At 73.6% G+C, this 56570-nt stretch carries 48 protein-coding genes, 1 tRNA gene, 1 pseudogene and 1 riboswitch (1 of these 51 running past the window's edge); of the genes and pseudogenes, 26 read left to right on the plus strand and 24 right to left on the minus strand.

Translation table 11 applies throughout. The features are described 5' to 3' along the window. Nucleotides 1-109: 109 nt before the first annotated feature. Nucleotides 110-901, minus strand: a complete 792-nt coding sequence (locus ACFWBN_RS29470) for an IclR family transcriptional regulator (RefSeq protein WP_385181300.1) — start codon at nucleotides 899-901, stop codon at nucleotides 110-112. A gap of 115 nt (nucleotides 902-1016) precedes the next feature. Between ACFWBN_RS29470 and ACFWBN_RS29475 the strand changes: the two genes are divergently transcribed. Both ACFWBN_RS29475 and ACFWBN_RS29480 read left to right on the plus strand, forming a co-directional pair. Then, nucleotides 1017-1667: a bifunctional 4-hydroxy-2-oxoglutarate aldolase/2-dehydro-3-deoxy-phosphogluconate aldolase gene (locus tag ACFWBN_RS29475; protein ID WP_385181302.1), complete on the plus strand. Its 651-nt coding sequence runs from the start codon at nucleotides 1017-1019 to the stop codon at nucleotides 1665-1667. After that, a complete protein-coding gene (locus tag ACFWBN_RS29480) occupies nucleotides 1664-2635 on the plus strand; it encodes a PfkB family carbohydrate kinase (protein WP_385181305.1) in 972 nt (323 codons plus the stop codon). Before ACFWBN_RS29475 ends, ACFWBN_RS29480 begins: the two co-directional genes overlap by 4 nt. On the opposite strand, the gene ACFWBN_RS29485 is transcribed toward ACFWBN_RS29480, so the two are convergent. From ACFWBN_RS29485 to ACFWBN_RS29500, 4 genes are all read right to left on the minus strand, one after another. Beyond that, nucleotides 2622-3530, minus strand: a complete 909-nt coding sequence (locus tag ACFWBN_RS29485; RefSeq protein ID WP_385181308.1) for an aldo/keto reductase — start codon at nucleotides 3528-3530, stop codon at nucleotides 2622-2624. The genes ACFWBN_RS29480 and ACFWBN_RS29485 overlap by 14 nt on opposite strands. Further along, nucleotides 3527-4027, minus strand: coding sequence for a serpin family protein (locus ACFWBN_RS29490; RefSeq protein WP_385181311.1), 501 nt, complete (start codon nucleotides 4025-4027; stop codon nucleotides 3527-3529). The genes ACFWBN_RS29485 and ACFWBN_RS29490 overlap by 4 nt, the downstream gene beginning before the upstream one ends. Nucleotides 4028-4100: 73 nt before the next feature. Beyond that, entirely contained in the window at nucleotides 4101-4499 is a 399-nt protein-coding gene (locus ACFWBN_RS29495; protein WP_385181314.1) for a hypothetical protein, read from the minus strand. A gap of 113 nt (nucleotides 4500-4612) precedes the next feature. Continuing rightward, entirely contained in the window at nucleotides 4613-5944 is a 1332-nt protein-coding gene (locus ACFWBN_RS29500) for a glycoside hydrolase family 18 protein (protein WP_385181316.1), read from the minus strand. A 211-nt stretch (nucleotides 5945-6155) separates the two neighbouring features. On the opposite strand from ACFWBN_RS29500, the gene ACFWBN_RS29505 reads away from it, so the two are divergent. Beyond that, nucleotides 6156-7319, plus strand: a complete 1164-nt coding sequence (locus ACFWBN_RS29505) for a hypothetical protein (RefSeq protein ID WP_385181319.1) — start codon at nucleotides 6156-6158, stop codon at nucleotides 7317-7319. Nucleotides 7320-7335: 16 nt separating this feature from the next. Here ACFWBN_RS29505 and ACFWBN_RS29510 read toward each other — a convergent pair whose 3' ends face one another. Continuing rightward, the gene (locus ACFWBN_RS29510; RefSeq protein ID WP_385181322.1) at nucleotides 7336-7818 is read right to left on the minus strand and encodes a DUF4352 domain-containing protein; all 483 of its coding nucleotides are present in this window, start codon (nucleotides 7816-7818) and stop codon (nucleotides 7336-7338) included. Nucleotides 7819-8266: 448 nt separating this feature from the next. Here ACFWBN_RS29510 and ACFWBN_RS29515 point away from each other — a divergent pair. From ACFWBN_RS29515 to ACFWBN_RS29535, 5 genes and pseudogenes are all read left to right on the plus strand, one after another. Then, nucleotides 8267-8340, plus strand: a tRNA-Trp gene (locus ACFWBN_RS29515). A gap of 108 nt (nucleotides 8341-8448) precedes the next feature. Continuing rightward, nucleotides 8449-8529, plus strand: a riboswitch (cobalamin riboswitch). 56 nt (nucleotides 8530-8585) lie between these two features. Further along, the gene (locus ACFWBN_RS29520; protein ID WP_385181325.1) at nucleotides 8586-9578 is read left to right on the plus strand and encodes an ABC transporter substrate-binding protein; all 993 of its coding nucleotides are present in this window, start codon (nucleotides 8586-8588) and stop codon (nucleotides 9576-9578) included. After that, nucleotides 9542-10604: pseudogene (locus tag ACFWBN_RS29525) on the plus strand (FecCD family ABC transporter permease). Before ACFWBN_RS29520 ends, ACFWBN_RS29525 begins: the two are co-directional and overlap by 37 nt. Beyond that, the gene (locus ACFWBN_RS29530; protein ID WP_385181327.1) at nucleotides 10601-11437 is read left to right on the plus strand and encodes an ABC transporter ATP-binding protein; all 837 of its coding nucleotides are present in this window, start codon (nucleotides 10601-10603) and stop codon (nucleotides 11435-11437) included. The pseudogene ACFWBN_RS29525 and the gene ACFWBN_RS29530 overlap by 4 nt, the downstream one beginning before the upstream one ends. Before the next feature lie 131 nt (nucleotides 11438-11568). Further along, nucleotides 11569-12876 carry a Kelch repeat-containing protein gene (locus tag ACFWBN_RS29535; protein WP_385181330.1) on the plus strand — a complete coding sequence of 436 codons (1308 nt, stop codon included), beginning with the start codon at nucleotides 11569-11571 and terminating at the stop codon, nucleotides 12874-12876. Nucleotides 12877-12928: 52 nt separating this feature from the next. On the opposite strand, the gene ACFWBN_RS29540 is transcribed toward ACFWBN_RS29535, so the two are convergent. After that, entirely contained in the window at nucleotides 12929-13327 is a 399-nt protein-coding gene (locus ACFWBN_RS29540) for a VOC family protein (RefSeq protein ID WP_385181333.1), read from the minus strand. Nucleotides 13328-13468: 141 nt separating this feature from the next. Next, nucleotides 13469-15088 carry a N,N-dimethylformamidase beta subunit family domain-containing protein gene (locus ACFWBN_RS29545; protein ID WP_385181335.1) on the minus strand — a complete coding sequence of 540 codons (1620 nt, stop codon included), beginning with the start codon at nucleotides 15086-15088 and terminating at the stop codon, nucleotides 13469-13471. 114 nt (nucleotides 15089-15202) lie between these two features. On the opposite strand from ACFWBN_RS29545, the gene ACFWBN_RS29550 reads away from it, so the two are divergent. Next, entirely contained in the window at nucleotides 15203-16096 is an 894-nt protein-coding gene (locus ACFWBN_RS29550; protein ID WP_385181338.1) for a hypothetical protein, read from the plus strand. A 28-nt stretch (nucleotides 16097-16124) separates the two neighbouring features. On the opposite strand, the gene ACFWBN_RS29555 is transcribed toward ACFWBN_RS29550, so the two are convergent. The 3 genes from ACFWBN_RS29555 to ACFWBN_RS29565 are packed head-to-tail and all read right to left on the minus strand — an operon-like array spanning nucleotide 16125 to nucleotide 19245. Next, nucleotides 16125-16970 (minus strand): sugar phosphate isomerase/epimerase family protein, encoded by an 846-nt coding sequence (locus tag ACFWBN_RS29555; RefSeq protein ID WP_385181340.1) that lies wholly within the window; start codon nucleotides 16968-16970, stop codon nucleotides 16125-16127. Beyond that, a complete protein-coding gene (locus tag ACFWBN_RS29560) occupies nucleotides 16967-18124 on the minus strand; it encodes a dihydrodipicolinate synthase family protein (RefSeq protein ID WP_385181345.1) in 1158 nt (385 codons plus the stop codon). Before ACFWBN_RS29560 ends, ACFWBN_RS29555 begins: the two co-directional genes overlap by 4 nt. Beyond that, the gene (locus ACFWBN_RS29565; protein WP_385181453.1) at nucleotides 18121-19245 is read right to left on the minus strand and encodes a Gfo/Idh/MocA family protein; all 1125 of its coding nucleotides are present in this window, start codon (nucleotides 19243-19245) and stop codon (nucleotides 18121-18123) included. The genes ACFWBN_RS29560 and ACFWBN_RS29565 overlap by 4 nt, the downstream gene beginning before the upstream one ends. A gap of 230 nt (nucleotides 19246-19475) precedes the next feature. Between ACFWBN_RS29565 and ACFWBN_RS29570 the strand changes: the two genes are divergently transcribed. Together ACFWBN_RS29570 and ACFWBN_RS29575 are read left to right on the plus strand one after the other, a co-directional pair. Continuing rightward, nucleotides 19476-20552, plus strand: a complete 1077-nt coding sequence (locus tag ACFWBN_RS29570) for a LacI family DNA-binding transcriptional regulator (protein ID WP_385181348.1) — start codon at nucleotides 19476-19478, stop codon at nucleotides 20550-20552. After that, entirely contained in the window at nucleotides 20549-21358 is an 810-nt protein-coding gene (locus tag ACFWBN_RS29575) for a sugar phosphate isomerase/epimerase family protein (protein ID WP_385181350.1), read from the plus strand. Before ACFWBN_RS29570 ends, ACFWBN_RS29575 begins: the two co-directional genes overlap by 4 nt. A 147-nt stretch (nucleotides 21359-21505) precedes the next feature. Here ACFWBN_RS29575 and ACFWBN_RS29580 read toward each other — a convergent pair whose 3' ends face one another. After that, on the minus strand, nucleotides 21506-22630 hold the full coding sequence (locus ACFWBN_RS29580) for a substrate-binding domain-containing protein (protein WP_385181353.1): 1125 nt from the start codon (nucleotides 22628-22630) through the stop codon (nucleotides 21506-21508). Nucleotides 22631-22801: 171 nt separating this feature from the next. Here ACFWBN_RS29580 and ACFWBN_RS29585 point away from each other — a divergent pair, with 171 nt between their 5' ends. The 3 genes from ACFWBN_RS29585 (at nucleotide 22802) to ACFWBN_RS29595 (ending at nucleotide 26585) form a co-directional block, all read left to right on the plus strand. Continuing rightward, nucleotides 22802-24586, plus strand: coding sequence for a beta-galactosidase family protein (locus tag ACFWBN_RS29585; RefSeq protein WP_385181356.1), 1785 nt, complete (start codon nucleotides 22802-22804; stop codon nucleotides 24584-24586). An 83-nt stretch (nucleotides 24587-24669) separates the two neighbouring features. Continuing rightward, the gene (locus ACFWBN_RS29590) at nucleotides 24670-25620 is read left to right on the plus strand and encodes an aldo/keto reductase (RefSeq protein WP_385181359.1); all 951 of its coding nucleotides are present in this window, start codon (nucleotides 24670-24672) and stop codon (nucleotides 25618-25620) included. Then, nucleotides 25617-26585, plus strand: a complete 969-nt coding sequence (locus ACFWBN_RS29595; protein WP_385181362.1) for a D-2-hydroxyacid dehydrogenase family protein — start codon at nucleotides 25617-25619, stop codon at nucleotides 26583-26585. Before ACFWBN_RS29590 ends, ACFWBN_RS29595 begins: the two co-directional genes overlap by 4 nt. Nucleotides 26586-26637: 52 nt before the next feature. Here ACFWBN_RS29595 and ACFWBN_RS29600 read toward each other — a convergent pair whose 3' ends face one another. Together ACFWBN_RS29600 and ACFWBN_RS29605 are read right to left on the minus strand one after the other, a co-directional pair. Beyond that, nucleotides 26638-27510, minus strand: a complete 873-nt coding sequence (locus tag ACFWBN_RS29600) for an ABC transporter permease (RefSeq protein ID WP_385181365.1) — start codon at nucleotides 27508-27510, stop codon at nucleotides 26638-26640. Next, nucleotides 27507-30224: an alpha/beta fold hydrolase gene (locus tag ACFWBN_RS29605; protein ID WP_385181368.1), complete on the minus strand. Its 2718-nt coding sequence runs from the start codon at nucleotides 30222-30224 to the stop codon at nucleotides 27507-27509. Before ACFWBN_RS29605 ends, ACFWBN_RS29600 begins: the two co-directional genes overlap by 4 nt. Before the next feature lie 153 nt (nucleotides 30225-30377). On the opposite strand from ACFWBN_RS29605, the gene ACFWBN_RS29610 reads away from it, so the two are divergent. The 5 genes from ACFWBN_RS29610 to ACFWBN_RS29630 are packed head-to-tail and all read left to right on the plus strand — an operon-like array spanning nucleotide 30378 to nucleotide 34492. Next, nucleotides 30378-31937, plus strand: coding sequence for an ATP-dependent DNA ligase (locus ACFWBN_RS29610; protein WP_385181371.1), 1560 nt, complete (start codon nucleotides 30378-30380; stop codon nucleotides 31935-31937). Nucleotides 31938-31994: 57 nt separating this feature from the next. Continuing rightward, entirely contained in the window at nucleotides 31995-32639 is a 645-nt protein-coding gene (locus tag ACFWBN_RS29615; protein ID WP_385181374.1) for a helix-turn-helix domain-containing protein, read from the plus strand. 16 nt (nucleotides 32640-32655) lie between these two features. Next, entirely contained in the window at nucleotides 32656-32877 is a 222-nt protein-coding gene (locus ACFWBN_RS29620; RefSeq protein WP_385181377.1) for a DUF6126 family protein, read from the plus strand. Between the two features lie 56 nt (nucleotides 32878-32933). Beyond that, nucleotides 32934-34016: a dihydrodipicolinate reductase gene (locus tag ACFWBN_RS29625; protein ID WP_385181380.1), complete on the plus strand. Its 1083-nt coding sequence runs from the start codon at nucleotides 32934-32936 to the stop codon at nucleotides 34014-34016. Continuing rightward, nucleotides 34013-34492 (plus strand): carboxymuconolactone decarboxylase family protein, encoded by a 480-nt coding sequence (locus ACFWBN_RS29630; RefSeq protein WP_385181383.1) that lies wholly within the window; start codon nucleotides 34013-34015, stop codon nucleotides 34490-34492. Before ACFWBN_RS29625 ends, ACFWBN_RS29630 begins: the two co-directional genes overlap by 4 nt. A 78-nt stretch (nucleotides 34493-34570) precedes the next feature. On the opposite strand, the gene ACFWBN_RS29635 is transcribed toward ACFWBN_RS29630, so the two are convergent. The 3 genes from ACFWBN_RS29635 to ACFWBN_RS29645 all read right to left on the minus strand — a co-directional run bounded on the left by ACFWBN_RS29635 (nucleotide 34571) and on the right by ACFWBN_RS29645 (nucleotide 38465). Further along, nucleotides 34571-36220 (minus strand): GMC oxidoreductase, encoded by a 1650-nt coding sequence (locus ACFWBN_RS29635; RefSeq protein WP_385181386.1) that lies wholly within the window; start codon nucleotides 36218-36220, stop codon nucleotides 34571-34573. 91 nt (nucleotides 36221-36311) lie between these two features. After that, on the minus strand, nucleotides 36312-36947 hold the full coding sequence (locus ACFWBN_RS29640; RefSeq protein WP_385181388.1) for a DUF6629 family protein: 636 nt from the start codon (nucleotides 36945-36947) through the stop codon (nucleotides 36312-36314). Between the two features lie 9 nt (nucleotides 36948-36956). Then, nucleotides 36957-38465, minus strand: a complete 1509-nt coding sequence (locus ACFWBN_RS29645) for an MFS transporter (RefSeq protein WP_385181391.1) — start codon at nucleotides 38463-38465, stop codon at nucleotides 36957-36959. Between the two features lie 255 nt (nucleotides 38466-38720). On the opposite strand from ACFWBN_RS29645, the gene ACFWBN_RS29650 reads away from it, so the two are divergent. From ACFWBN_RS29650 to ACFWBN_RS29670, 5 genes are all read left to right on the plus strand, one after another. Beyond that, entirely contained in the window at nucleotides 38721-42281 is a 3561-nt protein-coding gene (locus ACFWBN_RS29650) for a S8 family serine peptidase (RefSeq protein ID WP_385181394.1), read from the plus strand. 99 nt (nucleotides 42282-42380) lie between these two features. Continuing rightward, complete coding sequence (locus ACFWBN_RS29655) at nucleotides 42381-43124, plus strand: hypothetical protein (RefSeq protein ID WP_385181396.1); 744 nt, start codon at nucleotides 42381-42383, stop codon at nucleotides 43122-43124. Nucleotides 43125-43170: 46 nt separating this feature from the next. After that, nucleotides 43171-43686, plus strand: coding sequence for a protein phosphatase (locus ACFWBN_RS29660; RefSeq protein WP_385181399.1), 516 nt, complete (start codon nucleotides 43171-43173; stop codon nucleotides 43684-43686). An 85-nt stretch (nucleotides 43687-43771) separates the two neighbouring features. Further along, entirely contained in the window at nucleotides 43772-45103 is a 1332-nt protein-coding gene (locus tag ACFWBN_RS29665; protein WP_385181402.1) for a cytochrome P450, read from the plus strand. A gap of 196 nt (nucleotides 45104-45299) precedes the next feature. Beyond that, nucleotides 45300-46304, plus strand: a complete 1005-nt coding sequence (locus ACFWBN_RS29670) for a hypothetical protein (RefSeq protein ID WP_385181405.1) — start codon at nucleotides 45300-45302, stop codon at nucleotides 46302-46304. A gap of 65 nt (nucleotides 46305-46369) precedes the next feature. On the opposite strand, the gene ACFWBN_RS29675 is transcribed toward ACFWBN_RS29670, so the two are convergent. Both ACFWBN_RS29675 and ACFWBN_RS29680 read right to left on the minus strand, forming a co-directional pair. Then, nucleotides 46370-47767, minus strand: a complete 1398-nt coding sequence (locus ACFWBN_RS29675; protein WP_385181408.1) for a gluconate:H+ symporter — start codon at nucleotides 47765-47767, stop codon at nucleotides 46370-46372. 12 nt (nucleotides 47768-47779) lie between these two features. Beyond that, nucleotides 47780-48304, minus strand: coding sequence for a gluconokinase (locus tag ACFWBN_RS29680; RefSeq protein WP_385181412.1), 525 nt, complete (start codon nucleotides 48302-48304; stop codon nucleotides 47780-47782). Between the two features lie 132 nt (nucleotides 48305-48436). On the opposite strand from ACFWBN_RS29680, the gene ACFWBN_RS29685 reads away from it, so the two are divergent. Further along, a complete protein-coding gene (locus tag ACFWBN_RS29685) occupies nucleotides 48437-49165 on the plus strand; it encodes a FadR/GntR family transcriptional regulator (protein ID WP_385181415.1) in 729 nt (242 codons plus the stop codon). A 9-nt stretch (nucleotides 49166-49174) separates the two neighbouring features. Continuing rightward, nucleotides 49175-49396, plus strand: a complete 222-nt coding sequence (locus tag ACFWBN_RS29690) for an alkylphosphonate utilization protein (RefSeq protein WP_385181418.1) — start codon at nucleotides 49175-49177, stop codon at nucleotides 49394-49396. 69 nt (nucleotides 49397-49465) lie between these two features. On the opposite strand, the gene ACFWBN_RS29695 is transcribed toward ACFWBN_RS29690, so the two are convergent. From ACFWBN_RS29695 to ACFWBN_RS29715, 5 genes are all read right to left on the minus strand, one after another. Then, nucleotides 49466-50350: a sigma-70 family RNA polymerase sigma factor gene (locus ACFWBN_RS29695; RefSeq protein ID WP_385181421.1), complete on the minus strand. Its 885-nt coding sequence runs from the start codon at nucleotides 50348-50350 to the stop codon at nucleotides 49466-49468. 91 nt (nucleotides 50351-50441) lie between these two features. Then, complete coding sequence (locus tag ACFWBN_RS29700; protein WP_385181424.1) at nucleotides 50442-51710, minus strand: ATP-grasp domain-containing protein; 1269 nt, start codon at nucleotides 51708-51710, stop codon at nucleotides 50442-50444. A 54-nt stretch (nucleotides 51711-51764) separates the two neighbouring features. Further along, entirely contained in the window at nucleotides 51765-53891 is a 2127-nt protein-coding gene (locus tag ACFWBN_RS29705) for a prolyl oligopeptidase family protein (RefSeq protein ID WP_385181427.1), read from the minus strand. Then, on the minus strand, nucleotides 53888-55687 hold the full coding sequence (locus tag ACFWBN_RS29710) for an MFS transporter (RefSeq protein ID WP_385181430.1): 1800 nt from the start codon (nucleotides 55685-55687) through the stop codon (nucleotides 53888-53890). The genes ACFWBN_RS29705 and ACFWBN_RS29710 overlap by 4 nt, the downstream gene beginning before the upstream one ends. 44 nt (nucleotides 55688-55731) lie before the next feature. Beyond that, on the minus strand, nucleotides 55732-56570 hold the 3' end of the coding sequence (locus tag ACFWBN_RS29715; RefSeq protein ID WP_385181433.1) for a tetratricopeptide repeat protein. It continues 1504 nt past the right edge of the window; 839 of the gene's 2343 nt are visible here — the last part of the coding sequence; its start codon lies beyond the right edge, outside the window; the stop codon is at nucleotides 55732-55734.

Below are 56570 nucleotides of genomic sequence, written 5' to 3' on the forward strand. Positions count from 1 at the left end.
CCGCCCCCACCCCCGGCCGCGCGGTTTTTGGGGGGGGGGGGGGGGGGCCGCCCCCCCGCGGCGGCCGGCAGGCCGCTTGGCCCTGCGCCGGCCCGCCCCAGGGCTCCGCTCACAGCAGCGCGGCAAGGGCCTCCGCAGCCACCCGCAGGGCCGGCGCGTACGACTCGATCTCCTCCCGGGACACCAGGAAGGTGACGGTGGTGACGCTGACCCCGCCGATCGGGCGCCCGTCCGCGCCGACGATCGCGGCACCGATGCAGCGGATCGTCGGCTCGTTCTCCTCGTCGTCCAGGGCGAAGCCCCGCCCGCGGATCTCCACCAGCTGAGCGCGCAGCGCCGCCGCGGTCGTCAGCGTCCGCGCCGTCCGCGGCGGCAGCCCGGCGGCGGCGATCAGCTCCCGCACCTCCTCGTCCGGCAGCCGCGCCAGGATGCTCTTGCCGATCGCCGTCGAGTGCAACGGCATCCGCATGCCGACCCGGGACGCCGTCCGGAAGGGCTGCTCGCTCTCCAGCTTCCGGATGTAGGTGATGGTCTCCCCGCTGCGCAGGGCGAGATGGACCGTCTGCCCCGTCGACTCCCGCAGCTCCCCGAGCACGCGCTCGACGCTCGCCGGCTCCCCGCCGCTGACCAGGGCCGACAGCCCGCGCAGCCGCGGTCCCACCCCGTACCGGCTCTCGCCCTCCTGGCGTACGAAGCCCTGCTCGACCAGCGAGGCGAGGATCCGGAAGGTGCTGGACTTGGGCACGGCGGCCGCCGCCGTCACATCGGCGAGCCGGTGCGGCCCGCCCGGCGCGGCCACCGCCTCCAGGATGCGCAGGGACTTCTCCAGCGCGGATCCGGCGGCGGAGGTCCGTCCGCCACGCGCCGCGCCGCCCGTCCCCGCGTCCGTTCCCTCGCCCATTCCCCCGCCCGTTCCGTCCGTTGACACGAGAGCCCCCGGCCTGTGTAGGGTCTAGACCAACTGGTTCCACTACACGCTACTGCGTTCCACTACGTGGAACAAACGGGAGGTCCCCTTGCCCTGCCACCCGTACGCGGTGATAGCCGCCCAGCGCCTGCTGCCGGTGCTGCGCGAAGCCGACGCCGACCGGGCCGTCCGCCGGACCACCGCCCTGCTCGCCGCCGGCTGCCGCGCGGTCGAGCTGACCACCTCCACTCCGGGCTGGGCGGACGCCCTCGCCCGTACCGTCCCGCTCACCGACCCGCACGGCCGCCCCGCCCTCATCGGCGTCGGCACGGTGACCACCACCGCCCAGGCCGAGACGGCCCTGGACGCGGGCGCCGGCTTCCTGATCTCCCCGTACCCGGCCCCGGAGGTCCGCGAAGTCGCCGAGCGCCGTGGAGCCGTCTTCATCGAGGGCGGGTTCACCCCCGGCGAGATCGCGGCCGCGGTCCGCTCGGCGGGGTCCGCCAAGGTGTTTCCCGCCCACGTCGCCGGCCCCGGGTTCATCCGCTCGCTCAAGGCCGTCCTGCCCGAGGCCCTCATCATCCCGACCGGCGGCATCCGGCCCGGCGAGGTCCCCGACTGGCTCGCCGCCGGGGCGGCCGCCGTCGGCATCGGCAGCGGGCTGCCGGCCGACCCCGCCGAACTGGCCGCCGTATTCGCCGAGCTGGCCCTGCCGTGCTGCGCCCGGTGCACCGGTTCCACCGGGCGGGACCCGCGGTGAGCGGAGGGTACGACGTCCTCGTCCTCGGCGAGGTGCTCGTCGAGATCCACGCCGGCGCCGCCCTGCGCGAAGCGGCCGACGGCACACCGGCCCGCATCTCCTACTCCGGGGACGCCCTGAACGCGGCGGCGGCCGCCGCGGCCGCCGGAGCCCGGACCGCCCTGCTCGCCGTCGTCGGTGACGACGACCTCAGCGTCCCGCTCCTGCGGCGCGCCGCCGAACTGGGTGTCGACGTCTCCCACGTACGCCGCGCCCCGCGCCCCAACGGCGCCTACCTGCTCTCCGCCGACGCCGACGGAGACCGGGAGTTCGTCTACTGGCGCACCCGCAGCGCCGGCTCCACCCTCTCGCCCCGGCACGTCGAGTCCTGGCGCGAGCTGCTGGCCGGCTCCGCCGCGCTCATCACCAGCGGTATCACCGGCGCCCTGTCGCCGAGCAGCCGCGAGGCCGTGGCGGCCGCAGCCCGGCTCGCCCACGGGGCCGGCGGGCACCTCTCGTACGACCCCAACTTCCGCCCCGGACTGACCGGCCGCGCCGAGGCCAGGGAACTGCTGGCCGAGCTCGCACCCCTGACCGGGCTGCTCAAGACCTCCTGCCCCGCCGACGCCCTGGCCCTGGTGGACACCGACGACCCGACCACCGCCGCCGCCCGCTGCCGCGCGCTCGGCGCCCGTACGGTCGCGGTCACCGCCGGCGCCGGCCGGCTGCTGCTCGACGACGGGACGCGGGCGGCGTACCACCCCGTGCCCGCCAACCCCGCCCCCGTCGACGCGACCGGGGCGGGCGACTGCTTCACCGGAACGGCCACCGCCCGGCTCGCCCTGGGCGACAGCCTGGCGGACGCCGTGGCCTACGGGACGGCGGCCGCCTCCCTCTCGGTCTCCGGCCGCGGCGGCACCGGCCGCGTCCCCTCCTTCGCGGAGACGGCGGCCCTGGCCGCCGCGCACCGCCGGGCTACAGGGAGTTGAGCAGCGCGATCTCCTCGGCGGTCAGGCGCAGGGCCCCCGCGGCGATGTTCTCGACGAGGTGGTCCGGGTTCCCCGTACCGGGGATCGCCAGGACGTGCGGACCGCGGTTCAGCGTCCACGCGAGGCGCAGCTGGGCCACGGACACCCCGTGGGCCCGGGCGAGGGCGTTCACGCGCTCGCCGTCGTCTCCGGCCGCCCCCGACTCCTTGCCCGCGCCGGCGATGGCGAAGAAGGGGACGAAGGCGACGCCCTGCTCCCGGCACGCGTCCACGAAGGCGTGCTCCTCGGCCGGCGAGCCGATCCCGTACGGGTTCTGCACGCACACCACCGGCGCGATGGCCTGCGCCTCGGCGAGCTGCCGGGCGCCGACGTTGGAGATGCCGAGGTGCCGGATGAGCCCGGCCGTGCGGAGCTCGGCGAGCGCCCCGAAGTGCTCGGCGAGCGAGGTGTCGGCCGCCGAGGAGGGGAGGCGCAAGTTGACGACGTCCAGGTGGTCGCGGCCCAGCTGGCGCAGATTCTCCTCGACCTGCCCGCGCAACTGCCCGGGCTCGGCCCAGTAGAAGGCACCGGACGCATCGCGGCCCGGCCCCACCTTGGTGGTGATCACGAGGTCGTCGGCGTACGGGCCGAGCGCGCTGTTGATCAGCTCGTTGGCGGAGCGCAGCGGGGAGAAGTAGAAGGAGGCGGTGTCGATGTGGTTCACACCGAGCTCGACGGCCCGGCGCAGCACGCCGATCGCCCGGCCGCGATCGCTCGCGGCGGCGTCGGCGGCGAACGCCGCCCCGCTGCTCTGCGGCAGGCGCATCGCGCCGAAACCCATCCGGTTGACGGTGAGGTCGCCGAGTTCCCAGGTGCCGGCCGCGGCCGCGGTGGTGGTGATCGTGTCTGAGGTCATTCCCGGACCGTACCGGGCTCGGTGACCCAGCCCGCGGCGAGGACCAGCCGGGAGGTGCGGTGGACGGCCAGGAAGCCGAAGGGGCGGTGGAAGTACACCGCGGCCTGCCGGGTCCGGTACCTCGGCCTCGCCGGTGCGCACCCGGCCGCCGCCACCGCGAAGTCGGTGACGGCCGCGGCTTCGAAGCCCTCGGCGTGGAAGCGGGCGACCGCCGACTGGCCGGCCGAACCGATGGCCAGCGGCTCGGAACTGATCCCGGGGAAGTGCCCGTAGTCCGTGTCCGAGGCGGTTTCGAGCCCGAACAGCGAGGCGTGGTCGAGGAGCTCGTGCTGTGCGCGCACCTCGAAGGAGACCGTTTCGATGTCCAGCCGAGGCTCCGGAGACAAGGACGTCACCGTATCGACGAACAGCCCCGGTCCGGGGTTCCCCTCGGGCAGCAGGCTCGCACCGGTGGCCGGGAGGGCCCGGGTGACCGCGTCGATTCCGGTGGCGATCACCTCACCGGCGGGCGCGTCGGCTTCGCCCAGTACGTTCGGGTGTCGTCATCGAGGACAATCGGCATGCTTTCGATCAGGCCGCCCGTCCGGTCCGACGCCCACGCGTCCAGGGCCTTGCGGTCTCCTGGTCGCCCGTCAGCGCCCCCCGGGTGCCCGCCGGGAGCTTCGCCGACCAGGCCTCCTCCAGCGGGAGGTCGCCCTTGGCCCAGAGCCCGGTCGCCGCCTGAAGACCTCGTACGCCGGCCGCCGCGGCCAGCAGCTCCCGTCCGGCTCCGGCCGCGGCCCCGACGGGTATGCCCAGCGCCTCCGCCAGTTCGGCGCGGGCCGGGCCGCCCGAGCCGTCCGCGAGCAGGGCGAGCAGCGGCCAGATCCCGGCCGCGGTGAACACCGTGCCCGTGTCCCCGGCCGGGGGCTGCGCGGCGGCCCAGCGCTTCGTGAGCCGGTTGACCGCCCGTACCGTCGAGTTCCTCATGCGCGGGAGACTATGTGGTGGGACGCCGCCGGGCCGGATGGTTTTCCGCGGCCCGGCGGCGCCGGTCGGAGGGGCGGGCCCGAGGGCTGTCAGGGCCCGCCCGGGGCGGCCGGTCAGCGTCCGCGCAGGCCCCGGTCGACGGCCGTCATCAGCTCGCCGTCGGCGGTGTCCGCGTCCAGCGACCAGAACATCGCGCCGCCCAGCCCGTGGTCGCGGATGTAGCCGGTCTTGGCGCGCAGCACCTGCGGGTCGTCGTACGTCCACAGGGTGGTGCCGTCGAACAGCCAGGCGTGCCCGCCCCGGCGGTCGCGGTGGATCCGGTAGGTCCCGGAGTCGGCCAGCTTCTTCAGCGCCTTGTAGTCCTCGTACCCGGCGGACCAGGTCGCGGGCGCCGGGCCCGTGGCGGGCTGCCCCATGCCGTCCCCGCCGCCGCTGACGCCCGTCCAGCCCTGCCCGTAGAACGGCATGCCCATCACCAGTTTGTGCGCGGGCGCGCCGCGCCGCTTCCAGGCGTCCACCGTGCCGTCCACGCTGAAGTCGCCCCGGGCGTAGAGCGCCGACTGCTGGGCGGTGCCGGCCTCGCCCGACACGTGGAAGTCGTAGCCCTGGAGCGTCACGAAGTCGAGGTCGCGCATGATCCGGCGGACGTCGAAGCCCGCGTCGATCTTGGCGGGGGCGGTCGGGACGAAGGCCGTCAGCTCGTAGTCAGCCTTCCGCTTCTGGGTGCGCGCGTACGCGTCGAGCTGGGTGCGGAACTCCTTGACGAGCTCGGCGAAGTTGCGCTTGTCCTCCGGCCGGAACTTCGTGTCGGCGTCACCGGCCGAACCGGGCCACTCCCAGTCGAGGTCGATCCCGTCGAACAGGCCCGCGGCCGCGCCCGCGCCGCCGCGGGTGCCGTCCTGCGGCAGATTGCCCTTGATGTAGAGGTCGATGCAGGACTCGACGAGGGCCTTGCGGGAGGCGGGGGTGAGGGCCGCGTCCGAGAAGTGCGTGGACCAGCTCCAACCGCCCAGCGAGATCAGCACCTTGAGGCCGGGGTGCTTGGCCTTGAGCTCGCGCAGCTGGTTGAAGTTGCCGGCGAGCGGCTGCTCCCAGGTGTCGGCGACCCCGTCGACGGAGTTCTCGGCGTCCAGCGGCCGGACGTAGTCGGCCCAGGCGTCGGCCTCGCCCGGCACGTTGCCGGTGAAGCACCTGCCTTCCGGGCTGATGTTGCCGAAGGCGTAGTTGATGTGGGTGAGCTTGCCGGCGGAGCCGTTCGCCTCCAGGTCCTGGACCTGAAAGTCCCGTCCGTAGACGCCCCATTGGGTGAAGTAGCCGACCTTCTTGTACGAGCGGTCGTGGCCGCCCGCCGCGTCGCCGTGCGCGCCGGCGGCGGGCGCGAAGGCGGTCAGCAGGGAGAGGGAACAGGCGGCGACGGCCAGCCGGCCGAGCATGCTGCGGCGCATGGGCTTCCTTTGCGGATGCGGGAGCGGGGCGTGAGCGCGTGCGCGGTGCATGCCGGAAACTATTGGTCTGGACCAGAGCGGTCAAGGGGGCGGCCGAAAGTGGACCGACCGGGTCACCGGAGGGGCGGCCGAGACCGGCATGTGATCATCAGCCCGTGGTCGCCATGACCACGGGATTCACCGGATGATCCGTCACAGCGGGGGACAGCACATGACATACCGGCGGGCAGCGATACCGGCACTGGCCGGAGGACTGCTGCTCACAGCGCTCCTGTGGTGGGCAGGGGCGAGTGCGCAGGCACTGCAATTGCCGGGCAGCACCGGCGTGATCGGCGGCCGGGCCGCCGCCGAGCTCGAACACTGGCTGATTCCCTGGTCGTACGACCCTCCGGCCGCGCTCCCGCTCGGCGCCGAGGTGTCCGGCGGGACCGGGGACACGGCCGGGACCGGCGGCGCCCGCTACCTCGCGCTGTACGCGACCGGCATGCAGATCCGGTTCGCCGCCGTCTTCGCCTTCTTCGTGCCCGTGGCGCTGCTCCTGATCCGCAGGCTGCCGCCGGTGCACGGCCGGATGCCGGCCACGCTGCTCGTGGTGTGGGCCTGGGGCCTGGTGGCCGGAACCCTGGCCGTGACCGTCTCCGCGCCGTGGCTGATCGCCGCGGACGGGCACGGCAGCTACCGCTTCCTGCCCCAGCTGGCGAGCGTGATCTCCTCCGGGCGGCAAGTCCTGGTGGTCACCGCGCTGGTCTCGGCGGCGGTGACCGTGGGCGTGGCGCGCATCACGGCCAAGGGCGCCGGCCGGATCCCGCAGAACATCGTCCCCGCGCGTGCCGCCCGACTGGCCGCCACGGTGGGGACCGCGGCGGTCGCCCTGTCCCTGGTGGTCCTCTCGTACCAGCCGGTCGCCGCCGCGCTCCAGACGGTCTCCCCGGACGGCGGGCTGTTCGCCGAACCGGGCGATCTCCTGCGCCAGTGGCTGCTGCTCGGCGTCTGGGTCAGCCCGGCGGGCCTGCCGCTCGGGGACTGGCTCCTGCACCAGGCCGCCGACGTGCTGCTGCTCGTCGTGGTGTGGTGGGCGCTGCGACGGCTGCCCGCGCTCCTCACCCGCACGACCGTCCCGGCGATGGCGGCGGGCGCGGTCTGCGCGACCGTCCTCGGGCTGCTCGCGAGCCAGCTGCTCCGGGTGGCGACGGACGGGACGGGCTCGCTCTACGGGCCGCTGCAGCCGTTCGCCGGTATCGGTGGCGGAGTCCCGGCCGCCCTGACCTTCGGGCTGGTGGCGGGGGTCGCGGCCGCCGCCACGCTGCGGCTGGCCGTGGGCCGCGCGGAGACGGCCGACGCCGCGGCCGCGGAGCGGAGCGCCGCCCGGCCCTAGGCCGACGCTGCCGCCCTCAGGGGAGACTCCACTGGCCGACGTCGTCGGCGAGTCCGCCGTTCAGGGCGAACTGGACCGCTGCCGGTACGGAGTCCTCGGGGAGCCGGAAGGTGACGTGGCCGTCGGCGGCGCCGCCGGGGCTGAGCGTGACGGTGTCGGGGAAGGAGTCCCCGGCCGTGGTGGCGGTGTTGAGGCCGGTGAACCGCTGCCCGGAGGTGTCCAACAGGTGCGCGGCAGGGGCGGGGGAGTCCTTGTACACGGCGGTGCCGGTGTTCTCCAGGCGCAACTGCACGGCGACCAGCCGGGTCGAGGCGTCGGGCGCCGGGCCCTCGGGGCCGGCCGGATCGGCCGGGTCGACCACGCGCACCAGGGTCACGTCGAGCCGCTGGCCGGGCTCGGTACCGGAGAGGGATACGGTCTCCCCGGACCCGCCGGGGGCCGCGCCCAGCAGCGCGGGAACGAGCAGCGCTGCGACCGCCGCAAGGCATGTCCGGCGCACACGGTACCGACGCGGCTCCCGCCCCAGGACTGCCCGGGGGAGCCACGGGTCGCACCCCTCGGCCCCCTCCACCGCCGTGTGCACCCGGCAGGGCCGACAGCGCACGCCGGGACCTCCTGATCCGCGGATCACCCTGCCCACGATCCTCCGCGCCCCCGACTCCCGCCACCCGCGGCGGCCCGGCCCGCCACGGCCTCGCAGGCGGGGGCGGCACCGACTGTCCCGGGCGCCATCCACCACACGGCCGCTGCTGTCTCACGCAGCGGACACCGCCCGGATCGGCCAGGGCGGCCACACCCCGCTGGACACGGCGCTGACCAGCGGCAACAGCGCGCTCAACGACGGGCTTCGGGCTCGCGCCGCTCACACCCGCTCAGAATTTCCACCCACTTGAACCACGAAATCGGTGGATCTTCAGGCCGCGCCATGCCATGGTTGGTCCCACCGAAGGGGTGTAGCTCAGCTGGTCAGAGCGCTGGTCTCCAAAACCAGATGTCGTAGGTTCGAATCCTGCCACCCCTGCAAGCAGTTCACGGCGCTCCGGGCCCGTCCCCCGCACAGGGGGACGGGCCCGGCGTCGTTCCCGCGGTCGTCTGGCAGACTGGACCGGGCCAGCCCAGGCGGTGCAGGACAGGAAACCGGTGCGATTCCGGTGCGGTCCCGCCACTGTGATCGGCCGTCTCCGCGTGGGAGGCCGGGAGTCAGACACTGACGCACCGCCTCTTCACGTCGACCAGGGGACGCGGATCCCCCGGAGAGGCTCCACCATGTCGCGTTCCCGCGCCCTTCTGCGCGCCCTCGTGCCCGTCGCACTCCTGATACCCCTGGCCGCGTGCGGCGGTTCGCCGGGGACGGGGGACCGGGCGGATGCGGAGGCGTCCGCCGGGCCGGGGTTCCCGTACACGGTCACCAACTGCGGCGTGAGCAGTACCTACCAGGCCCCGCCGCGGCGCGCCGTCACCATGAACCAGCACGCCACCGAGCTCCTGCTGGCCCTCGGGCTGCAGGACAGGATGGTCGGCACCGCCTACCTCGACGACGCCGTGCTGCCCGCCTACCGGCCGGCCTACGACGGGATCAAGGTGCTGGCCAAGGAGTACCCCTCCAAGGAGATCCTCCTCGGCGCCGACCCGGACTTCGTGTACGGCGGCTACGCCAGCGCCTTCGACAAGGCCCAGGGCCGCGACCGCGAGGGGCTCGCCAAGACCGGCATCAACTCCCGGCTCAGCGTGGAGTACTGCACCGAGGGCCGGGTCGGCCTCGACCAGCTCAAGACCGAGATCACCGAGGTCGCGCGGACCTTCGGCGTTCCCGAGCGCGGTGCGAGGCTCATCGAGGACGAGCAGCGCCGCATCGACGCCGTCACCGCCCGGGTCCAGGACAAGGCCCGGCCGTCCGTCTTCGTCTACGACTCCGGCGAGACCTCCGCCTTCACCTCCGGAGGCGACGGCATCGGCAACGAGATCGTCTCCCTGGCCGGCGGGACGAACGCCTTCGCCGACCTCAGGGACACCTTCGGCGACGTGTCGTGGGAGAAGGTCATCGAGCGCAAGCCCGAGGTCGTCCTCATCTACGACTACGGCGGCACCACCGTCGAAGCCAAGAAGCAGCGCCTGTTGAACGACCCGGCCCTCGCCGAGGTTCCCGCCGTCAAGAACCGGCGCTTCGTCGTGCTGCCGCTCTCCTCGGCCGTGCTCGGCGTACGCGTCGCCGACGCCGTCGAATCCCTCGGCCGTCAGCTCCACCCCGACGCCGCGTGAGGCTCCGCACCCCCGCCGTCCTCGTCCTGCTCGCCGCCGCGCTCTTCGCCTCCGCCGTCGCCGGCCTGGCCCTGGGGCCCGTACGGATCGCTCCCGGCCAGGTGCTCGACATCGTGCTCGGCGCCCTGGCGGGGGACCGGCCGACCGGAGCCTTCGCCTCCATCGTGTGGGACGTGCGGATGCCGCGCGTCCTCCTCGGAGCCGTCGTCGGCGCCGGACTCGCCGTCTCGGGCACCGTGCTCCAGGCCCTCGTGCGCAACCAGCTCGCGGATCCCTTTCTGCTCGGGGCCTCCTCGGGGGCCTCGGCGGGAGCCGTCCTCGTGATCGTCATGGGCACGGGAGCGGGCCTGGCCGCGGTCACCGTGCCGCTCGCCGCGTTCGCCGGGTCGATGGGCGCACTCGTCGCCGTCTACGCCATGGCCCGGCGCGGCGGGACCATGACCACCGGCCGGCTGATCCTCGCCGGGGTCGCCGTCCAGTACATCCTGTCCGCCTTCACCAGCCTGGTGCTCGTGCTCGCCGCGCGCCCCGACCCAGATCCGCACCGTGCTGTTCTGGACCCTGGGCGGGCTCGGCGGTGCCCGCTGGGACGAACTGGCCCTGCCCGCCGTCGCGCTGCTCGTCGGGACCGCGCTGCTCATCGCCCTCGCCCGGCCGCTCGACCTGCTCCTCGCCGGTGAGGAGGGCGCCCACACCCTGGGCCTGGACACCGGGCGGTTCCGCGCCGCCGTCTTCGTCCTCACCTCCCTGGTCATCGGCGTGCTCGTCGCCTACAGCGGGGCGATCGGCTTCGTCGGCCTGATGGTTCCGCACGCCGCCCGGATGTTCGTCGGCGCCGGCCACCGGGCACTGCTGCCCGTGGCCGCGCTGGGCGGGGCGGTGTTCCTGGTCCTGGCCGACCTGGTCGCCCGTACGGCCGCCGCGCCCGAGGAGATCCCCGTCGGCGTGGTCACCGCGCTGATCGGCGGGCCGTTCTTCCTGTGGATGCTGCGCCGCTCCGGGCGCGCCGAGGGGGTGGCGGGATGACGGCGCGTCCGGTGGAACTCGCGGTCGAGAGCGTGCGTTATGAGGTCGACGGGCACACCCTGCTCCACGGCGTCGACCTCACCGCCCGCCCCGGTGAGAGCGTCGGCGTGGTCGGCCCCAACGGCAGCGGCAAGACCACCCTGTTGCGCTGCGTCTACGGCACCCTGCTGCCGACCGGCGGCCGGGTGCTGCTCGACGGCGCCGACGCGGCCGCGCTCGGCGTCAAGGACAGGGCCCGCCGGGTGGCGGTGGTCCCGCAGGACGCGAGCGGCGCCTTCGGGCTGACGGTGCGCGAGGTCGTCGCCATGGGGCGCAGCCCGCACAAGCGATTCTGGGAGCAGGACGGCCCGGACGATGTACGGCGCGTGGCCGAGGCCCTGGAGACCGTCGGCGCGGCCGCCTTCGCCACGCGCCGCTTCGACGACCTGTCGGGCGGCGAACGCCAACGCGCCCTGGTCGCCCGCGCCCTCGTCCAGGACCCCGGCCTGCTGGCCCTCGACGAACCGACCAACCACCTGGACATCCGCTACCAGCTGGAGGTCCTGGCCCTGGTCCGCGCCCTGCCCGCGACCGGCCTGCTCGTCCTGCACGACCTCAACCTGGCCGCCGCCTTCTGCGACCGGCTGTACGTGATGTCCGGCGGCCGCGTGGCCGCCACCGGTACACCGGAGGAGGTCCTCACGGAGGAGCTGCTGGCCGAGGTGTACGGCGTGCGTACCCGCATCGGGATCCACCCGGACACGGGTACACCGAACATCGTCTACCTGCCGGTGGTGGCCGGGCGCGGGGGAGCCGTAGCCTCGCCGGCGCAGTCGCCTCCCCTACACGGGTGACCTGGCGCGGCGCGTCAGCGGTGTGAGTACGACACGTGAGTAATCGTCACATAGTCATACATAACGTCACGATGCTCATGTTCCGCCTCGGCACCTCGCGTAGCCGAGCCATGCCAGGAGAGAGATCCCCCATGAGGCGCACGCCGCGAACCGACCACGAGAAGCCACCGCCCGGCCGGTCCCGGTGGCGCGGGGGCCGGCGCCGCCTGGCCGTCGCGGCCCTCGCCCCGCTGCTGGCCCTGGCGGCCACGTCCGCGACCGCACAGGGCGTGTGGGCGATCCTCCCGCCCCTGCCGACACCCCGCATCGCCCTCGCGGGCACGGCCGCGCACTGTCCGGACGGCCTGCACGGCACCTGCGTGTACGTCATCGGGGGCTTCCCCAGCCCCGAGCGGTTCGAGGCGTACAGCCCGCACACGAACACATGGTCCGTGCTGCCGCCGCTGCAGACTCCCCGCTCGTCGGTCGCTTCGGCGACGGCCCCTTGCCCCGGCGGGGTGAAGGGCGACTGCGTGTACGCCATCGGAGGCGAGGTCGACGCCGCGGGCGTTGCCGTCAACGAGGCGTTCAGCACGGAGATCGGCACCTGGCTGGCCCTGCCGTCGATGCCGACCGCCCGCTTGGGCGCGAAGGCGGCGACAGCGCCGTGCGCCGAGGGGCTGGGACTGCGGGGGGCGTGCGTGTACGTCTTCGGTGGTGGGGCGGGAGGGCCCGTCAACACGGTGGAGGCCTACAGCCCGGCCACCAACACCTGGGCCACAGTGGCCCCTCTCCCGGCTCCCCGTGGCGGTCACGGCGGCGCGGCCGCGCCCTGCCCGGGGCACTTGGGGCTGAAGGGTACGTGCGTGTACGCCATCGCCGGCAACGATGGCACCCTCAACCCCGACGGCAACGCCCACATCGCCAGGGCGGAGGTGTACAGCCCAGTCCTCAACGGATGGACGCGCCTGCCCGACATCCCGACCGGCCGCATCGACTCGCCCGGGGCGGTGACGGCGCCCTGCCCCGATGGCCTGAGCGACGGCTGCGTGTACGTCCTGGGCGGTATCGGCGGCGGGACCCTGTCCACCGTCGAGGCCTACAGCCCGGTCGCCAACGCCTGGATCAGGATGCCCTCCATGCCGACGCCCCACCGGGAGCTCGCGGCGGCCCACGCGCCGTGCCCCAAGAGCGCGAAGCGCGACTGCGTGTACGCGGTGAGCGGGTTCTTCCAGAACGGCGGGGGCTTCGACGGGGCGGCCCAGGCCTTCGCGGTCGAACACGCCCAGTCCAAGCACAAACCGGAGCCGAAGCCGAAACCAGAGCCGAAGCCGAAGCCGGAGCCCGCGCCCCGGCCCACTCCTTCGGCCGATCACGTGGAGGAGCCCGCGCTCGAGCCGCTGCCCGATCCCCTCGACGAGTACGCGCCCGCGGTATCGGACAAGACCGCACGGCCCTGAGCGACACGCGACACCCCGCTCGGGCCGGCCCAGGCCGGCCCGAGCGGGAGGCTCAGGCGGCGCCGTCCTCCTGGTACCCGTACGGGCGGGTGATGATCTCCATCCCGTGCCCGGACGGGTCGGGGAAGTAGACCCCGCGGCCGCCGTCGTTGTGGTTGATCTCGCCGGGGTGCCGCTGGTGCGGATCGGCCCAGTACGTGATCCCCGCCGCCCGGATCTTCTCGAACGCCGCGTCGAACTCCGCCTCGGAGATGAGGAAGGCGTAGTGCTGCACGGTGATGGACCCGGCCGGGGCGGTCGCGAAGTCCAGGGTGACCCCGTTGCTCAGTTCCACGGGAATGAACGGGCCCCATTCGGCCCCGACCTCGAGGTCGAGGATGTGTGCCAGGAATGCGGCGGACTCCCGGTTGTCACGGGAGAGGACGATCGTGTGGTTCAGTTCGACTGACATGAGCGAATGCCTCCGAAAGGCATGTCACGGACACCTCCATGCCTCACCCAGCCGGTGACCGACACGCGATGCCGTGATCACGATCCTAAACACGCCTTCCGGGTGAAGTCCACCGTTTTCCGGCCGACCGCGACCCGCGCCTCACGACCCCCCGTACATCGCCTTGACGTTGTCCTGTGCCGGGTGGGTGCGCCCGGCCGGGCCCGCCGCGAACACCCGCAGCAGGTTCTCCGTCACACGGGTGGTCAGCGCCCCGGACCGCGCGTCCAGGCCGTGGTTCCTGCCGCTGCGGCCGTCGCCCGTCGCGTCCAGGGCCTCCACCCACCGCATCGTGCCGGTCGCGAAGACCCCCGCCCCGCTCGGCACCGTGTAGTACGCCGTGTCCTGGTGGCTGGGGCGGCCCTCGCACACCACGGGGGAGTGGGCCAGTATCTCGATCGGCCGGGGCGTCGCGAATCCCGTGTCGACCTTGTCGTACTCCACGCCCACCAGGTGCTCGAAGCGGTCGCCCGCCTTCGCGCCGGTGCCCTCGAACAGCCAGTGGCCGGGGTGGGTCACCACGTACGGGGCGTCCACCGGATAGCCGTCGTAGATCACGCCGAGCAGTGAGCTCTCCGGGTCCGCGCCGGGCGCCGAGCGGAAGTCCACGGTCGCCGGATGGCCCCGCTTGAAGCCCGGATCCTGGTCGTAGGAGGACTTGTAGCAGACCACCGTACGGTCCGGTCCCAGGTCGGAGGCCTCCAGCCGGATCCGGCGGAAGCAGCAGTTCGCGCCGAGTATCGCGATGTTGGTGCCCGCGTCGCGTGCGGCCGTGAAGTGCGCCCGCTGTTCCGGCGACCAGTACTCGTCGTGTCCGAGCGAGAGCACCGCCGCGGCCCCCTCCAGGAGCCGCTTCTCGCGCGCCACGTCGGTGGTCGTCGCGTACGCCAGGGGTATGCCGAGCCGCTCGGCGAGCGCGATCAGCGGAGCCTCGTACACGAGGAACAGCCCGGCGCCGTCGTCGTACTCGTACGGCCGGTCGAAGGTCACCGCGAGCGAGCGCGAGGCGTAGCCGCCGTTCGGGCCGTCGTAACTTCCGTAGCCGCCCCACCGGTTGTAGGCCTGCCAGGTCGCCACCGCGTTGACCACGACCGTACGTCCGGCCGTCGACGCCGACCGCACGGTGACCGGTACGAACCGCTGGCCCTCGCCGCCCTGTGCGTCCAGCCGCAGCAGGTAGCAGCCCTCGGGCCAGTCCTTGGTCTCGACCGTGGTCGTACGGGACCACCGCGTGCGGACCATACGGGTACCGGGGTCCACCGTGTGCTCGGGCTGCCGCGCCCCGGGCAGGGCCTCGGAACGCCACACCAGGCGGGCCCGGGCTCCGCCGTACCAGCCCATCCGGTAGGCGGAGACGGTGAACCGGGGCGCCGTGGTGGACACGTGCAGCCCGAAGGACTCGCCGGGCAGGACGCTGACCCGGTCCGCGAAGCCCTCGATCGCGCGGGCGGGCCCGGCCTTGACCACCGGCCAGTCGGCGTTCCCCTGCCGGGCGTTCTCGGCCTTGACGTCGAAACCGCCCGGCCCCGCGCCCGACGGCTTCCCACTCGGAGCCGGGGAGCCGCCGGCCCGTTCCCCGCCCTGCCCGTCGGCGCCGCCGTCCCCGTTCGCGCAGCCGGCCACGGTCCCGAGCCCGGCCGCCGTGGCCGCACCCGTCGCGATCGCGAGGAACCGCCGCCTGCCTGCGCCTTCGCCGTCCCCGGCTATGTGCTCCTGATCCATGCAGGGCACGTTATGTCACTGTTCGAACCCCACTTCCACCGACCTGTCCGACACTCCTTGACCTAAGCTCACCCCTGCCGCTCCGGAGACCAACCGACCCTGGGGGAAACCGATATGACGTACAGCGCCGTGCACGGCCTGGGTACGGTCCGGCAGCTGTGGCAGCTGCTCGAACCCGTCCACGCCCTCGTCTACTTCGCCCCCGAGTCCTACGACGAGGCCGCGGCCCTCGGCTACCCGACCGACGAGCGGTGGCCCCTCTACTTCGCCTACCGGGCAGCTCCCCTCGGCCCCGCCGAAGCGGAGCTCGTGAGCTCCCTCTTCTACAGCTTCAGCCCGAGCATGGTGCAGCGGTACGTCGACCGGTCCTGGCACACCGCCCCGCCCGCCCGGGTCCTCGCGGCCCGTGCGGCCGGCGCCGACCGCGCCCTGCGCACCCTGCTCGGCGACCGCACGGACTCCCCGGACCTGGCCGAGGCGGCCGCGCTGGCCCGCCGCGCCGCCGAGGCCGCCGCCATCGCCGGGCGCCCGCTGGCCGCCGCCAACGCGGCCCTGCCCTGGCCCGAGGCACCGCACGCCGTGCTCTGGCACGCCGCCACGATCCTGCGCGAGCACCGCGGCGACGGCCACATCGCCGCCCTCCAGGCCCACCACCTCGACCCGGTCGAGTCCCTGGTCCTGCAGGCCGGCACCGGCGCGGCCCCGGTCGAGGCGTTCGAGAGCCGCCAGTGGCCGGCGGACGCGTGGACGGCCGCCCGCAACCGGCTCGCCGCCCGGGGCCTGCTGGCCGAGGACGGCACGGCCACCGCCGCAGGACTGGCCCTGCGCACCGCCGTCGAGAGGCTCACCGACGAACTCGCCGCCGCCCCCTGGTCCGCGCTGTCCGCGCAGGAGGTGGCCCGGCTCGCCGAACTCCTCCTCCCGCCGGTCCTCGACATCGTCGGCGCCGGACTCCTCCCGGCCCAGGGCACCCTGGGCATCGGCATGAAGTACGACTACGACGCCTGACCTCGGGGCGCCACCCGCCGGCGCGTCCTCACCCGACGTGCTCGCGGTACCGGTCGATCACCTCCCTCAGCACCTCCGCGCCGTCCCGGGCCCACAGACCGGGATGGAAGATCTCCACCTCCACCGGGCCCCGGTAGCCGGCCGCGTCGGCCAGCTGCCGGAAGCCCCGCAGGTCTATGGAGCCGCCGCCCAGCTGCCCGCGCCCCAGCAGTACGCCTTCGGGGAGGGGAGTCACCCAGTCGGCGACCTGGACGGACACGATGCGCCCGCCTTCGCCGGCGCGGCGCAGGTCCGCGGGCAGCCGCTCGTCCCACCACAGGTGGTACGAGTCGGCCACCACTCCCACCTGCTCCGCCGGGAACTGCTCGGCGAGGTCCAGGGCCTGGCCGAGGGTGGACACCACACAGCGGTCCGAGGCGTACATCGGATGCAGCGCTTCGATGCCCAGCCGAACCCCGTGCGCGGCGGCCCACGGAGCCAGCTCGCCCAGGATCCCGGCGATCCGCGACCGGGCCCCCACCAGGTCCCGGTCGCCCCCGGGCAGCCCGCCCGAGACCAGCACCAGCGTGTCGGCGCCCAGCTCGGCCGCCTCCTCCACGGCCCGGCGGTTGTCGTCCATCGCGGCCGCCCGGCCGACCGGGTCCGCGGCGGTGAAGAACCCGCCCCGGCAGAGCGAGCTGACGCGCAGCCCCGCCCCGGCGACGAGCTTCGCCGCCGCCCGCACCCCGAAGGCGCGCACCGGATCCCGCCAGAGCCCCACGGCGCCGACCCCCGCCGCCGTACACCCGGCGACCAACTCGGGCAGTGACCACTGGCGGATGGTCTCCTGGTTCAGGCTGAGCCGCGGCGCAACCGGGGCCGGGGCCGGGCTCATGACGCCACCCCGTGCAGAGCGAGCAGCCCGCGCATCCGCTCCTCGGCACGCTCCGGATCAGGGAACAGCCCCAGCCCGTCGGCCAGTTCGTACGCGGTCGCCAGATGCGGCAGCGGCCGCGCCGACTCCAGGCCGCCGACCATCGTGAACCGCTCCTGATACCCGGCCAGCCAGGCCAGCAGGACCACCCCGGTCTTGTAGAAGCGGGTCGGAGGGGCGAAGAGGTGTCTCGCCAGGGGGACCGTCGGGTCGAGCAGCTCGCGGAAGCCCGCGAGGTCGCCCCGGTCGAGGGCGAGCGCCGCCCGGGCCGCGATCGGGGCGATCGGGTCGAAGATGCCGAGCAGCGCGTCGCTGGCCCGGTCCCCGTCCCCGGCGATCAGCTCCGGGTAGTGGTAGTCGTCGCCCGTGTAGCAGCGCACGCCCGCCGGGAGCCGCCTGCGGATGTCCGCCTCCCGCTCCGCGTCCAGCAGCGAGACCTTGATCCCGTCCACCTTCTCCGGGCAGTCGGCGATGATCTTCAGGAAGACGTCCGTGGCCTCGTCCAGGTCGTGGTGACCCCAGTAGCCGGCCAGCGCCGCGTCGAACATCGGCCCCAGCCAGTGCAGTACGACCGGCCGCGCGCTCTGCCGGAGCAGTCCGCCGTACACGTCCAGGTACTCCTCGGGGCCGTCGGCCACGGCGGCCAGCGCCCGCGAGGCCATCAGGACGGCCCCCGACCCGCAGGCCTCGATGTGCGCGAGCTGTTCCTCATAGGCGGCGGTGATCGCGGCAAGGGAGTGCGGAGCCCCGTGGGCGGAGAGCTGGTCGGTGCCCGCCCCGCAGACGATCCGGCCGCCCACCGCCCGGGCCTCGGCCGCCGAGCGCCGGATCAGCTCCGCCGCGGTCGGCCAGTCCAGGCCCATCCCGCGCTGTGCGGTGTCCATGGCCTCGGCCACCCCGAGGCCCTGTGCCCACAACCGGTGGCGGAAGGCCAGCGCCGCGTCCCAGTCGACCGCGGGCCCCGCCGCCAAGGGGGCCGCCCGGCCGGCGACCACATGGGCCGCCGCGTAGAAGGTACGGCTCCGGGCAGGGCCGCAGGTGAGCGGCGGGAACGGAGCGGTGTTCGGCCGGTACAGGCGGGATCCGCCGTCCGCCGAGGGAAGCCGGATGCTCACAGGACCACCTCCGGCACCGGCAGCCGTCGGCCCTCGGCCGAGGAGCGCAGCCCGAGATCGGCGAGCTGGACCCCGCGCGCCCCGGCCAGCAGGTCCCACGTCCAAGGCTCGTCGAGCACGACATGCCGCAGGAAGAGCTCCCACTGCGCCTTGAAGCCGTTGTCCGCAGGGTCGTTGTCGGGCACCTCCTGCCACTGCGAGCGGAAGGCCTCGGTCTGCGCCAGATCCGGATTCCACACCGGCTTCGGCGTCGCCCCGCGGTGCTGGACGCGGCAGCCGCGCAGTCCGGCGACGGCCGACCCGCGCGTACCGTCCACCTGGAACTCCACCAGCTCGTCGCGATGGACCCGCACCGCCCAGGAGGAGTTGATCTGCGCGACCGCGCCGCCCTCCAGCTCGAAGATGCCGTACGCGGCGTCTTCGGCCGTCGCCTCGTACGGCTTGCCCGCCTCGTCCCACCGGCGGCCGATGTGTGTGCGCGTCAGGGCCTGCACCGTGCGGACCCGGCCGAACAGCTCGTGGAGCAGGTACTCCCAGTGCGGGAACATGTCGGCGACGATGCCTCCGCCGTCCTGCGCGCGGTAGTTCCACGAGGGCCGCTGGGCGGGCTGCCAGTCGCCCTCGAAGACCCAGTACCCGAACTCGCCGCGCACGGACAGGATCTCGCCGAAGAAGCCGCCGTCGATCAGCCGCTTCAGCTTCATCAGCCCCGGCAGGAACAGCTTGTCCTGGACCACGCCGTTCTTGACCCCTGCCGCCGCGGCCAGCCGCGCCAGCTCCAGCGAGGACTCGAAGGTCAGCGCCGTCGGTTTCTCGCAGTAGACGTGCTTGCCCGCCGCTATGGCCCGCCGGACCGCTGCCCCGCGGGCGCTGGTGACCTGGGCGTCGAAGTACACCTCGACCTCGGGATCGGCCAGAACCGCCTCCAGGTCGGTGCTCATGTGCTCCAGCCCGTGCCGCTCCGCGATGGCCCGCAGGGCCGGCTCCCGACGCCCCACGAGCACCGGCTCCGGCCACAGCACCGTGCCGTCGCCCAGGTCCAGCCCGCCCTGCTCGCGCAGCGCGAGCACGGACCGGACCAGATGCTGGCGGTACCCCATGCGCCCCGTCACGCCGTTCATGGCGATCTTGATCGTCCTGCGCTCCACGGTGTCCCCCTCCTTCGTTTCGCCGGCCGCCTTCTCGACCGCCGTCGATAGAAAGCGCTTTCACTCCGTTCAGGCTAGGGTCGAAGACATCGCCGTCGCAAGACTCGAACGAGTGATAGAAAGCGCTTTCTCAATCGGGCACTATGGAGATCCACACACCGGATGAGACGATGACCCGGTCCAGGAGGAGAGAGGGGTGCACCATGGCGGTGACTCTTGCCGAGGTCGCGGCGCACGCGGGCGTGTCGCCCGCCACGGTCTCGCGCGTGCTCAACGGCGGCTACCCGGTGGCCGGCGGCACCCGGACCCGGGTGGAGCAGGCCGTCGAGGAGCTCGGCTACATCGCCAACGGCCCTGCCCGCGCGCTCGCGGCCGCCACCTCCGACCTCGTCGGCGTCCTCGTCCACGACGTCGCGGACAGCTTCTTCGGGATCCTCGCCGGCTCGCTGCAGAGCGCCCTCGCCCCCACCGGCCAGGGCGACGCCCGCCGCCTCGCCGTCGTCTGCAACACCGAAGGGCGGCCCGCGGCCGAACTGGCCTACCTCACTCTGCTGGAGGGCCAGCGGGCCGGGGGAGTCGTCCTCACCGGCGGCGCGGTCGAAGATGCGGAGCACACCACGACGCTGGCCGGCCGCGTCGCGCGGATAGCCGCCACCGGCGCCCCCGTGGTCCTCTGCGGGCGGCCTCCCCTGACGCTGCCCGCCGGACTGCCCGTCGCCACCGTGATGTTCGACGACCACGGCGGTGCCTTCCGCCTCGCCGAGCACCTGTTGGCACTCGGCCACCGGCGCATCGCCTACGTCGCAGGCCCGCCCGGGCTGAGCACCACCCGCGAACGCCTCGCCGGACACCGGGCCGCCCTGCTGCGACACGACCCCGGCCTCCCCGAAGCCTGCGCCGGCCTCACCGTGCACGCCGGCTTCGAGCGCTCCGCGGGCTACGACGCCACCCGCGAACTGCTGCGCCGCGGAGCACCCTTCACCGCGGTCGCCGCGGCCAACGACATCGTCGCCACCGGGGTCGCAGCCGCCCTGCGCGAGGCGGGGATACGGATCCCCGAGGACGTCTCCGTGGCCGGCTTCGACGACCTGCCGTTCTGCGCGGACACCGCCCCGGCCCTGACCACCGTCCGGGTACCGCTGCGCGAGGCGGGTGCACTCGCCGCCCAACTCGTCACCGGCCGCCGGCCGCTGCCCCCGGGCGGGATCACCACCCTGCCCACCGAGCTGATGGTGCGCGCCTCCACGGCCCCGCCCCCGGCCGGGGGGAGGGCAGGGTGAGGTACGCCTTCTCGACGCTCGGGCTGCCCGGCACGCCGCTCGACCGCAGCGCCGCCCTGGCGGCCGCCCACGGGTTCGACGGCCTCGAACTGCGCGCCCACCCCGAGGAGCCCCTGCACCCCGCCAGCCCGACCGCCGAGCGGGCCGCCGGCCTGCGCGCCCTCACCGCCGCCGGGGTCACCGTCCTGGGCGTCGCGGGCTATGCGCGGGTGGCCGCCGCCGGAGCGGACGAACCCGTCCTGGCCGAACTGCGGGCCCTGGTCCGGCTCGCCGCCGATCTGGAAGCGCCCTACGTGCGCGTCTTCCCGGGCGGCGGCGACCTGCCCGAGGCGGCCGCCGACGCCCACGCCGTACGCAGGCTGCGGGCCGCCGCCCCGTTCGCCGAGCGGCACGGTGTGCGGATCCTGCTGGAGACCCATGACTCCCACCGCACGGGGGCGGCGGCCGTCCGGGTCCTGGACCGGGTCGCGCATCCCGGCGCCGGGGCGCTGTGGGACGTACTGCACACCTGGCTGGGCGGCGAGTCGCCGGCCGAGTCCTGGCGGGCCCTGGCCGCGCACCTGGGCTACGTACAGGTGAAGGACGTGGCATCGGCGCGCGAGCTCACCCCGCTCGGGCTCGGCGCCGGAGTGCTGCCCCTGGCCGAGGTGGTGGCCGCCGTACCGCGGGACGGCTGGCTCTGCTGGGAGTACGAGAAGCGCTGGTACCCCGATGCGGCCGAACTCCCCGGCCGGCTCGCGCGGGGCAGGGAACACCTGGAGCGGCTGGCGGCCAGGGCGTCGAGCGGCCCGGGCCCAGCTCGGTAGGCCCGGGGGAGGCCGTTGCCGAAGGCGGGCCGACGGCCGGCCGGCGGCGGGAGGCCACCGCACAGGCGTCCGGCCGCCGTCGAGAACGAACGCACAACCCGATCGAAGTGATCAGGTCAACGCTTCGGCCCCCTCTCATGCCCCCTCTCAGGAGCGGATGGTCAGGCGCGGGAGCAGTTCCAGATGCTGGCGGGGACTCTCCTCGGGATCCACGCCGGACAGCCGGTCCAGGAGCAGGCCGGCCGCCCGGGCGCCGACCTCGTGCTTGGCCGGCGCCACCGCCGACAGCGGCACGTCGGCCATCCCGGCCACCTCGTCGTCGTACGTGATCACGGCCAGGTCCTCGGGCACCCGCACCCCCCGCGCCTGGAGCCGGGGGATCAGCATGATCGCGTCGGTGTCGCTGTGGATCAGGGCCGCGGTCACCCCGCCCGTCACCGCGTCGCACAGGTACTCCAACATCCGCGAGAACAGGTCCGCATCGGAGACCGGGCCCGGCCCGGCCGGCGGCCACGGCGGCGCGGGCTCCAGGCCGAGCGCGGCCACGGCGGCCTCGTACCCGGACCGCAGCCGCGTCGCGGTCGGGGTGGACCGGCTGGCGAGCGCGATCCGCTTGTGCCCCAACTCGGCCAGGTGCTGCACCGCGCCGGCCGCGCCGTGCGCGTGGTCGGAGGCCACCCGGTCGAGCGCCGCCGCCGGATGCCCCGGCGGCGCCCACCGCTCCACCAGCACCGTCGGAACCGGGAGTTCCGCCGCCCAGGCACCCTCCCCGGGCCCCGGCGCCCCCGTCTCCCAGTTCGGGGTCAGCAGCAGCCCGTGCGCCCCGGTGGAGACCAGTCGGTCCGCCTGGGTCCGGTCCTCGCCGGGCAGGTACCGTGTCAGACCCACGGTCAGCCGCGCACCGCGCGCCTCCACCGCCGCGCGGGCCCCCCGGACGACCTCGGCGTAGTAGTACTCGGTCGTGGGCACCACCATCCCGATCACCAGCCCCTCGCCGGCGCCGCTGCCCGCCGAACCGCCCGATCCGCCCGGACCGGCTGCGCGCGCCACGCCGCCCGCGCCGCCGTGGGCCGAGGCCGCCCCCGCCTGCACCCGGCTGATCACCCCGTGCATCCGCTGGATCTCTCCCCGCGCGGCCATCGCCTCGATGTCCCGCCGCAGGGTGACGGGTGAGATGCCGAGCTCCTGGGCCAGGTCCGCCACGCGCACACTGCCCCGCTCCCGGACGAGTGCGAGTACCTGTGCCTGACGCTGGTTCACGTGTGGTCTCAAAGCGTCCCCTGTGGTCCGGTGATGTACGCAGTGCCAGCCATCATAGGGAATCGAACCGATCGATTCGATCGAATCCGTTCAACCGGTCATTGACGGCATGGTCGGCGCGTCCATATATTCGGCGGCGTCCGGCACTTCACGGCAGCTCGACCTCGCTCTCGGGAGTCACGCATGCTCACGCACGACCAGGACGGCTTCCGGCGCGCAGATCGCCCCCATCGGATCGTCTCCGGAGCGCTGCACTACTTCCGGGTGCATCCGGACCTGTGGGAGGACCGCCTCTCCCGGTTGCGTGCGATGGGCGTGAACACGGTGGACACGTACGTGCCGTGGAACTTCCACGAGACCGCTCCTGGGAAGGCCGACTTCACGGGGTGGCGGGATCTGAGCCGGTTCCTGCGGCTGGCGCAGGGCCTGGGGCTGGACGCGATCGTGCGTCCGGGTCCGTACATATGCGCGGAGTGGGACTTCGGCGGTCTGCCGGCGCGGCTGCTGGCCGACGGCGCCATGCGGCTGCGCTGCTCCGACCCCCGGTTCCTGACCGAGGTGGACGACTGGTTCGATCAGGTCGTACCGGAGTTGCTGCCCCTGCTGGCTCGCGCGGGCGGGCCGGTGGTCGCCGTACAGATCGAGAACGAGTACGGCTCGTACGGCAACGACCAGGCCTACCTGCGCCACATCGAACAGGGCTTGGTACGGCGCGGCGTGGACTGCCTGCTGTTCACGGCGGACGGTGCCGAGGACGCCATGCAGCAGGGCGGGAGGGTGCCGGGCCGGCTTGCCACGGCCACCTTCGGCGCACGTCCCACCGAGCGCCTCGAGGTGCTGCGCCGCTACCAGCCGACCGGCCCGCTGATGGCCATGGAGTTCTGGATCGGCTGGTTCGACCACTGGGGCGAGGACCACCACGTCCGGGCCGTCGAGGAAGTGGCCGGCTCGCTCGACGAACTCCTGGCCACCGGTGCGTCCGTGAGCCTCTACATGGCGCACGGCGGCACCAACTTCGGCTTCTGGGCGGGCGCGAACCACACCGGATCCCGCCCCGAAGAGCCCGGATACGAGCCCACGGCAACCAGCTACGACTACGACGCCCCGATCGGCGAGGCGGGCGAACTCACCCCCAAGTTCCACGCGTTCCGCGAGGTCATCGGCAAGTACGTGCCGCTCCCGGACGGTCCGCTGCCCGAGCCGCTGCCGCGCATCACCCCCGCCCTCGCCACCCCCGCGGGCAAGGCCCCGCTGCTGTCCGGCCTCGACGTCCTGGGCGGCGAGCCGGTACTGCGTCCCGCGCCCGAGTCCATGGAGCAGCTGGGCCAGAGCCACGGGCTGATCCACTACCGGACCACCCTCACCGGCCCCCGCCCCTCCATGCCCGTCCGGATCGACGGCCTCGGCGACCGCGCGTACGTCTTCGCCGACGGAGTGCCGCTCGGAGTGCTGGACCGCAACGCCCCCGACGAGGGCCTGGACCTGGCCGTCGGGGAAGCGGGCGTGGTCCTGGACCTCCTGGTCCGCGCACAGGGCCGGGTGAACTACGGACCGCTCATCGACGACCGCAAGGGCATCCGGCGCGGCGTGCGCCACGGCCACCAGCACCTGTTCGGCTGGGAGATCCGCCCGCTGCCGCTCACCGACCCGACCGGCCTGCGCTGGACGGCCGGAGCGCCCACGGTGCCCGGCCCCGCCTTCCACCGCTTCACCGCGCCCGTACCCGAGGCCGCCGACGGCTTCCTGGACCTGTCCGCCTGGGGCACCGGCCTGGTCTGGCTCAACGGCTTCCTCCTCGGCCACTACGACACCCCGCGCGGCCCCCAGCGCACCCTCTACGCCCCCGCACCCCTGTGGCACCCCGGCGACAACGAGATCATCGTCCTCGAACTGGAGCGCCCCGGCACCGAACTGCCGCTGCGCGACCGGCCCGACCTCGGCCGTCCCACGGTCGTCACCCTCCAGTGAGACGGGTGCCGCCGCCGGGCGGGGGAGCCTAGACTGACCGCTTGGTCGATCTTGTACCGGACGAGTGCGGAGGAACGAAACGCATGCGCTATCTCCCCCTGGGCAGTTCAGGTCTGCAGGTCTCCGCCGTCGGGCTCGGCTGCAACAACTTCGGCGGCCGCCTCGACGCCCAGGCCACCCGCGCCGTCGTCGACGCCGCACTCGACGCGGGCATCACCCTCCTCGACACCGCCGACATCTACGGCGGCCTCGGCGGCTCAGAGAGCCACCTCGGCGAGGCCCTCAAGGGCCGCCGCGACCAGGTCGTCCTCGCCACCAAGTTCGGCTACGACGGCATGGACATGAAGTACGGCCCCGCCGCCGGCGCCCGCGGCGGCCGCGCCTACATCCGCCGGGCCGTCGAGGAGTCCCTGCGCCGCCTCGGCACCGACCACATCGACCTCTACCAGCTGCACAGCCCCGACCCGGCCACCCCGATCGCCGAGACCCTGGCCGCGCTCACCGAGCTCGTCGCCGAGGGCAAGGTCCGCTACATCGGCCACTCCAACCTCACGGGCTGGCAGCTCGCCGAAGCCGCCCACACCGCCCGCGAAACCGGCGCGGCACCCTTCGTATCCGCACAGAACCAGTGGTCGCTGCTGGAGCGGTCGGCCGAACGCGAGCTCGTCCCCGCGGCCCTGCACTACGGCGTCGGCGTGCTCCCGTACTTCCCGCTCGCCAACGGCCTCCTCACCGGCAAGATCCGCCGGGGCGCGCCCGTCCCGGCCGGCTCCCGCCTCGAAGGCCGCGACGCCTACCTCACCGAGCAGCGGCTCGACATCGTCGAAGCCCTCGCCGCCCTCGCCGAGAAGCACGGCCGCAGCGTCCTCGAACTCGCCATCGGCTGGCTCTCCGCCCAGCCCGGCTGCGCCTCCGTCATCGCCGGAGCCACCTCCGCCGAGCAGGTACGCGCCAACGCGGCCGTCGCCGACCGCCCGCTGGAGGCCGAGCTGCTCGCCGAGATCGACGCCGTGGCCCCGGGCGCCCCGGCGTGACGGGTCGGCTGCGCTGCGCGGTCCTCGACGACTACCAGGAGGCCGCGACCACGCTCGCCGACTGGTCCCCGGTCGCGGACCGGGTGGAGGTGGTCACCTACACCGACCACCTCTCCCACGAGGACCGGCTCGCGGCGCGCCTGGCCGACTTCGACATCGTCGTGACCCTGCGCGAGCGGCTGGCGTTCCCGGCCTCCCTGCTCGACCGGCTGCCCCGCCTCAAGCTGCTCGTCGCCAGCGGAATGCGCAATTCGGTGATCGACTACGCCGCCGCCGCGCGCAACGGGGTCACCGTCTGTGGCACCGCCAGCTCCTCCACCCCACCCGTCGAGCTGACGTGGGCCCTGCTGCTGGGCCTGGCCCGCGGCATCGTCCCCGAGAACAACGCCCTGCGCGCGTACGGCCCCTGGCAGAGCACCATCGGCGCCGACCTGCACGGCCGTCGCCTCGGCCTGCTCGGCCTCGGCAAGATCGGCAGCCGCGTCGCCCGGGTCGGGCTCGCCTTCGGCATGGACGTGGTGGCCTGGAGCCGCAACCTCACCGAGGAGCGGGCCGCGGAGGTGGGCGTGGCTCTCGCCGGGTCCAAGGAGGAACTGCTGGCGGGCAGCGACTTCGTCTCCGTCCACCTGGCCCTTGGCGAGCGCACCCGCGGCCTGATCGGCGCCGCCGAGCTGGGCCTGATGCGTCCGACCGCCTACCTGGTCAACACCTCCCGGGCGGCCATCGTAGACCAGGAGGCGCTCCTCGAAGCCCTCCACGCGGGCCGGATCGCCGGCGCGGGGATCGACGTGTTCGACATCGAGCCGCTGCCCGCCGAGCACCCGATGCGCACCGCTCCGCGGCTGCTCGCCACCCCGCACCTCGGCTACGTGACACGGTCCAACTACGCCACGTACTACGGCGAAGCCGTCGAGGACATCCGAGCGTTCCTCGACGGCTCACCCGTCCGCGTACTGGGCCGCTGACACCACCCCCTGGGGTCCCTCCCGCGCAAGCCCGTCCGTCCGTCCGTTCCTCTCAGGACGTGATGTCCTTGCGGGAGAACCCCCGGAAGGCGAGGGCGAACAGCACCAGCGCGTACGACACCGACACCGCCGCCCCCTTCACCATCCCGGCCCACTCCAACTGCGGCTGGAGCGCGTCCGCCCACGCGAACTGCCAGTGCGCCGGCAGGAACTCGCGCCACGACCCGAGCGCCGTCACCGCGTCCAGCACATTGCCGACGATCGTCAGCCCGACCGCACCGCCCACCGCGCCCAGCGGCGCGTCCGTCCGCGTGGACAGCCAGAACGCCAGCCCCGCCGTCACCAGCTGCGACACGAAGATGAAGGCGACCACCAGCGCGAGCCGCGGCACGGTGTCCGCGGCCGCCAGCGAACCTCCCGTCGGGAGCTTCAGCGGCCCCCACCCGTACGCCGCCGTGCCCGCCGCCAGCGCCACCACCGGCAGCAGCACCATCGCCGCCAGGCTGAAGCCGAGCGCCACCACCAGCTTGCTCCACAGCAGCCGCGCCCGCGGCACCGGAGAGGCCAGCAGATAGCGCAGCGAGGACCAGCTCGCCTCCGAGGCCACCGTGTCCCCGCAGAACAGCGCGACCGGCACCACCAGCAGGAAGCCGGCCGAGACGAACAGGCACGTCGCCGCGAAGTTCGCCGCCGAGGCGGTGGCCGTGTCGATCAGGGTGATCCGGCCGTCCCCGCCGTTCCGGCTGCCCGGCCCGCCGCCCACCGCGAACGCGATGATCAGGATGAACGGCAGCGCGGCCAGCACCCCGCCCATCACCAGCGTCCGCCGCCGGCGCCACTGCCGCAGCGCCTCCACGCGCAGCGGCAGCGTACGGCTCGCCCGGTAGCCGGGGGCCACCTCCCGCGGGACCTCTACCGTGCTCATGCGGAACCTCCGATCAGGGTGAGGAACGCGTCCTCCAGCCGACGGTGCGGCCCCACTCCGCTCACCGGCACCTCCAGCCGTACGAGTTCGGCGATCAGCCCGGCGGCCGTCGCACCTTCGAGCCGTACGAGCAGCCCGTCGGCCGCGGCCGTCACGGAGCCCACTCCCTCCAGCGCGGCCACCTTCTCGACGACCACCTCGTCCACCGGCCCGGCCAGCGTCACCAGCAGGGCGTCCCCGCCGCCCGTGATCTCGGCGACCTCGCCCGCCTGCACCAGCCGGCCGCGGTCCATGACCACCAGGTGCGTGCAGGACTGCTCCACCTCCGACAGCAGGTGGCTGGAGACGATGACCGTCCGCCCGCCCGCCGCGTAGCGGATCATCACGTCCCGCATCTCGCGGATCTGCGGCGGGTCCAGACCGTTCGTCGGCTCGTCGAGGATCAGCAGGTCCGGCATCCCGAGCATGGCCTGCGCGATCGCGAGCCGCTGGCGCATGCCCTGCGAGTACGTGCGCACCGCGCGCTCCAGCGCGTCGCCGAGCCCGGCGATCTCCAGGGCCTCCTCCATGTGCGAGTCCTCGGCCGGGCGGCCGGTGGCCTGCCAGTACAGCTCCAGGTTGGCCCGACCCGTCAGGTGCGGCAGGAATCCCGCGCCCTCCACGAACGCCCCGACCCGCGACAGCACCGGAGCCCCGGCCCGCACCGCGTGCCCGAACACCCGGATCTCCCCGGCGTCCGGCGAGATCAGCCCCATCAGCATCCGCAGGGTGGTGGTCTTCCCGGCGCCGTTGGGCCCGAGCAGCCCCAGCACCTGCCCCTTCTCCACCCGGAACGACAGGTCCCGTACGGCGTACCGGTCCTGCGCCTTCGCGTACTTCTTCGTCAGTCCGGTGATTTCCAGCGGTACGTCGGCCAGTGCGGCCTCGGGCTGCGCTACGCCGGCCCGCGCCCCCGCAGCCCCCCGACCGGTCCGCCGGATCCCGAGCAGCGCCGCGGCCAGCGCCGCCGCGCCCAGCGGCAGCCCCCACGTCCAGGCGGGCAGCCCGGCCGCCGCGGTCCGCACCTCCGTGGCGACGGGCACGGCCAGCGGGCCCTGAGCCGACACCGTGTAGGTGGCGGGCGCGGCGGGCGTGGCGTAGCCGAGGTCGGTGGCGGCGACCACCAGCCGCAGCCGGTGTCCGGCCTCGACGGCGTGGTCGATCGCGGGCAGCCGCAGCGCGACGTTCGTGCCCTGCTGCGCGTTCTCCACCCGCACCGGGGCGACCAGCTGACTGGGCAGCACCTGCTGGCGGCCGTCGGGCCCGACGTCGTACACCTTGCCGAACAGCACGGCCGAACCGTCCGCGGCCGTCGACCTCACGTTCAGGGTTACGGTCGGGGTCCCGGTGATCCGTACCTCCTTCGCCAGCGGCTCCGACTCGAACCGGGCGTTCTGCCCGGGGAAGTCCAGCGAGAGCCCGGCTCCGAAGGCGGCGAGCTGTCCGCCGATGCCGGGCAGCGAGGACAGCGCAGGCGGGGCGCCGCCCGCCGGATTGGCGAAGCTCTGCTCGCGCCCGGTCAGGGCGAACTCCTGCGGGCCGGACGTCAGCCCAGGGTACCGCTCGCCGCTCGCGCCGCGCAGCTGGACCTGTCCGTCGGTGGAGTCGATCCCGCCGGAGCGCGATACGCGGAACGCCGGGCCGGTGTCGGCGCCCTCGTCCCCCTTGAGGTAGCGGTCGAACCAGGCCGTCACCCGGGCCTCGACCCGGCCGGCCTCGCGCATGCCGCCGTCGTGACCGCCGGCCGCCCAGTCCACGGAGACGGGCGCGCCGTTCGCCGCGATGGCCTTGGCCATGGCGTCGGCCTGGTCCAGCGGGAAGAGGGAGTCGTCCTGGCCCTGCACGATGAGGGCCGGCACCTTGATCTTGGCGCCGACGGCGGAGGGGCTGCGCTGCTCCAGCAGCGCCCGGGCATCGGGGTCGGGCTTCCCGGCCACCGCGACCCGCTCGTACATGGCGCAGAGCTCCGGCTGGAACCGTCCGCAGCCGGGCGCGGCGAGCGGATCGGGCGCCTGCGGGCCCTGCTGCGCCGGCTGCATCCCGCCGGAGGAGCCGGTGGTGAAGAAGATGCCGGACCACAGCTTCTTGAAGACGCCGTTGGGGAAGAGGGAGTCCGCGAGGTTCCAGTAGGTGATCTGCGGAGCGATCGCGTCCACGCGGCGGTCGTACCCGGCGGCGAGCAGCGAGACCGCACCGCCGTAGGAGGCGCCGGAGACGCCGACGCGCGGATCGCCGTCCCCGTCGAGCTGCACTTCGGGGCGGGTCGCGAGCCAGTCGATGAGCCGGGAGACGTCCTTGACCTCGTGTTCGGGATCGTTCAGGCCGATCCGGCCGCCGGAGCGGCCGAAGCCGCGCGCCGACCAGGTCAGGACGGCGTACCCGTCGCGGGCCAGCTGTTCGGCCTGCTCGCGCACGTCGTCCTTGCTGCCGCCGAAACCGTGCCCGAGGAGCACGGCGGGACGTTTCTTCCCGCCGCCGTCCCCACCTCCGGCGGTGAAGTACGAGGTGTCGATGGCGGCATCGGGCATGTCCAGTACGGCGTCCTGGCGGTGCACGGCCGGCGCGTCGCCGGCGGCGGCCGAGGCCGTCCACGTACCGGCTCCCGCGACGACGGCGAGCGCGGCGGCGCCGGCGAGCAGGCGGTTCCGGCGTCCCCCGGGCAGTCGGAGCTTCATACGGGAACCCTAAACGCCAGGTGCCCCGGTGCCCGAGCGCCCACAGGGGGATGTCCCCCACTTCCCGAGGAGTACTCCGCCCGCTGTCGAGTACCGCGCCTGCGGTATGCGGGCCGTGGTGCGGCGCGCCCCGCCCGGCGGGAGGATGGCCGCATGCTGCTGGCCGAGCTCGCGCGCGTGTCCCGGGAGGTCGCCGACACCTCCGCCCGGTCCCGCAAGACCGCCCTGCTCGCGGAGGTCTTCGCCGCCGCGCCCCCGGAGGAGGCCGCCCTGGTGATCTCCTACCTCGCCGGGCGCCTCCCGCAGGGCCGCCCCGGCATCGGCTGGCGGCTGCTCGCGCACGAGGTCGAACCGGCGGCCGAGCCCACCCTGACCGTGCGCGCTGTGGACGAGGCGGTGACCGAACTCGCAGCCGCCTCGGGTACGGGGTCGCAAGCACTTCGGCGCCGCATCCTCGACGGCCTGCTGGGCGCGGCCACCGCCGACGAACAGGCCTTCCTGCGCAGCCTGCTGTCCGGCGAGGTGCGCCAGGGCGCGCTGGACGCGGTGGCCCTGGAGGGGGTGGCCGCGGCCGCCGGGGTACCGGCCGCCGATCTGCGCCGCGCCGTGATGCTGGACGGCTCGCTGCCCCGGGTCGCGGCGGCCGTGCTGGCCCGCGGAGCGCCGGCACTGGACGGATTCACCCTCCGCGTGGGGCAGCCCGTACAGCCCATGCTGGCCGGCACCGCCGCATCGGTCGCCGGGGCCCTGGCCGCGCTCGGGCCCTGCGCGGTGGAGGAGAAGCTCGACGGGATCCGGGTCCAGGTCCACCGGGACGGGGACGACGTACGGGTGTACACGCGCTCCCTCGACGAGATCACCGCACGCCTGCCGGAGGTGGCCGAGCTGGCCCGGTCGCTGCCGGGGGAGCGGTTCATCCTCGACGGAGAGGTCATCGGCCGCTCGGCGGACGGCCGCCCCGTCCCCTTCCAGGAGATCGCGAGCAGGGTCGGCTCCCGGGTCGACGTCGAGGCCGCCCGGCGCACCCTGCCGGTCGTCCCCTTCTTCTTCGACGTCCTGGCCGCCGCCGACGAGGTGCTCCTCGACCGCCCCGTCCGCGAGCGGTACGAGGCCCTCGCCGCCCTCGTCCCCGAGCACGCCCGGGTCCGCCGGCTCGTGGTCGAGGACCCGCGGGCGCAGGCCGCCGAGGCCGAGGAGTTCTGGGCCGAGACCCTGCGCCGCGGGCACGAGGGCGTCATGGTCAAGGGACTGGACTCGGCCTACGCGGCCGGGCGGCGCGGCCGGCACTGGCTCAAGGTGAAGCCGGTGCGCACCCTGGACCTGGTGATCCTCGCCGCCGAATGGGGCCACGGGCGGCGCACCGGACTGCTGTCGAACCTGCACCTGGGGGCGCGGGCCGCCGACGGCACGTACGCCATGCTCGGCAAGACCTTCAAGGGGCTCACGGACGAGATGCTGCGCTGGCAGACCGGGGCGCTGCGCGCGCTCGCGGTCTCGGACGACGGGTTCACCGTCCGGGTACGGCCCGAGCTGGTGGTGGAGATCGCCTATGACGGCCTGCAGCGCTCCCCGCGCTACCCGGCCGGGGTCGCACTGCGTTTCGCGCGGGTGCTCAGGCACCGCCCGGACAAGAACGCCGGGCAGGCGGACACGGTGGGGACGGTACTGGGGGAAGGGGAGGGCGGGGCCGACGCTGACGCCGACGGCAGGTGATTTGCCTCAGAGGCAAGACGGATTGCCAGGCAGGCAAGATTCTGGCTCAATCGGGGCATGACACCCGGTCCTGCCCGCGGCCCCGACGACGAGGCCGTCCCCGCTCCCGACGACCTGCCCGCCGTGGCCCCGCAGCTGCGCGACCTGCGCCGCCGCGCCGGGCTCACCCTGGAGGCCGCCGCCGCACGGGCCCGGCTCTCGCCCGCCCACCTGTCCCGCCTGGAGACCGGTCGGCGCCAGCCCTCGCTGCCGCTGCTGCTCGCGCTCGCCCGCACCTACGGCACGACCGTCTCCGAGCTGCTCGGCGAGACCCCCGCGGTCGCCGATCCCATCGTACGGGCCGGCGGACCGGGTGCCCGCGAGGCCGACGGGTGGACGTACTGGCAGGCGGGCGGTTCCGGGCGCGGGATGCAGGCGCTGCGCGTGCACGTCCCTCAGGGTCGCGGCGAGGGCGAGCTGGTCCGGGTCCATCCGGGCGAGGAATGGCTGTACGTCCTGGGCGGGCGGCTGCGGCTGCACCTGGGGGAGACCGAGTACCTGCTGGAGCCGGGGGACAGCGCGCACTTCGACTCGCTCACCCCGCACCGGATCACGGCCGCCACCGCCGGCGGAACCGACCTGCTGTTCGTCCACACCCTGCTCCAGAGCAGCCTCGCCGGGCTGTGCCTGGGCGGCGGCGCCACCACCACGCACCACCGATAGGCGAGGAGCCGTAGCCATGTCCCAGACCGAGCACCAGACCGAGTCGCAGTCGGAGCACCATGCCGATGCGCAGCCCGAACCTCAGACCGAGCCGCAGGCCGAAGCCAAGACCGAGTCCAAGATGGAGTCCAAGTTCCCGCGCGGTCTGGTGATCCGGCTGATCGCCTACTTGTTCGTCGGTCACCTCTTCGCCTTCTTCGTCTACCTCCTCTTCGTCCTGGGCGCCCGGAACCAGTAGCCGAGGAGGCCCGGCAGACTCTGGAAACATGCAGGTCCTGTCGCTACCCTCCGCGCATGATTTCCACGGTTGTCTGGGGTACCGGCAACGTCGGCCGTTTGGCCATCCGCGCCGTCGAGGCCCATCCCGCGCTGAAACTCTCAGCGGTCATCGTCCACAATCCAGCCAAGGTCGGCCGCGACGCGGGTGAACTCGGCGAACTCGACCGCCCCTTGGGCGTCGACGCCACCGACGACATCGAGGCCGTGCTGGCCGCCCGTCCCCAGGCCGTGGTGTACGCCGCCTCGGGAGACGTCCGGCCCGACGACGCCCTCGCCGACATCACCCGGGCCATCCGGGCCGGCGCGGTGGTCGTCAGCCCCGCGCTCTACCCGCTCTACGACCACCGCAGCGCACCACCGGAGTTCCGCGATCCGGTGCTGGCCGCGATAGCGGAGGGCGGCGGCTCGCTCTTCGCCTCCGGCGTCGACCCCGGCTGGGGCAACGACGTACTCCCGATCCTGCTCAGCGGACTCGGCACCACCATCGACGCCATCCGCTGCCAGGAGATCTTCGACTACTCCACCTACGACCAGCCGGACTCCGTCCGCTACCTCGTCGGCATGGGCCAGCCCATGGAGTACGAGCCGATGATGCTCATGCCCGCGATCCCGACCATGGTGTGGGGCGGCCAGATACGCATGATGGCCCGTGCCCTCGGGGTCGAACTCGACGAGATACGCGAGACGGTGGACCGGCGCGCGCTCGACACCACGGTGACCACCCGGACGATGGGCGAGTTCGAGGCCGGCACCCAGGGGGCGATCCGCTTCGAGGTGCAGGGCATCGTCGAGGGCGAGCCCCGCATCGTCATCGAGCACGTCACCCGCATCCACGCCTCGTGCGCGCCGGACTGGCCCACCCCGCCCGACGGCGGTGACGGCGCCCACCGGGTCGTCATCGAGGGCCGCCCGCGCATCGAGGTCACCATCGAAGCCACCGACGAGGGCGAGAACCGCTCGGCCGGCGGCAACGCCACCGCCGTCGGCCGCCTGGTGAGCGCCATCGACTGGCTCACCGAGGCGGAACCCGGACTGTACGACGCCCTCGACATCCCCTTGCGCCCCGCCATCGGCAGACTCGGAAGGAAACAGCCATGAGGATCGACGTTCCGGAAGGGCAGCACCCGATCGAGTACGTCTGGGGCGACATGGTCCCCGGGATCGGGATGGCCGCCGCGAACTTCTCCCTGTCCGTGTACGCCCACACCACCCTGGGCCTGCGGGAGTTCGAGGCCGCCCGGCTGCGCGTCGCGCAGATCAACGGGTGCGTCTTCTGCCTGGACTGGCGCACCGACCGGGACGGGGAGAAGGTCGAGGAGGAGTTCCCCGACGCGGTCACCGAGTGGCGCACCACGGACCGCTTCGACGAGCGCACGCGGCTGGCGGCGGAGTACGCCGAGCGGTACACCCTCGACCACCACGGCCTCGACGACGAGTTCTGGGAGCGGATGACCGCGCACTACAGCCAGTTGGAGATCGTGGAGCTGACGATGAGCATCGGGTCCTGGCTGGCCTTCGGCCGGCTCAACCACGTGCTGGGCCTGGACAGCGTCTGCGTGCTGCCGGGGCACTGAGCGGCGCGGAACGCGCATGGATAGGGGGCCGTTCGGTGACATCCGAACGGCCCCGGCCGCTGGGGGGAGGACGCGGCCCTACCGGAGGTCGGTGGCGATGATCTTCTCGATGTTGCGCTCGGCGAGGGCCGTGATGGTGACGAACGGGTTGACGCTGGTGTTGCCGGGGATCAGCGCGCCGTCGATCACGTACAGGCCGGTGTAGCCGTGGAGGCGCCCGTAGTTGTCGGTGGCCTTGTTCAGGACCGCACCGCCGAGCGGGTGGTAGGTGAGGGTGTCGTTCCAGATCTTGTTCCCACCGAACAGGTCGGTCCGGTAGATCGTGCCCTCCTTGGAGTTGATCTTGTCGAAGATGGTCTTGGCCATGGTGATGGAGGACTGCTTCCACGCCGTCTGCCAGTTCAGCTCGGCGGCTCCCGTCGCGGCGTTCCAGGTGAACTCGCCCCGGTTCGGGTTCTTCGTGATCGACAGGTAGAAGGAGGCGTACGTCTCGATGCCCGTGGGGAGCGGTGCGACCTCGGCGAACGCGCCGCCCGCGTCCCAGTTGTCGATGCCGGAGCAGGGGATGGTCGACTGGAGCTTTCCGGTCGGGTCCCACAGGTGGTTGGCGCGTCCGCACATGACGTTGCCGTTCTCGCCCCAGCCCTTGCCGACCTCGTTGTTGAGGTTCGGCAGCGCACCGGTGGCTTTCAGCTTGACCAGGAGCTTGCTGGTGCCGACACTGCCGGCCGCGAAGAACACCCGGTCCGCGGTCACGGTCTTGGTGGCCACGGTGTCGCCGGTGGTGTTGATCTGGTCGATGGTGACCGTGTAGCCGCCGCCCGCCGCCGGGGTGACCGAAGTGACCTTGTGGAGCGGCGAGATGGTGACCTTGCCCGTGGCCTTGGCCTCGGCGAGGTAGGTCTTGACCAGCGACTTCTTGCCGTGGTTGTTGCCGTAGAGGATCTCGCCGTCCAGCGCCGACTTGGTGGCGGTGCCGGCGGCCTCCCGCTTCATGTAGTCCCAGTCGTACACGTCGGGGACGAAGGTCCACGCGAAGCCGGACCGCTGCGCGTGCTTGCGGCCGACCCGGGAGAACTGGTAGCAGTCGGCGGTGTCGAACCAGGCCGGGTCGATCATGCCGACCCCGAGCCCGGCGTTGGCCCGGGGGTAGTAGGTCGAGTACATCTCCTCGGCGTCCACCGACGGGAGGACGGCGCTGAAGTTGGCGCGCTTGGGCGTGACCGCCATGCCGCCGTTGACCAGCGACCCGCCGCCGACGCCGCGGCCCTGGTAGACCGTGATCCCGGCGAAGTCCTCGGCGTCCAGGATCCCCGTGTACTTGGGGACGTCCTTGTCGATGGGGAAGCCGAGGAAGTTGCTCAGCGGCGCCTTGGTCCGGGTGCGCAGCCAGAACGAACGGTAGTCCGGGCTGGTCACCTTCGGGAAGATCTTGCCGTCCGAGCCCGGGGTGTCCCAGGACATGCCCATCTCGATCATCTGTACGTCGACGCCCGCCTGGGCGAGGCGCAGGGCCGCGACGGAGCCGCCGTAGCCGGTGCCGATGACCAGGGCCGGCACGTGGGCGCCGTTGTCGATGGGAGCGGGAGTGGCGGCTGACTGCGCATGGGCGGCCGGGGACATGTGGCCCGCGAGGGTCACCGCCCCGAGAATGGAACTTGTTCTACCGATGAATCCGCGACGTGAAATCCCTTTGGAACCTTTTCCGGGCAGGGCAGTGTCACTCATGTGACGTTCCTCACTCTCGGCCGAATGGGAACGAGTTCTACTGCCGCTCTCGTGTGAAGTCACTACATACGTATAGGTAACTTTCGGTCGATCACGTAACAGGGGAACCGGGTTGCGGGCGCCGGACCCAGCCCAGGACCAGCACGGAGGCGACCGCCGCGAACGCGCACCAGGTGGAGGCGAATTCCAGCCGCCACAGCGCTGAGCAGGCCAATGCCCCGGCGGCCAGCACCGCGCCGAGCAGCCGGAGCCACCGGTCCCCGGCGAGCAGGAGGGAGCCGAGCGTGGCGGACAGGTAGCCCGTCAGGACCAGGGGCATCCACGGAACATTCACGCCGTAGCCGAGGGTGTGGCCCCGGATCTCGGCGGTCACCGGCCGGGTCGCGAGGCAGTACGCGAGCACGGCGGCGGTGGCGAGCCCGACGGCCGCCGGCCCCCACAGGCGCCACCGGACCTCCGGCGCGGAGGCGAGGAGCACCCCGAACGGCACCCAGACGGGCAGGACCGGCAGGGCGATCACGGCCCAGGCCGTCGCGGCGGGGGAGCAGCCGCCGCCCGAGTTCCAGACGGCGGCCTCCACCAGCTGATGGGCGCCCAGGAGCAGCGGCAGCGCGGCGACGGGCAGTCGCTCGAGCCGTCGCGCGCGCACCACCGCCGCCACGCAGACGAGCCCGACGGCGGTGATGGCCGTGCCCGCCGTCAGATCGGCCGTCGCGCTCCAGCACATGCCGCCCCGCTACCCCGCGGTCGGCTTGTCCGCAGGTCCGGCCTCCCGCTGCGGTTCGAGGGGCGGGGCCGTCACCCCGCAGTGCGTCTGGCACTGCGGATGGCAGGCCCCGGGCGCGGGGGAGCGTACGGTCGCCCAGGCCACGGCGGCGCCGGCCACGAGCGCCCCCGCACACCAGGGCATGGCCCGCCCGAAGGCGGCGTCGAACTCGGCCGCCGAGCGGTACGCCTCCGGTCCCATGCCGGCCAGCAGCGGCAGCGCCGCCACTGCGAGGAGCCCGGCCACGCGGGCGGCCGCGTTGTTGATGCCGCTGGCCAGCCCGGCCCGGCCCGGGTCCACCGAGGCCAGCACGGTCGCCGTCAGCGGAGCCACCACCGTCACCAGGCCCAGGCCCGTCACGACCATCGCCGGCAGCACGTCCCTTACGTACGAGGCCCCGGGCCCCACCCGCAGCATCAGCAGCATCCCGGCCGCGCACAGCAGCGGCCCCACGGTCAGCGGGATCCGCGGCCCGATCCGCTCCCCGAGCTCCCCCGACCGGGCCGACAGCAGCAGCATCAGCGCGGTGGTCGGCAGCATGGCCGCGCCGGCGGCCAGCGCCGAGTACCCGGACACCACCTGGAGCTGGAGCACGACGAGGAAGAAGAAGCCGCCGAGGGCCGCGTACACGAACAGGGTGACCACATTGACCGCGGTGAACAGCCGGGACGAGAACATGGACGGCGGCATCATCGGATCGGCCCGACGCCGCTCGACCTGGACGAACGCGCCGGCCAGCAGCACGCCGGCCACCGCCGCGATGATCACCGGCGCATCGGCGGCCCGCGCCTCGATCAGCGCGTACGTCAGCAGCGCCAGCGCCGCCGCGCCCAGCACGGCCCCGGCGATGTCGAACCGCCCGTGCGCCTGCGGGTCCCGCGATTCCGGTACGTGGCGCAGTGCCACCGGGACGCACAGCGCGGCCAGCGGCACGTTCAGCAGGAACACCCAGCGCCAGCCGGGCCCGTCCACCAGCCAGCCGCCGAGGAACGGCCCCACGGCCGCCCCCACCCCGCCCAGCCCCGACCACAGGCCGACCGCCCGGCCCCGGTCCTCGGCGCGGATCGAGCCCTGGATCAGCGCGAGGGAGCCGGGCGTCAGGAGTGCGCCGCCGATGCCCTGGAGGGCGCGGGCGGCGATCAGGATCCCGGCGTTCGGCGCGATCCCGCACAGCAGTGAGCCCACCGCGAACCACACCACGCCCAGCACGAAGATCCGGCGCCGCCCGAAGCGGTCGCCGAGCGCCCCGCCGACCAGGATCAGCCCGGCCAGCGTCAGCAGATAGGCGTTGACCGTCCACTGGAGCACGGCCAGATCGGCGTCGAGATCCTGCCCGATGCGGGGGAGGGCGACATTGACCACCGTCGAGTCCAGCAGGGCCATGCTCGACCCGAGGACGGTGGTCAGCAGGATCCACCGGCCCTGCGCGGACGCGAGCGGGACCGCGGGAGTGACGGGGGGTTCGGCGGGCGCGGTCATGACTTCAGGCTGGCGCGCGTGGCCGGGAAGGGCCACCGGGCGCGCCGTCGGGCTGCCGGGGGACGGCTGCGGCGGCCGCGGGTGCCGGGCCTTGTGCGGCCCGCGCGACCCGCATGGCGCGTGCGGCGCGTGCGGCCATGCGGCTCAATTGTGCCTCTTGTAATGAGCATGACCTCTCGCTCACCATGACCCGCGCACGTCACGCGCACACCCTTCCCGCACAACCCGCACACACGGCGTACGAGGAGACCACACGTGGCCCAACGCAACAGGCGTTCCTTACGCGCGGCGCTAGCCGCCCTCACCTCGGTCCTGCTCCTCCCGGTCGGCGCGGGCGTCGCCGCGGCCGCACCGGACCCCCGCCCCGCCCCGAGCGCGGCCGAGCGCAAGATCGAGCCCAAGCTCCGCACCCAGCTCGGCGAGTCGCCCAAGGCCGCCTTCTGGGTCTACCTCGACAGCGCCGCCGACCTCACCGCCGCGGGCAGGCAGCAGATCCGCGCCGCCAAGGCCGAGACCGTGCTCCGGGCCAAGAAGGACCACGCCGCGCGCACCCAGGCCGATGTGATCAAGGCCCTGGAAGGCGCCAAGGCCGAGTACACCTCGTACTGGATCGTGAACGCCGTCCGCGTCGTCGGCAGCGAGAAGCTCGCCGGCACCCTCGCCCAGCGCCCCGAGGTCTCCCGGATCGACGCCGACGACAAGGTCGACCTCCCCAAACCCGCCGAGGGCACCCGGGAGAAGGCGGCCGCCGACGCCGTCGAGTGGAACATCGACCGCATCAAGGCCCCCCAGGTCTGGGAACAGGCCGGCGTGCGCGGCGAGGGCATCGTCGTCGCCAACATCGACAGCGGCGTGGACTACACGCACCCGGCGGTCAACAACCAATACCGCGGCAAGGGCGCGGACGGGTCCTACGACCACAACTACAACTGGTTCGATCCGGCCGGAGTGTGCTCCACGGCGGCCCCCTGCGACAACAACGACCACGGCACCCACACCATGGGCACGATGGTCGGCGACGACGGCGGCGCCAACAAGATCGGTGTCGCGCCCGGCGCCAAGTGGATCGCCGCCAAGGGCTGCGAGACCAACTCCTGCTCCGAGGCCTCCCTGCTCGCCTCCGGCCAGTGGATCGTCGCCCCGACCGACCTGAACGGCCAGAACCCGCGGCCCGACCTCGCCCCGCACGTCGTCAACAACTCCTGGGGCAGCGCCGCGCACGACGACTGGTACCAGCAGATCGTCGATGCCTGGCGGGCCGCCGGCATCTTCCCGGCCTTCTCCAACGGCAACTCCGGCCCGAGCTGCGCCACCAGCGGCTCGCCCGGCGACTACGCGAGCTCCTACAGCTCCGGCGCCTTCGACATCAACAACGCCATCGCCCCCTTCTCCTCGCGCGGCGCGGGCCCCGGCGGCATCGTCAAGCCGAACATCGCCGCCCCGGGCGTGAACGTGCGCTCCTCCGTCCCCGGCGGCGCGTACGAGGCCTTCTCCGGCACCTCCATGGCCTCCCCGCACACCGCGGCCACCGTGGCCCTGCTCTGGTCCGCCGCGCCCGCCCTCGAAGGCGACATCGCGCAGACCGAGGCCCTGCTGGACGGCACCGCGCAGGACACCGACAGCAGCCAGTGCGGTGGCACCACCGCCGACAACAACGTCTTCGGCGAGGGCCGGCTCGACGCGCTCGCCACGGTGAACGGCGCCCCGCGCGGCGCCATCGGCGCGCTCGCCGGGACCGTCCGCTCCGGCGGCGCACCCGTCGCCGGCGTCAAGGTCACCGCCGACGGCCCGATCGACCGTACGACGACCACCGCGGCCGACGGCACCTACCGCTTCGCCTCCCTCTCGGTGGGCGACTACGCCCTGACCGCGGCCAAGTTCGGCTACGGACCGCAGACCGCCACCGCCACGGTGACCGAGAACGCCACCGCCACCGGCGACTTCAGCCTCACCCAGGCCGCCTCCGGCAAGCTCACCGGTACGGTCTCCTCGGCCGCCGGGCCCGCCGCGGGCGCCTCCGTCACCATCGCGGACACCCCCGTGACCGCGACCACCGACGCGCAGGGCCGCTTCGAGGTCACCCTGCCGCACGGCACCTACGACGTGAACGCCACCCACCCCTCCCGCTGCGTCACCGGCGGCACGGCCAAGGCCACCGTCGCCGGGGACACCACGGTCGCGGTGAGCCTGCCCGAGCGCACCGACGGCTACGGCTACGCCTGCGCCACCGCCGGCGACCGCCCGTACCAGCCCGGCAGCCGCCAGCTCGCGCTGACCGGCGACAACACCACCGAGCGCGTCGACCTGCCCTTCCCGCTGCCGCTGTACGGCAAGACGTACGCCCAGGCGTGGATCGGGACCAACGGCACCGTCAGCTTCGGCGGCAACAACACCGGTGACATCAACGCCGACATCCCGAGCACGGCCACGCCCAACGCGGCCCTCTACCCCTTCTGGGACGACCTGGTCGTCGGCGCGGCGGGCACCGGCTCCGGCGTGTTCACCGCTGTCACCGGCGCCGCCCCGCACCGCCAGTACGTGATCGAGTGGCGCGAGGTGGCCCACTGGTCGGCGCAGGCCGAGAAGTTCTCCTTCTCGGCGGCGGTCGGCGAGGACGGCACCGTCTCGTACTCCTACAAGGGGACGGGCGGCACCGGGATCAAGGGCGGCTCCACGGCCACCGTCGGCGTGGAGAACGCCACCGGCACCGACGCCTTCAAGTACTCCTTCAACACCCCGGTCATCACCGACGGACTGTCCATCGCCTTCCGCACCACCAAGAGCGGTGTGGTGGCGGGCCGCGTGCTCGACGCGAACGACGGCAACGGCATCGCGGGTGCCACGGTGAGCGTCGGCACGGGCGACTCGGTGGTCTCGGCGACCACGGCGGCGGACGGCGGGTACGTCGTCCAGAGCCCGTCCGGCCGGACGTCCATCTCCCTCCTGGCGGCGAACTACGAGGGCGTCACCGCGGCGCTGGAGGTCAAGGCCGCCGATGTGACGCCCGTGACGCAGTCGCTGCGGACCGGCAAGGTGACCGCGTCCGCGCCGGCCGTGGAGGTCGTCCTCCCGCCCGGCCAGAAGCGGACCCGGACCCTGGAGCTGACCAACTCCGGCAAGGACACGGCGTTCACCGTGTCCGAGGACGCCGCCTGGCTGACGGCCACCCCGGCGACCGGGAACCTCCCGACCGGGGCCAAGGCGCCGGTCGCCCTCGCCGTCGACACGGCGGGCCTGGCCCCGGGCACGGTCCTGACCGCCGATCTCAAGATCACCTCGGTGAGCGGCCGGACCCCGGTCCTCAGCGTCCCCGTGAAGATCGTCGTTCCGCGCTACCAGGTCGCCCTCGACGCGGGCTCCACCTCCGCGAGCACGGACTCCCTGGGCGACGGCTGGTCCCCGGACCGCAAGTACACGGCGGGCTCGTACGGCTACCAGGGCAACGCCACCGCACAGTCCACCGGCCGCACCATCGCCGGCACGGACGACCAGAAGCTGTTCCGGAGCGCCCGTGAGGGCATGTACGAGTACCGCTTCGACAACGTGCCGAACGGGACCTACACGGTGGAGCTGGGCTTCGCGGAGCTCTCCTCCACCAAGCCGAACAAGCGCGTCTTCGACGTCCTGGCCGAGGGCACGCAGGTCCTGCCCTCCCTGGACATCTCCCTGGAGGCGGGCACGTACACGGCCCTGACCCGCACGTACACGGTCACGGTGACGGACGGGGTGCTCAACATCCGCTTCGTCACGCACGCCGGATTCGGCAAGCCGCAGCTGAACACCCTGCGGGTGACCGACCGCCCCGACCGCCCGTAGCCCGGGCACCGCGTCCCCCGGCGCATTCGGGTGGCCGGAGCGGCGACTCCGACCCGATGCGCCGGGGGACCGGTGTGCGGCTGATTAACGTGGGGAACCATGACGCTCCTGAGCGACCAGGCCGATGACATCCGGGCCCTCGTGGGGTCCGCCGACCCCGGAGCGGTCTGGGCCGTCGGCGGACCCGACGGTGTCCAGGCGCAATCCGACGGCGCGGCGGCCGCCGGGGACGCACTCTTCGACGTCGGCGGACTCGCCGCCGTCCTCGCCGTGTGGCCCGTCGTCGGAGCCCTGGCCGACGAGGGCACGCTAGGCCTGCACACCCCGCTCGCGGCCTACGGGGACGTCGCCGCGACGGGTGCCCCCGGCACCGCCACCGTCCACCACCTGCTCACCCGTGCCGACGGGGCCGCCGCGCTCGCCCGCCTCGCCGAGCACCTCTCCGGCAGCCCCCTCGCCGAGCTCGCCGCCACCCGCGTCTGGCACCCCCTGGGCATGACCCGCACCCACTACGCCGACGGCGTCCTCCACGCGCCCCTCGCCGACCTCGTGCGCTTCCTGAGCCACCTCCTCGCCCCGCCGGAAACCGGAGTCGGCATCACCCGCGCCTGGACCGCCCAGTCCCTCCGCATCCGCACCGGCGAACTCACCCCGCCCCGCGGCCTGCTCTGGCACCCCGCCCCCCACGGCGCCTGGTCCCACCACGCCCCGACCCCCGCCGGCCCGGCCCTCTGGATCTCCCCCCGCCACCACCGCTGGGCCCTCCTCCTGCCCACCACCCCGCACCCCCACCTCCGCACGGCCTTCCGCGACCGGGCCTTTCCCCCGACCGGCCCCCGCTGAGGGGTCGTCACGTGCCATCCTGAGGGCCGCATCCCGGAGGTGGCGCATGGCCAAGACCCGTCGGCGGGACCGCGAGGTACCCGGCCCGCCCACCCCGTGGGACGAGGTCGCGCCCGGTCTCTGGATGGGCGGGCACTACTGGACCGACCCCGCCGGGGAACTGCGGCCCGTGATCGTGGCCGACGAGTTCGACGTCGTCATCAGCCTCTTCACCCGGACCGGCCACGGCCCCGGCCCGCGCGCCGAGCACGTGGTGGGGGAGGTGCCCGACGCGGCCCTGAACGCCGGCCAGCTGCACACGGTGCAGCGGCTGGCCCGGACCGCGAGGCTGGCCCTCGAAGCGGGTCTCACCACGCTCGTACGCTGCCACTCGGGCTACAACCGCTCCGGGCTCGTCGTCGCCCAGTGCCTGATCGACCGCGGGATGGCGCCGGCCGAGGCCATCGCGCTCGTGCGCCGCCGAAGGTCCCCGTGGGCCCTGCACAACGAGACCTTCACCTCCTACCTCACCGCCGGCCTGGACGTCGCGGCCCTCCTCGTCGGGCTGGACCCCCGGCCGTAGTGCTCGGGGCGCGCGGCATGCGCGGGGGACGTACGGTGATCCCGATGTCACCGACCGTTGTTGTGCCGGCTGTGGAGGTCCGCGGATGCGTACGGTCCAAGGGGTCGCCCTCGACGGGCTCCGGGCCCGGGTCAGGGCCCTCGCCGGGCGGACCCGGCTGCCTTCGCGGGGTGCGGCGGGTGCGCCCGCCGGGCAGCACCGGTGGGCGGCCGCGGGATCCGGGGCGGTCGGTCGGGCGCCCCGCGGTGAGGTGCCGCTCGCGGACCGCGGGCCGGCCGTGCCAGGGCTCGGCGCGGGAGGTCCCGGCCGGCGGACATCCGTACGCGAATCGCTTCTGCGCACCGCTGCCCTGCTCCTGGGTGACCGGCCCCGATCCGGCCCCGCCCGCAGCTCCGCCGCGCTGCGCGCCCTGCGCGCCCGCCACGGCGACGCGCCCGTCCTGCTGCGGACGCGGTCCGGCGAGACGGTCCTCGTCCTCCTCGACCCCCGGGACCTGTGCCGCTTCTATGCCGAACCCGTGAGCCCGCAGCGGCGGATCGACGCCGGGGCGCTGGCCGCGGGCGTCCTGGCGGCCGTCGTCGAGGAGGCCCGGCACCTGACCGCCTCCGGCACCCTCGAACTCGCCCGCGCGCACCGCGCCGTGGGCCGCGCCGCCCGGCGCATCGTCCTCGGCGACGCCGCCGCCGAGGACGAGGAACTGGCGGGCTGGCTCAGGCGCTCGCGCCCCGACGGGCCCGGGCCGGGGCTGCGCAAGGGCTCCCCGTACGACCTGGCCGGCTCCCGCATCCGGGAGTACGCGGGCCGGGCCGACGCGAGCACCCTCGTGGCGCGGGCCGGCGCCCCGGACCCGGCCGGCCAGGCCCGCCAGTGGCTGCTGGCCATGGACTCCATCCCCGCCACCCTGCTGCGCACCCTGCTCCTGCTCGGCGCGCACCCGGCCGAGCAGGACGCGGTCGGCGCCGAAGCGGCCGCGGGCGCGGCGGGGGGCGGTGAACTGCCCAGGCTGCGGGCCTGCGTACGGGAATCCCTGAGGCTCTACCCGGCGGTGCCCGAGCTGATCCGGGTCACCAGCGCCGAGACCGACTGGCGGGGCGTGCGCTGCCCGGCCGGCACCTCCGTGCTGCTGCCCGCCGCGTTCCACCAGCGCGACCCCGAACGGGTACCGGCCGCGCACGTGTTCGTGCCCGGCCGGTGGAAGAACCCGGCTGCCGACCACGACACCCGGATGGCGCCCTTCGGACACGGCGGCGGCCGCTGCCCGGGCGACGAACTCGGCCTGCTGATCACGGCCGCGTTCTGCGCGGAGGTGCTACGGGGCCACCGCATCGGAGCCGCCCGGCCGGTCCTGGACCCGGTGGGACCGCTCCCCACGACGCTCGACCCCCACGGCATCAGGCTCACCCTCACGCGCCGGTGACCGGACCCCGCCGCCGACTCCGCCACGCCCCCGCAGCCGACCGACCCGTCCGGCCCGACTCCCACAGCCGACCGGACTCCACCACTGCCCGCCCGACACAACCCCGCCGCCCGACACACCCCCCCCGCCTGACACAACCCCCTCCCGACACAACCCTCCTCCGACACAACCCCCTGCCGAACCACGCGAGGATCCCATGCCCGACGCCGCGACCGCCGCGTCCACCGACGCGGACGTCGACCTGCTCGACGACCTGTGCCGCGTACTCGCCGAAGCCGCCGACGCGGTCGGCGAGGCCGCCCGCCATGCCTCCGGGCTGGCCCTCGGTGCCCGCCTGCCCGCGGCGGCCCTCGCCCGGGGCGGGAGCCGTCGGCTCGGCTGGCGCACCCTGCTGCGCACCCTCACCGACCCGGAGGGCCTCGGCTGGGGCCCCCGCGGCCGGGGCGTGGCCCGGGCCGGCCGGTTCGCCGGGCTGCTGGCGGGCCGGGAGAGCCTCGCGATCAGCATCGCGGTCTGCGGGCTCCGGACCCGGATCCGGGCCGTCGGCGCGAGCCGCCCCGAACTGCTCGAAGACCCCGACGCGGTGGCGGTCCTCGAAGCCGTCGGGGAAGGCCGACAGGCCGAGGCCGCCCGGCTGTTCCGCGGCATCATGCGCGAACGGGGCACCGAGCACGCGTTCGCGCTGCTGGGCCCCGCCTTCGCCGACATCCTGGCCTGGCACGCCCTGACCGACGCGAACCCCTTCAACGACCACGCCGGCTGGCAGGTCGCCACCGGCCGGGCCGTGCCCGCCGAACCGCTCCTCGGGCTGGGAGCCGCCGTCTGGGCCTTCTGCGACCCCGGCCCGAGCCTGCCCGAAGGCGCCAACGGGCAGGGAGAGTCCGCAGGACCCGGCGGGCCCCAGCGCTTCGGAGGACCGGCGCGGCCCGACCGGCCCGCCGCCCACCGCCACCCGGTCCGCGCCCGGTTCCCCGGGGCGGCGCCCCGGCCCGCCGCCCGCCCGCGCCCCGTCGACGGCCTGCGCGGACACGCCTCCGTACTGCGCACCCACGCGGTGCGGCTGCGGGCGACGCCGGTGGCGCCGACCCGGCGGGACCCCCGGGCAGGCGCCCTGCGCGCCGAGGTCGACCTCCTCGCCGGCCGCTGCGCCACCGCGGCGAACGGCTTCGCCCTGGCCGCCGCCCAACTCGGCGAACGATGACGGCCGCCTCCACCGGTCCGGGTGCCGGACCGGTGGAGGCGGCGGGTGGCCGGTGGCCGGACCGCTCAGAGGACCAGCGACAGCAGCAGCACGAAGCCCAGGCCGACCACCGAGATGATGGTCTCCATCACCGACCAGGTCTTCAGCGTCTGCCCGACGGTCATCCCGAAGTACTCCTTGACCAGCCAGAACCCGGCGTCGTTGACATGGCTGAAGAACAGCGAGCCGGCGCCGATCGCCAGGACCAGCAGGGCGGTCTCGGTGGTGGACATGCCCGCGGCGAGCGGGGCCACCAGTCCGGCCGCCGAGATCGTGGCCACCGTCGCGGAACCCGTGGCGAGGCGGATGGCCACGGCGATCAGCCAGGCCAGCAGCAGGGTCGGGATGGCCCAGTTCTTCGACAGGTCCAGGATCATCTGGCCGACGCCCGCGTCGATCAGGGTCTGCTTGAAGCCGCCGCCCGCGCCCACGATCAGCAGGATGCCGGCGATCGGGGCGAGGGACTTCTCCACCGTGGTGGAGAGCCGCGCCCGGGTGAAGCCGGCCGCCCGGCCGAGGGTGAACATGCCCACCAATACGGCCGCGAGCAGCGCGATCAGCGGGGAGCCCGCGACGTCGGTGACGCGCTGCACCGCGTTGGCGGGATCGTTGACAACGATGTCCACGAGGGCCTTGACCAGCATCAGCCCCACCGGCAGCAACACCGTGAAGACCGTCGCACCGAACCGCGGCCGGTGCTCCGGTTCCGCCGAAGGCCGCTGCGGAACCATGTTCTCGGGCGCCGGGATGTCCACCCACCGTGCCGCGTACCGTGAGAACAGCGGGCCGGCGATGATCACGGTCGGGATGGCGACGAGCACCCCGAGGGCGAGGGTGACGCCCAGGTTCGCGTGGAGCGCGTCGATGGCGACGAGGGGTCCGGGGTGCGGCGGGATCAGCCCGTGCATCACGGACAGGCCGGCCAGCGCCGGGATGCCGATCCGCATCAGCGAGTAGTTGCCCCGCTTGGCCACCAGCAGCACCACCGGGATCAGCAGGACGATGCCGACCTCGAAGAAGAGCGGCAGCCCGATCACGGAGGCGATCAGCACCATGGCCCACGGCATGGCCCGGCCCTTGGCCCGGGCGAGGATCGTGTCCACGATCTCGTCCGCGCCGCCCGAGTCCGCCAGCAGCTTGCCGAGGATCGCGCCGAGGGCGATCAGGACGCCCACGCCGGCGACCGTGGCGCCGAGTCCGGCGGTGAAGCTGGTGATCGTCTTGGACAGCGGGGCCCCCGCGAAGACGCCGAGGGCCAGCGAGCCGACCGTCAGGGCCAGGAAGGCGTGCAGTTTGAGGCGGGTGATGAGCAGGACGATGACGGCGATGCCCGCGAGGACGGCGATCCCCAGCTGGGTGTTCCCGGCCGAGGTGATCGGTCCGGTGCCGGCCGCTGCCAGTGTCTCGACGCTGAGACTGGTCACGGTGACGATTCCTTAGTTCTCGGGAGTGCGGAGCCGGCGCAGAGCGGCCAGCGCCCGTTCGGTGATGTCTTCCGGGGATCCGGACACGTCGACGGCGACGCCGAGTTCGTCCTCCTGGAGCGGCTCCAGCGTGGCGAACTGCGAGTCCAGCAGGGTGGTGGGCATGAAGTGGCCCGTGCGGGCCGCCATCCGCTCCTCGATCAGCGGGCGCCCACCGGTCAGGTGGACGAACACCGCCCGGGGCGCGGCGTCGCGCAGCCGGTCCCGGTAGGCGCGCTTGAGCGCCGAGGACGCGACCACTCCGCCGGTGCCCGCGGCGGCCCGCTCGCGGATCCACGCGCCGATGGAGTCGAGCCACGGCCAGCGGTCGGCGTCCTCCAGCGGGGTGCCGGCCGACATCTTGGCGACGTTGGCCGGCGGGTGGAAGGCATCGCCCTCCGCGTACGGAAGGGCCAGCGCCTCCGCGAGCAGCCGGCCCACGGTCGTCTTGCCCGTGCCGGCCACGCCCATCACCACAATGACGCGCTGGGTGCTCACGCCTACCTCGCTGTCCTCGTCGACATCGGTCCGTGTGGCAGCAGTGAAGCCTATTAAGTAGTACTTATTCAAGGGTGAGCGGTGAAAACATCGCATCTATTGTTCGCCGGGGCGTCACCGTACGCTTACGCCATGACCACCGACGGCAGTCCCGGACCTGGGCAGGGACAGGCGCAGGGGCTCCACTCCCATGTACTGGACACCCTCGGCCTCGCCCTCACGGCCGGGGAGTACCCGCCGGGCAGCGTCCTGCGCACGGACGAGATCGCCGAGCGCTTCGACGCCTCGCGCACCGTCGTGCGCGAGGTCGTGCGCGTGCTGGAGTCGATGCACCTGGTCGAGTCCCGCCGCCGGGTCGGTGTCACCGTGCGCCCCACCGCCGAGTGGAACGTCTACGATCCGCGCGTCATCCGCTGGCGGCTGGCCGGCGCCGACCGTCCCCGCCAGCTCCGCTCGCTGACCGTGCTGCGCTCCGCGATCGAGCCGGTCGCGGCCGGGCTGGCGGCGACCCTGGCCACTCCCGAACAGTGCGCCGAGCTCACCGAGGCGGCCCTCGGCATGGTCCGCACCTCGCGCGGCCACCAGCTGGAGGGCTATCTGCGGTACGACATCGCCTTCCACCGCGTCGTCCTGAACGCCTCCGGCAACGAGATGTTCGCCCGCCTCGGGGACGTCGTCGCCGAGGTCCTGACCGGTCGCACCGAGCACGCGGTGATGTTCCACGATCCCGATCCGGCGGCCGTCACCCTCCATGTCCGAGTGGCGGAGGCCGTACGGGAGGGCGACGCGGCCCGTGCCGAGGCGCTGACCCGGCAGATCGCGGTGGGTGCCCTGGAGGAGCTCGACGTACTCGCTCCGTAATATGCCGGTATGAGCGACCTGGTGGTAAAAGACAGCAATGGGACCCAGCTGGCGGACGGCGACTCCGTCACCCTGATCAAGGACCTGAAGGTGAAGGGCACCTCGGAGACCCTCAAGCGCGGAACGCTGGTCAAGAACATCCGGCTGACCGGCAAGGCCGACGAGATCGAGTGCAACACCAAGCAGGTCAAGGGCCTGGTGCTGAAGACCCAGTTCCTGAAGAAGGCCTGACCCGGCCCCGCCGTCGCGGTGTTCACACGGTGCGGGGCACCGGCGTGAACACCGCGACCGGGTCCGGTCTCAGACGTCGAGCACGGCGAGGTCGAGCTCGCGCAGCCGCTCCGGTTCCGCGATCACGTCGATCTCGGTGATCAGACCCTCCTCGATGGTGAAGGCGAGCACCAGGAACAGCCTGCCCAGCGGTGCCATCGCGAGGCCGACCGTCCCGTTGACCAGCGCGGGCTGCGTGGACCGCGCCCGCTCCATGGCGGCCATCGCGGCCTTGGCCACCGTGCCGGCGCCACTGAGGAAGATGGGCGCGGGGGTGGGTCCGACCGCCTTGTCGGCGCGCAGGACGATGTCCGGATCGAGCAGTGTGACGAGCGCGTCGAAGTTCCCGCCGCGGGTGGCGGCCAGGAAGGCGTCCACCACCCGCCGCCGGCGGGTCAGATCGGCCTCGGGCGCCGCGGGAGCCCCCTTGACCCGGCGCCGCGCGCGGCTCGCGAGCTGCCGGGTCGCGGCCGGGGTCCGCTCGATCATCGGGGCGATCTCGTCGAAGGGCACGGCGAACAGGTCGTGCAGTACGAAGGCGAGCCGCTCCGCCGGCGCCAGCGTGTCGAGCACCACCAGCAGCGCCAGCCCGACCGAGTCGGCCAGCATCGCCTCCTGTTCGGGGTCGACCGTGTCCTCACGGCCGACCGCCGGGTCGGTGGGGTACACCTCCATCGAATCCTCGCGCCGGGACTCGCGGGAGCGCAGCATGTTCAGGCAGATGCGCGACACCACGGTGGTCAGCCATCCGCCGAGGTTCTCGATGTCGCCGGTGTCGGAGCGGTCGAGGCGCAGCCAGGCCTCCTGTACGGCGTCCTCGGCCTCGCTGAGCGAGCCGAGCATGCGATAGGACACCGCTCGCAGATGAGAGCGGTGCTCTTCGAATCGCCCGGTCAGGTCGGTACTCTCGTCCACCCGTCACATTCCTTCCTCGCAGCAGACCCCCAACGTAGATCATCGGAAGATCGCTGCTGCGAGGGGGAGTTGGGGCAGGGGGTCGGACGGGTCAGACGATGTCGTAGAACCCCTCCCCGTCGAGGTAGTGCGCGGTGAGGATGTCGTGCAGGACGGTGTTCGGCGTCTCGTGCACGAGGTACACGCGCATGGGGTAGGTCCAGTCGTCCACCGACCGGTGGATCCGGCCGCCCGGGAGGACGTTGAGGGCGATGTCGTGGAAGCTGTCGAGCCCGCGCAGCTCCGCCATCTTCGGATAGTCGCGCAGCGTGCCGTCCGCGGGCGAGACCATGTTCACGAGCCCCGCGTGCCCCGCCAGTTCGTAGCCCTCCTCCCAGCGGGCCAGGAAGCGGTCGGGGTCCACGTACGCGTCCACCGTCCAGTCCAGCTGGCTCTCGCCGATCGCCGCCTTCACCGGCACGTGCAGGTCGGCGCCGCAGGCACGGGCCGCCGTCTCGATCAGCCGCGGCCCCTGCGGGGTCAGCTTCAGCTCGCTGTGCGCGGGCCCGTTGCGCACCCCCAGCGCGTCGAGGACCCGGCAGGTGTACGCGGCCAGCGCGTCCTGATCGGCGCCGTGCCGGGGCAGCAGTACGGCGCTGACCCCCAGGTCGCGGACCCCGTTGGCGCTGATGTGGTGCATCCGCCAGATGTCGGTGACGTGGTGCCTGCCGTCCAGGCTCACCGTGTTCACGATGTACTCGCCGCCGACCAGGTACTCCTGGGCGAGCACCGCCCGGTTGCGGGCGCCCAGCGCGCTGTCGGTGCCGATCAGCGCGCCGAAGGCCGCCCGCACCTGGTCGGCGTCGTCGCAGAAGTGGATGCCGTCGTTGCCCGCGCTCTTGACCGGCTTCAGCACCACCCGGCCGTCGGCCTTGGCGTACCAGTCGAGCAGCGTGCCGAGGTCCGTCGCCAGGATCTGCCCGACGGCGGGCACACCGGCCTCCCGCACCGTCTCCAGCATCCGGTACTTGTCCCTGCGGGCCGTGCTCAGCGCCGTTCCGTTGGTCCGCAGACCCAGCGCCTCGCTCAGTACGTCGGCCAGCTCCACGCCGCTCTCGATGCCGGGCAGCAGGCACACCGGCCCGTGAGCCGCGACGGCCGCGGCCGTCCGCGCCGCATCGCCCCCGTGGACGACTTCGGCGGTGAAGTCCTGCGGCCGGAAGCTGCGTTCGTACGCGGGATGGGCGGTGGCGGCGCTGCGCACGTGCACGCAGTCGAACCCCCGCTCCCGGAAGAGCGGCGCCAGGCACCGGGCGCTGGAGTAGGCGTCGACGATCGCCACGACCGGGCGGCGGGCGGCCGGGGTCGGCTTGTCACTCATATCAACCTCGTGGATCGGTGGTCATCAGGAGTCGGCAGTGATCGGTGTTGGCCGTCACGGCAGGGCCAGGCCGGTCTGCCAGGCGAGGAACGCGAGCGTGTCGGCGGCCAGGGCGGCGGCCCTCGTGGTCGAGCGGCCCTTGTGGCCGGCCTCCGCCTCGCTGCGCAGCAGGACCGGCGCCCGGCCCCCGGTGGCGTGCTGGAGCGCGGCGCACATCTTCCGGGCGTGCATCGGATCGACCCGCGCGTCGTTCTCGGACACCGTGAACAGCACCGCCGGATACTCCACCGCCTCCCGTACGTGGTGGTAGGGCGAATAGCCCAGGAGCCAGCCGAGCTCCTCGGGGTCCTGCGCCGAGCCGTACTCGGCGGACCACAGGCGCCCCAGGCCGAAGCGCTCGTACCTGACCATGTCCAGCAGCGGTGCCTCGCACACCGCCGCCTTGTAGAGCTCGGGCCGCTGGGTCAGCGCGGCGCCCACGAGCAGGCCCCCGTTGGAGCCGCCGTGGATCCCGAGCCGGTCCGCCGTGGTCCAGCCGCCGGCGATCAGCGCCTCGGCGGCGCTGTGGAAGTCGTCGAACACCTGCTGCTTGTTCTCCCGCATCCCGGCCCGGTGCCATTCCTCGCCCTCCTCGCCGCCGCCGCGCAGGTTGGCCACGGCGTAGACGCCGCCGGCCTCCACCCAGGCCAGCACCGACGGGTCGTAGGCGGGGACCAGGGAGGAGCCGAAGCCCCCGTAGCCGAAGAGGATCGCGGGGCGCGGCCCGCTCCGGTGGAGCGGTTCGACCAGCAGCATGCGTACGGTCGTGCCGTCGGTGGAGCGGTAGGCGATCTGCGAGCTCTTCACCTCCGGGACGGCCACCATGCCCGGAGCGGCCGCCCAGACGCCGGTGGTGCCGTGGCGGGCGTCGTACCGCAGGACCGAGCCCGGCGAGGTGCCGTCGGTGTACGAGAACCACGCCTCGTGGCCGCCCTCCGGGCGTTCGAAGAGCCCGCCCAGCGAGCCGACGCCCGGCGTCGGCACGGTGCCGAGCCGCTCGCCGGTCTCCAGGTCGTGGACCGTGACCTCGCCCGCGGCGTGCCGCGTCCAGCCGGCCAGGAGGCGCGGCCGGTCCAGCTCCGGGCCGTCCAGGATGGCGAAGTCGGTCAGCACCGCCTCCGGGTCCTCCGGTATCAGGTCGCGCCAGGACCCGTAGGCCAGGTCGGCGGGGGAGGCGACGCAGAGCCGCGAGCGCGGCGCGTCCCGGTCGGTGAAGAGGTACGCCCGGCCGTCGCGCCACATGTACAGGCCGGTGTCGGCGTCCACGCCCACCTGGACCGGCTGGAACCGCGGCGCCTCGGGCGTGCCGGCCGACAGGTCGCCGAGCCACAGGTCGCTTCGGTTCTCGGTGCCCCGGGAGGCCCCCACGCTCAGCCAGCGGCCGTCGTGGCTGACCAGGATCCCGTAGTCGTTCGAGTCGGGGAGCCCGTCCCCGAACACCACCACGTCCTCCGACTCCGGGTCGGATCCCACCCGGTGGAGGTAGACCCGGCGCCGCCCCGGACCGCCGGCGTCCTCTTCCCCTTCGGCCGCGGGCAGGCGGCGGACGTAGTAGTAGGCCGCGCCGCCGGGAAGCCAGGCGACGGCCGAGTGGCGGGCGCGCGGGATCGGGCCCTCCAGGAGCACCCCGGTGGCGACGTCCAGCACGTGGAGCAGGGACTCCTCCGTGCCGCCGCGGGAGATCTTGTACGCGAGCCTGCGGCCCTCCTGGTCCGGATGCCACGCGTCCAGGGTGGTGTCGCCGGCCGGGTCCAGCCGCATCGGATCGAGCAGGACGCGCTCCTCACCGCCCGGTTCCACCGTGAGCAGGACGGCGCGCTCCTGACCGGGCAGGCGGCGGGTGAAGAACTGCCGCCGCCCGCGCCATACGGGAGCGCTCACGCTGCCCGTGCCCAGCAGTTCGGTGAGGCGCCCGCGCAGTGCGGCGCGGCCGGCCAGGCCGTCCAGGACCCGGTCGCACAGCTCGCGCTGCGCCGCCGACCACCGGCGGGTCCCTTCGCCCTGCGGGTCCTCGAGCCACCGGTAGGGGTCCTCGACCAGGTGCCCGTGCAGCTTGTCCTGCCGGGGATCGCGGGGCGCGGGCGGATAGGGGAGCGGGTGAGGGCCCGGGTGCGGGTCGGGAAGCCGGTGGGGAGAGGTCATTGCTCCGCCTTCTGGAGTCCGCCCGGCGCGGCCGAGGCGTCGTGGCCGAGGGAGTGGAACCCGCCGCCGTAGAAGACCAGGGGTCCTTCCACGGGCCCGTCCGACGGGGTGAACGCCAGGACGCGGGCCAGGACGATCGCGTGGTCCCCGGCGGGGACGACCGACTGCACCCTGCCTTCGAGCCAGGCGGCGCCGCCCGACAGCAGCGGGGCGCCGGTCTCCTGGCCGGGCTGCCAGGCATGACCGGTGAACTGGGCCTCGCCCACGGGGCGTTCGGCGCGGGCGAAGTGCACGGCCGTCTCCCGCTGGTCGGCCGCGAGGACCGTGATGCCCAGCGGGGAGCCCTCGGCCACCAGGGCGGCCAGGTGCGACTCGTGCGCGACGCAGATCAGTACGAGGGGCGGGTCGAGGGAGACGGTCACGAAGGAGTTCACCGTCGTCGCGTGCGGGACCCCGGAGGCCACCGTGGACGCGACGGTCACACCGGTGGCGAAGGCCCGGCCGGCCTGCCGCACCAGCAGGCCGTCGGACTCCCTCTCCGCGTCCGCGTCCGGGACCTGGCCGTTCGCCGCGGGGGACGACTCCCCGTAGCGGCGCGAAGCGGCCCGGCCGATCCACGCCGAGGCCAGCGCCGAGACCGCCGCGACGAGCAGCAGCACGGTGAAGGAACTCCGCATCGAACCGAAGCCGGTGACCCCCATGAACAGCAGGATGCTCACCGTCACACCGGCGAAGGTCCCCAGCGTGAAGTAGCCCGAGACCCGGCCGGCCACCGCCACCGGCTCGTTCTCCAGGATGCGGGCCTGGAAGACCACCGCGAACACCTGGCCGGCCAGCAGCATGGCGGAGCTGGCGAGGACCGCCACCCACGCGGTCGTCACCAGTGTCATGCACGCCAGGGAGACGGCCACGGCCAGCGCGGCCAGCACACCGGGGCGCAGCCCCCGGCGGCCGCGCAGCCGGGCGGCCAGCGTGGCGCCGATCACCGCTCCGGTGCCGTTGGCGAGGTTGATCACGCTCAGCCAGGTGGCGCCGCCGCCGAGGAAGTCCCGGGCGACGACGTTGGGGTAGACGTTGATGACTCCGGCGCCGGCGTTCAGCGCGAAGACGCTCGCCAGCAGCCACCTGCTGCTCGCGGTCAGCCGCGGCTTGCCCGCTCCGCCCGCCGCGCCGTCCGACGGGACGCCGGCCGGGGCGGGGGCGGGCGCCAGCCGCACCAGCAGCAGCCCGGAGACGACGAAGCTGACGATGTCCAGGGTGATCAGTACGGGCAGATTGGAGACCTGGAGCATCAGCGGCGCGGCCGCGGTGCCCAGGATGAAGGTCGACCAGTCGACCTTCGAGACCCCCGCCAGCGCCGAGGGGATCCGCTCGGTCGGCAGCACCCGGCGCAGGTAGGCGGTCTGTGAGGCGGTGAAGAACGGGGTCAGCAGGGAGAGGAAGGCCATCACGCCGATCGTGGCGGCGGAGGTGAAGCCGCCGCCCGCTCCACCCCCGACCGCGGCGAGCAGCACCACGAGCACCGCGGCGCGCAGCACGTCCAGCCCGATCAGCGTGCGCCGGGTGTCCCGGCGGTCGGCCAGCGGAGCCAGCAGCCGCGAACCGAAGAGGATCGGCAGGTACACCAGCACGATCGCGGTGGTGAGCAGGGCGTTGGAGCCGTGGTTCTGGTTGTAGGCGTAGTAGACGACCCCGGTGCGGAACAGCCAGTTGCCGAACTGGCTCACCGCGTACGCCGACAACAGCGCGCGAAGGGAACGGTGTTCGGGGGTGTCGCGGCGGTCGGTGGGTGGCACGCGGTGCTCCTCGTCGATCCGGGTGGTGCTCGCTCTCGTCCTGTCTAGTCCGTGGCGGGCCCCGAGGTCGCATCGGCGGTCAACCGGGCGCGCAACTCGGCCAGTTCCTCGGGGTCGCCGCCGCGCTCGGCGGCCAGCACGATGTCGGCGCGGGCCCCGTCCGGATCGGCCAGTTCGAGCCGCAGCACCGCCCGGTTGTAGGCGTAGTCCGGGTCGTCGGAGAGCCGTACCGCATGGTCGAGGCAGGTCAGGGACTCCTCCGGGCGGCCACTCCCATGGAGGACGTGGGCGAGGTTGTTCCAGGCCTCGGTCAGCTTGGGATCGCGGGCCACCGCGGTGCGCAGGCTCTCCTCCGCCTCCGCCGTGCGCCCGGTCTCGGAGAGGGCCAGGCCCCGGTTGCTCCACGCCTGCGCGTTCCCGGGATCGTGGTAGACCGCGGCGTCCAGGCTGACCAGCGCCTCGGCGGGCAGCCCCTGCTTGAGCCGGAGCACCCCGAGGCCCACGTGCGCCCGCGCCTCCCCGGGCTTGAGCTCCACCACGCGCCGGAAGTCCCGTTCGGCCGCCGCCGCATCGCCCCGCTGCACGTGGAGGCGGGCCCGGTTCAGGTGGGCCTCGTAATAGGGCGGGCAGAGCTCGATGGCCCGGTCGTAGTATTCCAGCGCCTCCTCGAACCGGCCGGTCCGCTGGAGCATGTTGGCGAGGTCGTTGGCGTATTCCCCGTAGTTCGGGTCGAGCGCGATGGTCCGCTGGTAGGTCTCGTACGCCTTCGGGAAGTCCTTCACCATTTCGTAGATCTGGGCGGTGTTGTAGACGAGGATCGACTGGTGGAGCGCGTATTTCTCATCACCGTAGATCTTCTGCATCCGCTCCATGCCCTCGGTGC

This window comes from Streptomyces sp. NPDC059989, assembly GCF_042736975.1.
Lineage (GTDB): Bacteria > Actinomycetota > Actinomycetes > Streptomycetales > Streptomycetaceae > Streptomyces.

Bases quoted from the DNA above. Each gene is read 5' to 3' on its own strand.
- ACFWBN_RS29470 (WP_385181300.1), bottom strand. From the start codon at position 901: ATGGGCGAGGGAACGGACGCGGGGACGGGCGGCGCGGCGCGTGGCGGA.
- ACFWBN_RS29485 (WP_385181308.1), bottom strand. From the start codon at position 3,530: ATGACCTCAGACACGATCACCACCACCGCGGCCGCGGCCGGCACCTGG.
- ACFWBN_RS29495 (WP_385181314.1), bottom strand. From the start codon at position 4,499: ATGAGGAACTCGACGGTACGGGCGGTCAACCGGCTCACGAAGCGCTGG.
- ACFWBN_RS29500 (WP_385181316.1), bottom strand. From the start codon at position 5,944: ATGCGCCGCAGCATGCTCGGCCGGCTGGCCGTCGCCGCCTGTTCCCTC.
- ACFWBN_RS29505 (WP_385181319.1), top strand. From the start codon at position 6,156: ATGACATACCGGCGGGCAGCGATACCGGCACTGGCCGGAGGACTGCTG.
- ACFWBN_RS29520 (WP_385181325.1), top strand. From the start codon at position 8,586: ATGTCGCGTTCCCGCGCCCTTCTGCGCGCCCTCGTGCCCGTCGCACTC.
- ACFWBN_RS29530 (WP_385181327.1), top strand. From the start codon at position 10,601: ATGACGGCGCGTCCGGTGGAACTCGCGGTCGAGAGCGTGCGTTATGAG.
- ACFWBN_RS29535 (WP_385181330.1), top strand. From the start codon at position 11,569: ATGAGGCGCACGCCGCGAACCGACCACGAGAAGCCACCGCCCGGCCGG.
- ACFWBN_RS29540 (WP_385181333.1), bottom strand. From the start codon at position 13,327: ATGTCAGTCGAACTGAACCACACGATCGTCCTCTCCCGTGACAACCGG.
- ACFWBN_RS29545 (WP_385181335.1), bottom strand. From the start codon at position 15,088: ATGGATCAGGAGCACATAGCCGGGGACGGCGAAGGCGCAGGCAGGCGG.
- ACFWBN_RS29550 (WP_385181338.1), top strand. From the start codon at position 15,203: ATGACGTACAGCGCCGTGCACGGCCTGGGTACGGTCCGGCAGCTGTGG.
- ACFWBN_RS29555 (WP_385181340.1), bottom strand. From the start codon at position 16,970: ATGAGCCCGGCCCCGGCCCCGGTTGCGCCGCGGCTCAGCCTGAACCAG.
- ACFWBN_RS29565 (WP_385181453.1), bottom strand. From the start codon at position 19,245: ATGAACGGCGTGACGGGGCGCATGGGGTACCGCCAGCATCTGGTCCGG.
- ACFWBN_RS29570 (WP_385181348.1), top strand. From the start codon at position 19,476: ATGGCGGTGACTCTTGCCGAGGTCGCGGCGCACGCGGGCGTGTCGCCC.
- ACFWBN_RS29585 (WP_385181356.1), top strand. From the start codon at position 22,802: ATGCTCACGCACGACCAGGACGGCTTCCGGCGCGCAGATCGCCCCCAT.
- ACFWBN_RS29590 (WP_385181359.1), top strand. From the start codon at position 24,670: ATGCGCTATCTCCCCCTGGGCAGTTCAGGTCTGCAGGTCTCCGCCGTC.
- ACFWBN_RS29600 (WP_385181365.1), bottom strand. From the start codon at position 27,510: ATGAGCACGGTAGAGGTCCCGCGGGAGGTGGCCCCCGGCTACCGGGCG.
- ACFWBN_RS29605 (WP_385181368.1), bottom strand. From the start codon at position 30,224: ATGAAGCTCCGACTGCCCGGGGGACGCCGGAACCGCCTGCTCGCCGGC.
- ACFWBN_RS29610 (WP_385181371.1), top strand. From the start codon at position 30,378: ATGCTGCTGGCCGAGCTCGCGCGCGTGTCCCGGGAGGTCGCCGACACC.
- ACFWBN_RS29615 (WP_385181374.1), top strand. From the start codon at position 31,995: ATGACACCCGGTCCTGCCCGCGGCCCCGACGACGAGGCCGTCCCCGCT.
- ACFWBN_RS29620 (WP_385181377.1), top strand. From the start codon at position 32,656: ATGTCCCAGACCGAGCACCAGACCGAGTCGCAGTCGGAGCACCATGCC.
- ACFWBN_RS29625 (WP_385181380.1), top strand. From the start codon at position 32,934: ATGATTTCCACGGTTGTCTGGGGTACCGGCAACGTCGGCCGTTTGGCC.
- ACFWBN_RS29630 (WP_385181383.1), top strand. From the start codon at position 34,013: ATGAGGATCGACGTTCCGGAAGGGCAGCACCCGATCGAGTACGTCTGG.
- ACFWBN_RS29635 (WP_385181386.1), bottom strand. From the start codon at position 36,220: ATGAGTGACACTGCCCTGCCCGGAAAAGGTTCCAAAGGGATTTCACGT.
- ACFWBN_RS29640 (WP_385181388.1), bottom strand. From the start codon at position 36,947: ATGTGCTGGAGCGCGACGGCCGATCTGACGGCGGGCACGGCCATCACC.
- ACFWBN_RS29645 (WP_385181391.1), bottom strand. From the start codon at position 38,465: ATGACCGCGCCCGCCGAACCCCCCGTCACTCCCGCGGTCCCGCTCGCG.
- ACFWBN_RS29655 (WP_385181396.1), top strand. From the start codon at position 42,381: ATGACGCTCCTGAGCGACCAGGCCGATGACATCCGGGCCCTCGTGGGG.
- ACFWBN_RS29660 (WP_385181399.1), top strand. From the start codon at position 43,171: ATGGCCAAGACCCGTCGGCGGGACCGCGAGGTACCCGGCCCGCCCACC.
- ACFWBN_RS29665 (WP_385181402.1), top strand. From the start codon at position 43,772: ATGCGTACGGTCCAAGGGGTCGCCCTCGACGGGCTCCGGGCCCGGGTC.
- ACFWBN_RS29670 (WP_385181405.1), top strand. From the start codon at position 45,300: ATGCCCGACGCCGCGACCGCCGCGTCCACCGACGCGGACGTCGACCTG.
- ACFWBN_RS29685 (WP_385181415.1), top strand. From the start codon at position 48,437: ATGACCACCGACGGCAGTCCCGGACCTGGGCAGGGACAGGCGCAGGGG.
- ACFWBN_RS29690 (WP_385181418.1), top strand. From the start codon at position 49,175: ATGAGCGACCTGGTGGTAAAAGACAGCAATGGGACCCAGCTGGCGGAC.
- ACFWBN_RS29700 (WP_385181424.1), bottom strand. From the start codon at position 51,710: ATGAGTGACAAGCCGACCCCGGCCGCCCGCCGCCCGGTCGTGGCGATC.
- ACFWBN_RS29705 (WP_385181427.1), bottom strand. From the start codon at position 53,891: ATGACCTCTCCCCACCGGCTTCCCGACCCGCACCCGGGCCCTCACCCG.